At 44.6% G+C, this 57671-nt stretch carries 54 protein-coding genes and 3 pseudogenes (1 of these 57 running past the window's edge); 52 read left to right on the top strand and 5 right to left on the bottom strand.

Features of this window, described 5'->3' with window-relative positions; translation table 11 throughout:
• The 29 genes and pseudogenes from I4V84_RS09520 to I4V84_RS09385 form a co-directional block, all read left to right on the top strand.
• Positions 1-1550 carry the 3' portion of an ABC transporter ATP-binding protein gene (locus I4V84_RS09520; RefSeq protein ID WP_195991782.1) on the top strand. Its footprint begins 232 nt before the window's first position, so the window shows 1550 of its 1782 coding nt (coding positions 233-1782); its start codon lies beyond the left edge, outside the window; its stop codon occupies positions 1548-1550.
• Positions 1551-1561: 11 nt separating this feature from the next.
• Positions 1562-1942, top strand: coding sequence for a metal-dependent transcriptional regulator (locus I4V84_RS09515; RefSeq protein ID WP_195991780.1), 381 nt, complete (start codon positions 1562-1564; stop codon positions 1940-1942).
• 753 nt (positions 1943-2695) lie between these two features.
• Positions 2696-3280, top strand: coding sequence for an MptD family putative ECF transporter S component (locus I4V84_RS09510; protein WP_187566336.1), 585 nt, complete (start codon positions 2696-2698; stop codon positions 3278-3280).
• Positions 3277-3891 (top strand): energy-coupling factor transporter transmembrane component T, encoded by a 615-nt coding sequence (locus tag I4V84_RS09505; RefSeq protein WP_195991778.1) that lies wholly within the window; start codon positions 3277-3279, stop codon positions 3889-3891. The genes I4V84_RS09510 and I4V84_RS09505 overlap by 4 nt, the downstream gene beginning before the upstream one ends.
• Positions 3892-3992: 101 nt before the next feature.
• The gene (locus I4V84_RS09500; protein ID WP_226854527.1) at positions 3993-4487 is read left to right on the top strand and encodes a class I SAM-dependent methyltransferase; all 495 of its coding nucleotides are present in this window, start codon (positions 3993-3995) and stop codon (positions 4485-4487) included.
• Positions 4488-4535: 48 nt separating this feature from the next.
• The gene (locus I4V84_RS09495) at positions 4536-5471 is read left to right on the top strand and encodes an AraC family transcriptional regulator (RefSeq protein ID WP_195991776.1); all 936 of its coding nucleotides are present in this window, start codon (positions 4536-4538) and stop codon (positions 5469-5471) included.
• Positions 5472-5635: 164 nt separating this feature from the next.
• The gene (locus tag I4V84_RS09490) at positions 5636-6214 is read left to right on the top strand and encodes an MptD family putative ECF transporter S component (RefSeq protein WP_021926387.1); all 579 of its coding nucleotides are present in this window, start codon (positions 5636-5638) and stop codon (positions 6212-6214) included.
• Positions 6211-6915: an energy-coupling factor transporter transmembrane component T gene (locus I4V84_RS09485; protein WP_195991774.1), complete on the top strand. Its 705-nt coding sequence runs from the start codon at positions 6211-6213 to the stop codon at positions 6913-6915. Before I4V84_RS09490 ends, I4V84_RS09485 begins: the two co-directional genes overlap by 4 nt.
• 17 nt (positions 6916-6932) lie before the next feature.
• On the top strand, positions 6933-10208 hold the full coding sequence (locus I4V84_RS09480; RefSeq protein WP_195991772.1) for an energy-coupling factor transporter ATPase: 3276 nt from the start codon (positions 6933-6935) through the stop codon (positions 10206-10208).
• Positions 10202-11920 carry an ABC transporter ATP-binding protein gene (locus I4V84_RS09475; RefSeq protein ID WP_195991771.1) on the top strand — a complete coding sequence of 573 codons (1719 nt, stop codon included), beginning with the start codon at positions 10202-10204 and terminating at the stop codon, positions 11918-11920. Before I4V84_RS09480 ends, I4V84_RS09475 begins: the two co-directional genes overlap by 7 nt.
• A gap of 33 nt (positions 11921-11953) precedes the next feature.
• Positions 11954-12142 carry an iron dependent repressor, metal binding and dimerization domain protein gene (locus I4V84_RS09470; protein WP_243284062.1) on the top strand — a complete coding sequence of 63 codons (189 nt, stop codon included), beginning with the start codon at positions 11954-11956 and terminating at the stop codon, positions 12140-12142.
• 327 nt (positions 12143-12469) lie between these two features.
• A complete protein-coding gene (locus I4V84_RS09465) occupies positions 12470-12874 on the top strand; it encodes a hypothetical protein (protein ID WP_021926392.1) in 405 nt (134 codons plus the stop codon).
• The gene (locus I4V84_RS09460) at positions 12871-13299 is read left to right on the top strand and encodes a group II intron maturase-specific domain-containing protein (RefSeq protein WP_226837927.1); all 429 of its coding nucleotides are present in this window, start codon (positions 12871-12873) and stop codon (positions 13297-13299) included. Before I4V84_RS09465 ends, I4V84_RS09460 begins: the two co-directional genes overlap by 4 nt.
• A 266-nt stretch (positions 13300-13565) precedes the next feature.
• On the top strand, positions 13566-14144 hold the full coding sequence (locus I4V84_RS09455; RefSeq protein WP_187566326.1) for a TetR/AcrR family transcriptional regulator: 579 nt from the start codon (positions 13566-13568) through the stop codon (positions 14142-14144).
• Between the two features lie 101 nt (positions 14145-14245).
• Entirely contained in the window at positions 14246-14869 is a 624-nt protein-coding gene (locus I4V84_RS09450; protein WP_243284061.1) for a class I SAM-dependent methyltransferase, read from the top strand.
• A gap of 4 nt (positions 14870-14873) precedes the next feature.
• Positions 14874-15479, top strand: coding sequence for a class I SAM-dependent methyltransferase (locus I4V84_RS09445; protein ID WP_195991769.1), 606 nt, complete (start codon positions 14874-14876; stop codon positions 15477-15479).
• A 12-nt stretch (positions 15480-15491) separates the two neighbouring features.
• Positions 15492-16397, top strand: coding sequence for an alpha/beta hydrolase (locus tag I4V84_RS09440; protein ID WP_187566323.1), 906 nt, complete (start codon positions 15492-15494; stop codon positions 16395-16397).
• A gap of 44 nt (positions 16398-16441) precedes the next feature.
• Positions 16442-17125 carry a class I SAM-dependent methyltransferase gene (locus I4V84_RS09435; RefSeq protein ID WP_187566322.1) on the top strand — a complete coding sequence of 228 codons (684 nt, stop codon included), beginning with the start codon at positions 16442-16444 and terminating at the stop codon, positions 17123-17125.
• Between the two features lie 51 nt (positions 17126-17176).
• A complete protein-coding gene (locus I4V84_RS09430) occupies positions 17177-17878 on the top strand; it encodes an L-2-amino-thiazoline-4-carboxylic acid hydrolase (protein WP_195991767.1) in 702 nt (233 codons plus the stop codon).
• Positions 17878-18369 carry a hypothetical protein gene (locus I4V84_RS09425; RefSeq protein ID WP_187566320.1) on the top strand — a complete coding sequence of 164 codons (492 nt, stop codon included), beginning with the start codon at positions 17878-17880 and terminating at the stop codon, positions 18367-18369. Before I4V84_RS09430 ends, I4V84_RS09425 begins: the two co-directional genes overlap by 1 nt.
• A 13-nt stretch (positions 18370-18382) precedes the next feature.
• Positions 18383-19225, top strand: coding sequence for a class I SAM-dependent methyltransferase (locus tag I4V84_RS09420; RefSeq protein WP_195991765.1), 843 nt, complete (start codon positions 18383-18385; stop codon positions 19223-19225).
• Positions 19222-19956 (top strand): DUF6796 family protein, encoded by a 735-nt coding sequence (locus I4V84_RS09415; protein ID WP_187566318.1) that lies wholly within the window; start codon positions 19222-19224, stop codon positions 19954-19956. The genes I4V84_RS09420 and I4V84_RS09415 overlap by 4 nt, the downstream gene beginning before the upstream one ends.
• Positions 19953-20615, top strand: a complete 663-nt coding sequence (locus tag I4V84_RS09410; RefSeq protein ID WP_117854252.1) for an L-2-amino-thiazoline-4-carboxylic acid hydrolase — start codon at positions 19953-19955, stop codon at positions 20613-20615. The genes I4V84_RS09415 and I4V84_RS09410 overlap by 4 nt, the downstream gene beginning before the upstream one ends.
• Positions 20612-21211, top strand: coding sequence for an L-2-amino-thiazoline-4-carboxylic acid hydrolase (locus I4V84_RS09405; protein WP_187566316.1), 600 nt, complete (start codon positions 20612-20614; stop codon positions 21209-21211). The genes I4V84_RS09410 and I4V84_RS09405 overlap by 4 nt, the downstream gene beginning before the upstream one ends.
• 10 nt (positions 21212-21221) lie before the next feature.
• Positions 21222-21959, top strand: a complete 738-nt coding sequence (locus tag I4V84_RS09400) for a DUF6796 family protein (protein WP_226837912.1) — start codon at positions 21222-21224, stop codon at positions 21957-21959.
• 25 nt (positions 21960-21984) lie between these two features.
• The gene (locus tag I4V84_RS19625) at positions 21985-22194 is read left to right on the top strand and encodes a hypothetical protein (RefSeq protein ID WP_207748647.1); all 210 of its coding nucleotides are present in this window, start codon (positions 21985-21987) and stop codon (positions 22192-22194) included.
• Complete coding sequence (locus tag I4V84_RS09395) at positions 22181-22609, top strand: class I SAM-dependent methyltransferase (RefSeq protein WP_243284060.1); 429 nt, start codon at positions 22181-22183, stop codon at positions 22607-22609. Before I4V84_RS19625 ends, I4V84_RS09395 begins: the two co-directional genes overlap by 14 nt.
• A gap of 178 nt (positions 22610-22787) precedes the next feature.
• Positions 22788-23414: an L-2-amino-thiazoline-4-carboxylic acid hydrolase gene (locus tag I4V84_RS09390; RefSeq protein ID WP_117854249.1), complete on the top strand. Its 627-nt coding sequence runs from the start codon at positions 22788-22790 to the stop codon at positions 23412-23414.
• Positions 23415-23903: 489 nt separating this feature from the next.
• Positions 23904-24161, top strand: a pseudogene (locus I4V84_RS09385) (group II intron reverse transcriptase/maturase); the annotation flags it as partial.
• Here the strand turns inward: I4V84_RS09385 and I4V84_RS09380 are convergent.
• The 3 genes and pseudogenes from I4V84_RS09380 to I4V84_RS09370 form a co-directional block, all read right to left on the bottom strand.
• Positions 24162-24359: pseudogene (locus tag I4V84_RS09380) on the bottom strand (relaxase/mobilization nuclease domain-containing protein); the annotation flags it as partial. It lies immediately after the preceding pseudogene.
• A 244-nt stretch (positions 24360-24603) separates the two neighbouring features.
• On the bottom strand, positions 24604-24894 hold the full coding sequence (locus I4V84_RS09375) for a type II toxin-antitoxin system YafQ family toxin (RefSeq protein ID WP_117854248.1): 291 nt from the start codon (positions 24892-24894) through the stop codon (positions 24604-24606).
• Positions 24891-25169 (bottom strand): type II toxin-antitoxin system RelB/DinJ family antitoxin, encoded by a 279-nt coding sequence (locus tag I4V84_RS09370; RefSeq protein ID WP_005924829.1) that lies wholly within the window; start codon positions 25167-25169, stop codon positions 24891-24893. Before I4V84_RS09370 ends, I4V84_RS09375 begins: the two co-directional genes overlap by 4 nt.
• Positions 25170-25797: 628 nt before the next feature.
• Here I4V84_RS09370 and I4V84_RS09365 point away from each other — a divergent pair.
• From I4V84_RS09365 to I4V84_RS09330, 9 genes are all read left to right on the top strand, one after another.
• Positions 25798-26583: a transglutaminase-like domain-containing protein gene (locus I4V84_RS09365; protein ID WP_117854247.1), complete on the top strand. Its 786-nt coding sequence runs from the start codon at positions 25798-25800 to the stop codon at positions 26581-26583.
• Positions 26584-26845: 262 nt separating this feature from the next.
• Positions 26846-27676: a S1 RNA-binding domain-containing protein gene (locus I4V84_RS09360; RefSeq protein WP_306797082.1), complete on the top strand. Its 831-nt coding sequence runs from the start codon at positions 26846-26848 to the stop codon at positions 27674-27676.
• Positions 27677-27680: 4 nt separating this feature from the next.
• Positions 27681-27812, top strand: coding sequence for a hypothetical protein (locus I4V84_RS20505; protein WP_301331857.1), 132 nt, complete (start codon positions 27681-27683; stop codon positions 27810-27812).
• Positions 27813-27900: 88 nt separating this feature from the next.
• A complete protein-coding gene (locus tag I4V84_RS09355) occupies positions 27901-28356 on the top strand; it encodes a zinc-finger-containing protein (RefSeq protein ID WP_117854246.1) in 456 nt (151 codons plus the stop codon).
• The gene (locus I4V84_RS09350; protein ID WP_207748641.1) at positions 28353-29030 is read left to right on the top strand and encodes a hypothetical protein; all 678 of its coding nucleotides are present in this window, start codon (positions 28353-28355) and stop codon (positions 29028-29030) included. Before I4V84_RS09355 ends, I4V84_RS09350 begins: the two co-directional genes overlap by 4 nt.
• Positions 29031-29099: 69 nt before the next feature.
• On the top strand, positions 29100-29735 hold the full coding sequence (locus I4V84_RS09345; RefSeq protein ID WP_195991761.1) for a hypothetical protein: 636 nt from the start codon (positions 29100-29102) through the stop codon (positions 29733-29735).
• Between the two features lie 114 nt (positions 29736-29849).
• Positions 29850-30128, top strand: a complete 279-nt coding sequence (locus I4V84_RS09340) for a hypothetical protein (protein WP_117854243.1) — start codon at positions 29850-29852, stop codon at positions 30126-30128.
• Entirely contained in the window at positions 30128-30370 is a 243-nt protein-coding gene (locus tag I4V84_RS09335; protein ID WP_117854242.1) for a hypothetical protein, read from the top strand. The genes I4V84_RS09340 and I4V84_RS09335 overlap by 1 nt, the downstream gene beginning before the upstream one ends.
• Before the next feature lies 1 nt (position 30371).
• Positions 30372-30629, top strand: a complete 258-nt coding sequence (locus I4V84_RS09330) for a hypothetical protein (protein ID WP_117854241.1) — start codon at positions 30372-30374, stop codon at positions 30627-30629.
• Positions 30630-30845: 216 nt separating this feature from the next.
• Here I4V84_RS09330 and I4V84_RS09325 read toward each other — a convergent pair whose 3' ends face one another.
• Positions 30846-32030: a helix-turn-helix domain-containing protein gene (locus I4V84_RS09325; protein ID WP_195991759.1), complete on the bottom strand. Its 1185-nt coding sequence runs from the start codon at positions 32028-32030 to the stop codon at positions 30846-30848.
• Positions 32031-32243: 213 nt separating this feature from the next.
• Here I4V84_RS09325 and I4V84_RS09320 point away from each other — a divergent pair, with 213 nt between their 5' ends.
• From I4V84_RS09320 to I4V84_RS09255, 14 genes are all read left to right on the top strand, one after another.
• The gene (locus I4V84_RS09320; protein ID WP_243284059.1) at positions 32244-33662 is read left to right on the top strand and encodes an MFS transporter; all 1419 of its coding nucleotides are present in this window, start codon (positions 32244-32246) and stop codon (positions 33660-33662) included.
• 99 nt (positions 33663-33761) lie between these two features.
• Complete coding sequence (locus I4V84_RS09315; RefSeq protein ID WP_195991757.1) at positions 33762-36395, top strand: glycoside hydrolase family 3 protein; 2634 nt, start codon at positions 33762-33764, stop codon at positions 36393-36395.
• The gene (locus I4V84_RS09310) at positions 36395-38962 is read left to right on the top strand and encodes a family 78 glycoside hydrolase catalytic domain (RefSeq protein WP_195991755.1); all 2568 of its coding nucleotides are present in this window, start codon (positions 36395-36397) and stop codon (positions 38960-38962) included. The genes I4V84_RS09315 and I4V84_RS09310 overlap by 1 nt, the downstream gene beginning before the upstream one ends.
• Positions 38955-41384 (top strand): glycoside hydrolase family 3 N-terminal domain-containing protein, encoded by a 2430-nt coding sequence (locus I4V84_RS09305; RefSeq protein WP_195991753.1) that lies wholly within the window; start codon positions 38955-38957, stop codon positions 41382-41384. Before I4V84_RS09310 ends, I4V84_RS09305 begins: the two co-directional genes overlap by 8 nt.
• Positions 41381-43822: a hypothetical protein gene (locus I4V84_RS09300; RefSeq protein WP_195991751.1), complete on the top strand. Its 2442-nt coding sequence runs from the start codon at positions 41381-41383 to the stop codon at positions 43820-43822. The genes I4V84_RS09305 and I4V84_RS09300 overlap by 4 nt, the downstream gene beginning before the upstream one ends.
• Before the next feature lie 21 nt (positions 43823-43843).
• Complete coding sequence (locus tag I4V84_RS09295) at positions 43844-46183, top strand: cellobiose phosphorylase (RefSeq protein WP_195991749.1); 2340 nt, start codon at positions 43844-43846, stop codon at positions 46181-46183.
• Between the two features lie 22 nt (positions 46184-46205).
• The gene (locus I4V84_RS09290; protein WP_117854234.1) at positions 46206-48653 is read left to right on the top strand and encodes a glycoside hydrolase family 3 protein; all 2448 of its coding nucleotides are present in this window, start codon (positions 46206-46208) and stop codon (positions 48651-48653) included.
• A gap of 51 nt (positions 48654-48704) precedes the next feature.
• Positions 48705-50423 carry a histidine kinase gene (locus I4V84_RS09285; RefSeq protein WP_195991747.1) on the top strand — a complete coding sequence of 573 codons (1719 nt, stop codon included), beginning with the start codon at positions 48705-48707 and terminating at the stop codon, positions 50421-50423.
• Positions 50420-51994, top strand: coding sequence for a helix-turn-helix domain-containing protein (locus tag I4V84_RS09280; protein WP_173767633.1), 1575 nt, complete (start codon positions 50420-50422; stop codon positions 51992-51994). The genes I4V84_RS09285 and I4V84_RS09280 overlap by 4 nt, the downstream gene beginning before the upstream one ends.
• Positions 51995-52210: 216 nt before the next feature.
• Positions 52211-53653, top strand: coding sequence for an ABC transporter substrate-binding protein (locus I4V84_RS09275; protein ID WP_117854231.1), 1443 nt, complete (start codon positions 52211-52213; stop codon positions 53651-53653).
• Positions 53654-53750: 97 nt separating this feature from the next.
• Complete coding sequence (locus I4V84_RS09270; protein ID WP_118582788.1) at positions 53751-54668, top strand: ABC transporter permease subunit; 918 nt, start codon at positions 53751-53753, stop codon at positions 54666-54668.
• A 12-nt stretch (positions 54669-54680) separates the two neighbouring features.
• Positions 54681-55562 carry a carbohydrate ABC transporter permease gene (locus I4V84_RS09265; protein WP_117854229.1) on the top strand — a complete coding sequence of 294 codons (882 nt, stop codon included), beginning with the start codon at positions 54681-54683 and terminating at the stop codon, positions 55560-55562.
• Between the two features lie 173 nt (positions 55563-55735).
• Positions 55736-55972 carry a polya polymerase gene (locus I4V84_RS09260; protein ID WP_195991745.1) on the top strand — a complete coding sequence of 79 codons (237 nt, stop codon included), beginning with the start codon at positions 55736-55738 and terminating at the stop codon, positions 55970-55972.
• A 364-nt stretch (positions 55973-56336) separates the two neighbouring features.
• Entirely contained in the window at positions 56337-56834 is a 498-nt protein-coding gene (locus tag I4V84_RS09255; protein WP_117854227.1) for a nitroreductase family protein, read from the top strand.
• Positions 56835-57006: 172 nt separating this feature from the next.
• Here I4V84_RS09255 and I4V84_RS09250 read toward each other — a convergent pair.
• A pseudogene (locus tag I4V84_RS09250) lies at positions 57007-57671 on the bottom strand (transposase); the annotation flags it as partial.

Genomic DNA, 57671 nt, shown 5'->3' with positions numbered 1-57671 from the left:
CCACGATGGAGCAGACGGAAACCGGCTACTGTATGGTAGCGGAAAAGCGTATCCATATCGGAGACCGGCTACGTTACATTCCGATGGGATATTTTAACAAGAACAGTATCGGGAACATTACCGCTATCGTTACCACCACGTTAGGGGATGTGGAAAATTCGGCGGCGCGTGTGCTGGTATCTGTGTTGGGCGGATTTTTCAATTCGGTGGCGCTTGTCATCGTCCTGCTGGTTTTTGACTGGAGGATCGGTCTGATTGCCGCTATTGGCGTCCTGCTTTATCTTGTAGCGGCGGAGCTTGCGCTCCGTAAATCTGCGTGCTTAAGCGGAGTACGGCAGCATACACAGGAAAGCCTTGTGGAATCCGTCCTGGAGTATATCCAGGGGATGGGGATCGTGAAAGCCTTCGGTATGGAGAAGGACAGCACACAGTCCATTGACAGCGCAATCAAGGCAAGCTGCCGGGACAATCTGAAATTGACAAAAGCCAGTGTCCCCTATGATGCCCTGAAACAGGTTGTTGTCCGGGTGTTCAGTGTTTTGCTGCCCCTGGCCTCCATTTACTTCTGGCTGAACGCTTCCCTGTCATTGGCCTATGGCGTGATTTTGGTGGTCGCTTCCTTTATGGTGTTCAATGATCTGGAAAACGCCGGAAACATGGCCTCCCTGCTGCAAATGCTGGCGGCTTCTATGGATACGGCAAACTCTATTGACGATACGCCGGTCATGAATGAAAAGGGGGCGGATGTGGTTCCGGCATCCTCGGAAATCGTATTTGATAACGTGGACTTTTCCTACAAGGTGAATGGCTGCGGAGCAGACAGAGAAGGTGGTCTGGGCCACGCAGACCGAAAAATTCTGGATCATGTCAGCTTTACGATCCCTGCCGGAACGACCACTGCCATTGTCGGCCCGTCCGGTTCTGGCAAGACGACTATGTGCAACTTAATTGCCCGGTTTTGGGATGTAGACGCCGGGAGGATTACGGTTGGCGGCAAAGATGTGCGGGATTTCAAGCTGGACAGCCTGATGAAGAATATCAGCATGGTATTCCAGAACGTGTATCTGTTTGCCGATTCTATTGAGAACAACATCAAATTCGGCTGTCCGGACGCCACGCACGAACAGGTCATAGAGGCGGCGAAAAAGGCTTGCTGCCATGAATTTATTTCCGCCCTGCCCGATGGGTATGATACGTTGATCGGGGAGGGCGGCGGAACCCTGTCCGGCGGTGAGAAGCAGCGCATTTCTATTGCCCGTGCCATACTGAAAAACGCCCCGATTATCATTCTGGATGAAGCCACAAGCAGCGTTGACCCGGAAAATGAAGAAGAATTGCAGCGGGCGATTGCGGAATTGACGCACGACAAGACCATTATTATGATCGCCCACCGCCTGAAAACCGTCCGGGGCGCGGATCAGATATTGGTATTGGATGATTCCCATATCGTCCAGAGCGGCACTCATGCAGAGCTGATCCAGCAGAAGGGCCTGTATGCGGATTTCGTATCCGCAAGACAGGAGGCTATCGGCTGGAAACTGGCACAGTAAGGGAGGCAGAAATGAAGATTTATGCGTCGGGCGAGGACTATTTAGAAGCAGTCCTTGTATTGCAAAAGAAAAAAGTCATGGTTCGTTCCGTTGATCTTGCCCGGCACATGGGATTCAGTAAACCGAGTATCAGCCATGCAGTAGGCGTGTTAAAGAATGGCGGTTTTCTGACCGTGGATGAAGATGGATATTTCCATCTGACCGAAGACGGGCGGGAGGTTGCTGAGAAAATTTATGAACGCCATCAGTTCTTTACGGAGCAGCTTGTAGCTGTCGGGGTTGATCGGGAAACCGCAGAAAGGGATGCCTGTCGGATAGAACATGCAATCAGCGAAGAGGCTTTTCAGAAATTGAAAGCTTCGGTTGAAAAACAGAGCAATGATACAGCATAACTTGAATGAATTATTTAGCACAGAAATTTGCATCTAATTAACAGATATTATCTATATATTGTGCTTGAAATGTTGACGCAAACAAAATCTGGTGCTATGATAAATGTGTAAACAGTTTCATTCAGGAAATATTCTGAATAAGAAATTTCAAATCCCGGAGTGGTCCGGGATTTGAAAACAGATTGTGCAAAACGCACCGAAGAAGTCCGTTCGGGCTTCTGTAATATTGGTTCAGGCGCCAGCCTGAAAAGACAGAAATGACATCAAAAGCAAAGAATTGTTTTTTGGTGTCTTTTTTTATGTTCAGGCTGGCGGAAGGAGAAAAAAGACAAGAAGAGCCTTTGATCGGATAGATTATAAAACGAGCAGGAAAGCGGGAAACAAAATGAAAACTAAAAAACAAAGAAACTGATGTGGAGCGTAGAAAGGAAATGTTTGCGGCATAATAAAAAAATATCCGATGTCTAGATAATAGAAAAATGTTTTGATTTAATGGAGTATTATTGTGGCAAGTAAGAAGAGATTAATTGAAGGTGAATATTATGAAGTTTAGGGTATGGAATGACAACATTATTTAAGAACAGATATTGGGGAATGTCGAGCTTAGATAAAACCCAAAACCATTTGGAGCGATTTTGAACCGTTCAGAGTGGCGCTGATGTTCTGATTCTTGTATAGTATAGATGTGCAGAATCGTTCTGCACAAATTTTTACAGAATGGGTTAGATTGTGCTAACCTTTGGAGGAATACCTATGGAAAAGAATAAGTTACAGGCAAAAGACCTAATCAATGTTGGTATCTTCACAGCCATCTACTTTGTTTTGTTCTTTGCAGGTATGATGTTGGGATATATACCAATTTTCATTCCCCTGCTTGGGCTGGTTTGCCCGATTATTTGCGGCATCCCTTTTATGCTGTATCTTACAAAGGTAAAAAAGTTTGGCATGGTAACACTGTCTGGCATTATCCTTGGATTGCTGAATATGCTGATCGGCAGCGGCGTCTTGGTTTTAATTTTCGGTATTGTTTTCGGTGTTGCGGCTGACCTTATTATGAAATCTGGCAAATATAAAAGCTGGAAATTCACCCTGTTGGGTAACGGTGTATTTTCCCTGTGGATTATGGGTTTTGTGAGCCGGATGTTTCTGACCCGTACCGAGTTCTTTGATTCTCTTGTCAGCAGTTATGGGCAGGAGTATGTCGATACGCTGATGTCTTATACGCCTGGTTGGATGTTCCCAGTTCTGTTTGTTGTTACATTCCTCGGCGGCATCCTGGGTGCATTACTTGGTAAGGCCGTATTGAAGAAACATTTTGAAAAAGCAGGCATTGTATGATGGCAGAAACCACAGGATTACCTTTTGAAAAAAAGGCAATCATCCCAATAGACCCACGCACTAAAATTTTTCTTACTGTTACCGTCAGTACCATTATGGTGGCAGGAGGAACAGGCGGAATTATGACTGTTATACGGCCCTGCCTGATGGCGTTCCCTATGTGCTTGCTGCTCTTATCGAAACGATGGAAAAGCGTTCTGAAATTCTCCGCGATGTATGCTGTCTTATTTGCGTTAGAGCTGACGGTATTGCCATTGTTAACTGGAACATGGAATTTTGTCTTGGGTGCAGCTATTGGCATTTACACACATATGTTACCAGGGTTCATCATGGGATACTATTTGATTGAATCCACAACAGTCAGTGAATTTGTAGCAGCTATGGAAAGGGTACATATCCCGCAAGGGTTTGGGATTATACCAACAAGCATTTTTCATTTTCGGGCAATGGACCTGAAAATCCGAAAAATCGCAAGCGGGTACTCGCTTGCTATCGAAACCCTACCTTCTATTTCTCCCTCTACTAATACTACAATTAGAAGGTGGAAAAATGGCTGTATCCGCAAAGAAAAACAGAAAAAGGCCACGGCTGAACCTCCATTCATGGTGTGATCCATCATGGCCCTAGCTACACAAGGAATACAAATTGACTTTTCCAGGTTGGTGTTGTAAACTATGATTAGTTTTAGCTAACCATAAGGGGGCACTCATACATGACAGATATGGAAAAAGTAAAGATTCATGGTGTCCCGGAAACCATGCTGCAGACTCTGTTTGCCCGGGCGGCCCATTCTCAGAAGAAGGAACATAAATTTTATGATGCGAAGGCTATAGAGATCGTGAAGCAGCTGGACTATGACTTTTCCAAGGCGGAGAAGGATGCTGCCATGAGCAGCGGTGTGATTGCCCGCACCATTCTGTTGGATCAGATGGTGGGTGCCTTTTTAGAGGAATATCCGGATGCAACTGTTGTTAATATCGCCTGTGGCCTGGATACACGGGTCTACCGGCTGGATAATGGACAGGCTCGCTTTACCTGGGGCCTGAAAAGCGGTAAGGAACTGGAGAGCATAGTGTCGGGGCTTACATGGATCGAGGATGTGAGTTTGGTCGAAGGGATGAAGGAACTGTATCCTGTCTATAAGTTGCTGGGATGGATACAGCCTGTTAAAAACCTTTCTAACAAGCTGGTAATACTGAGAAAATAGGATAGATATAAACTGCCATTCAGCTTTGTCATAGGAGATGCGTCAGCCATGGAGAAATTGAATTATTTAAGACAGGACAAAAAAATACCGGGGAAGGAATCCTTTGTGACCTATGTGGATTTTCAGGTAAAGGATGGCACCGCCGATATGTGGCTGTATGACATTTTTCCGGGAGTACAGCTCATGGTTGTAGATTTTTCTTCTGAGAGCTGTTTCCGAAGCGGTGAAAAGCAGAATGTAATCGGGATCAATCATTGCCGGAAGGGGCGGTTTGAATGTGCGTTTGACAGCCGGAATTATCTCTATTTGGGAGAAGGCGATATTACCCTGAACAGCCAGATGCACCCGCCAATCGCGTCTTCCTTCCCCTTGAACTACTTTTATGGGTCCACTATTATTTTGTTTCCGGAGGTCATGAAGGATGTACCGGAGCTTCAGGCCTTTCAAATCAGTGCGGAGGCAATCACAGAGAAATATTCTCTTGAATCAAGATCCCCGGTATTTCGCCGCAATGCGGAAATAGAGCATGTATATCAGGAACTGTATACACATCTGGATCGTCCGTCTCTGCCCTTTTTGCGACTGAAGATTTTGGAGCTCCTTTATCATTTCCAATTCAGACAAACTCTTTTTGAGGAGAACCAGGACTATATTTCGGGAGTGACTGTGGAGCGGATCAAGCATGTCAGGGAGCATCTGGTACAGGATATGGAACACCGGACCAATCTGAAGGAACTGGCATTGGAGCACAATTTAAGTCTGACACAGTTAAAAGATGGATTCAGGCAAATTTATGGCGAATCACCTTACGCATATTTGCGTAGTTACAAAATGCATCGGGCGGCACAGCTTTTGCGCCAGTCAGATAAAAAAATCAGCGAAATTGCGCTGGAAATGGGTTATCAGAATCCAAGCAAATTTTCAGAGGCATTCCATGCGGTGATAGGCTGCAGACCAAGTGCCTATCGAAAGGAAAAAAAGTAGAAGAAAATCATAGTGACACCTTCCGGATGGAGGTGTCATTTTTTGGCTTTTTGGAGCATTTTGCAGAAGGCATGGCTTTTCGGAGTGGCAAAAGGATCTTTCACATGGTAATATGTTTAAGTTAGCATAGACTAACTCAAAATACAGAAAGGAAAGAAATACATATGAAAACAAAACTTACAACAAAGGATTTAATTACCGCAGGCGCCTTTGGCGCAATTTATTTAGTGCTGCTCACGGTGTTGTCTTCAGTCCTGACCATTGTTCCAATCCTCTTTCTGGCAACGCCGTTGATTGCCGGCATCATACTGGGAACTGTGTATATGCTGTATGCCACCAAGGTGCCGCGCACCGGTGCGATCCTGGTGCTGGCGATCTTGGTGGGGCTGATTACGTCCATGGCAACCATTTATCCGCTGATTTTTGCAGTTGTATGGGGATTAATCGCTGAACTCATTACCGCAAAAAGACGCAAATCTGCAGGTGCTCTGGCAGTCAGCTACTGTGTGTTCAACCTGACTTCTATGGGTCCCTTCTTTGCCCTTATTCTGGCAAAGGACGCCTTCTTAGAAAGTTGTGCAGGGTACTATGGAGAAGAATATATCGCAACGCTGGATAAGCTGACGCCCAGCTGGATTGTTCTTGTGCTGATTGCTTTGGCTTTGGTGGGCGGATTACTTGGCGGTCTGTTTGGAAGAAAGATCCTGAAAAAACATTTTGTGAAAGCCGGTATTACAGCGTGAACCGCGAAAAGATTTCCAGTGGTCTTTTGGATCCGAGAAGTAAGCTGGCGGTATTTATTGCCGCCTGCCTTTCGGCATTTTCCGGGCTGACACATCCGCAGGAATTTGTCCTTCTTGCCCTGTGTGTGGGGATAACGCTTCTGTGCCAGAAATGGAAGAGGGCTTTTTATACCGGTCTTATCTTTGCAGTTATGTTTTTATGCGATCTGTTTCTAGCACCGCGATTGTCAGGGATACTGCAGAATATCATCATGCTGGCATGTCATTTCTGCCGGTTTATTTTACCGATGTTTGCAGCCTTTTATATTGTGACACAGACTTCTAGGATTGGGGAATATATCAGTGCATTTACTCAGATGCATCTGCCAAACGAGGTCATCATTCCTCTGGCGGTGATGCTCCGTTTTGTCCCGACTATCCAGGAAGAATGGCAGATGGTGAATCAGGCGCTCCGGTTAAGAGGGATGGCGCTGACATGGAAAAATGTTCTTCGTCGTCCGCTGCAGATGATGGAATATATGCTGGTTCCCTTTTTGCTGCAGTGCTCGGTTATCGTGGATGAGATGTCAGCTGCTGTTATGGCGCGGGGGTTTGACAAAAATATGCCGCGAACCAGTTATGCGGAGGTTCAGATGAAGGCTCTGGATTGGTGTATAATAGCTGTCTCTGCCGGACTGCTGTTCTGGAATCTTTGTTTCTGAGGAAGGGAGGAGATGTTTTGATCAAACTGAATCATGTTTCCTTTTCTTATCAGAATGGGGAAGCAAATGAAATGCAGGTGCTGTCTGATGTAAGCTTTCAGGCATCACGCGGAGAATGTGTGGTACTTTGTGGGAAAAGCGGATGTGGGAAGACGACCATGCTTCGCCTGGTAAACGGTCTTATCCCTCATTTTTATGCCGGGAAACTGGAGGGGAATGTCCTTGTAGGCGGACAGGAAATGCAGCAGACACCGTTGTCCCAAACGTCCCGGATTGTGGGAAGTGTCTTCCAGAATCCCCGTACCCAGTTTTTCCATCTGGATACGACCGGAGAGATGGCTTTTAATCTGGAAAATCAGAATGTCCCCCGCCCGCAGATGAAGAAGCGTCTGGAGGAGGTGTCCTATCGTCTGAACCTGCAGGAGCTGATGGACCGGAATATTTTTGAACTGTCAGGCGGCGAGAAACAGCAGATCGCCTGTGGCTCCGTTTATGCGGCTTTACCGTCGGTCATCGTTATGGATGAGCCTTCTTCTAATCTGGATATGGAGAGCATCCGAAAACTGCAGAAGTTGATCCGCATGATGAAAGATGAAGGAAGAACTGTGCTGATTTCAGAGCATCGGCTGTGGTATCTGGAGGGAATCGCTGACCGTTATGTGCTGCTGGAGGATGGCCGGATCAGGCAGGAATTTACGCCGGAAGCAGCGGCAGATCTTTCGCTGGAGAAGCGCAAAGCGTTGGGACTCAGGGCAGTAAAGCAGGAGCAGCTTTATGAACTGAGGCCCGATATGGGGCTGATAAAACAAAAGAGTACCGGGCTGGAAATAGATGGGCTTCAGTTTAGCCGCCAGATGCGCCAGGTACTGAATGTGCCGCATTTAGAAATACCGTCAGGGGCAATCGTAGCGGTGATCGGAGAAAACGGTGCCGGGAAATCCACTTTCAGTCTTTGCTTGGCAGGTCTTTTGAAGCATACGGGTACAGTACGGATCGACGGCAAGAAGATCGCACATAAAAAGCTGCCGGAGCAGGTCTACCTGGTCATGCAGGAGGCAGGACATCAACTGTTCAGCGATACGGTATTGGGTGAATTGACCTTGAATAATCCGGCACTGTCAGAAGAAAAGGGCAAAGAGGTTTTGACAACGCTGGGCTTAAATGGTATGGAGAACCGTCACCCTGGCTCCCTCTCCGGAGGTCAGCAACAAAGGCTTTCTCTGGGAACAGCTCTTTGCATGAAGCGAAAACTGATGCTTTATGATGAGCCGACCAGCGGTCAGGATGGAGAAAATCTGCTGCGGACAGCGGAGCTGATCCGTGCAGCCAATAAACAGGCAGCCAGTACCCTGATCGTGACACATGATCCGGAGCTGATCTTGCGCTGTGCGACCCATATTCTGCATATCCACGCAGGAGAAGTAAAGAAATTTATACCGCTTGATGAGAGAGGAGTGATTTATATGAAGAAGGTATTTGGAGAGGATGCGCAGACAAAGAAGCCGCAGAAAACCGGTATTCCGCGCCTGCTAGAGTTTACAGGACGGCATCGTCCCCTACTGGGCGCTGCGCAGTTGTTGTCCGGCATCAGCGCCTTGTTCCTTCTGGGACCGTTTGTGTGTGTTTATTTTGCGGCCCGTGCGCTTTTAACCGGACTGACCGGAGGAGGTTTTGTTATCTCGTCCCTGGTGCAGTGGGGTGTGTGGGCATTGGCGCTGGAACTGGCCGGGCTGATCATTAATTTTGCGGCACTTATGTGCTCCCATACCGCAGCTTTTCATACAGAAAAGAATTTAAAAATGGCAGCGCTCCGTCATTTGTCCAGGATGCCAATGGGGTATTTTGAGGAAAATCCCAGCGGTAAGCTAAGAAAAATCATTGATGAAAACAGCGCCCAAATGGAGACTTACCTTGCCCATCAGCTGCCGGATCTGGTGAGCGCTCAGGTCACGACGGTTGCCAGCCTTGTGCTGATGCTGGCTATGGACTGGCGCATTGGCCTTCCGCTGATCGTTCTGATGCTTGCAAGCTTTGCCTGCCAGATGACAATGATGGGCGAAAAAACCATGAATTTCATGAAGCGCTATCAGGACGCTCAGGAGGAAATGAACCACGAGGCGGTGGAGTATGTCCGGGGAATCTCCGTGATCAAGGTATTTGGACAGTCGGTACATTCGATACGGCGCTTCAAGGAAGCGATCAATGCTTATCGGGATGACGCACTGGCCTTTACTATGGCCTGCAAGCCCGGATATGTGGGCTTCAATACTGTGGTCAATGCCGCTTTTCTTGTGCTGATCCCTGCCGCACTCATCGGCATGACTTCGGCGGGAGATTTGACTGCCTTTATAGAGAATTTCCTGTTTTATCTGATTTTTGCACCTGCATGCGCATCTGTTCTCAACAAGATCATGTACATGAGCAACTATAAGATGCAGGCTATGGAATCTATGCGGCGGATTGACACAATTCTGCTTGCCAGAGAGCAGTCAGAGGCACAGGAGCCGCAAATGGCACAGGGCAGCGACATTTGCTTTGAGCATGTGACCTTTACCTATCCCACAGGCGAACAGCCTGCGGTTTCAGATGTCAGTTTTACAGCAAAAGCCGGAACCGTTACGGCACTGGTGGGACATTCCGGCTCCGGCAAGACCACCATCGGGACCCTGGTCCCCCGCTTTTATGATGTGCAGGAGGGGCGCATTACGCTGGGCGGCGTGGAACTTTCTGAGATTTCCCGACAGGAAGTCATGGGAAAGATTGCTTTTGTCTTCCAGAATCCCAAATTACTGAAAACAACACTGGAGGAAAATATCCGCGGCGGCTGCAAAAATGCCAGCCGGGAAGATATCCTGCGGGCAGCCCGTCTGGCACAGTGTGATGATATTCTGGCAAAGCTGCCGGAGGGCATTGACAGCATCGTGGGTGGGAAAGGCGTCTATCTTTCCGGAGGAGAAGTACAGCGGGTGGCTATTGCCAGAGCAATTCTGAAGGACGCACCGGTCATCATTCTGGATGAAGTCACGGCATTTGCCGACCCGGAAAATGAGGTACAGATTCAGGCAGCCCTGAAGGAACTGACAAAGGGAAAAACAGTCATTATGATTGCGCACCGGCTGTCCACCATTCAGGATGCGGATCAGATCCTGGTAATGAAAGCAGGGCGTCTGGTAGAACAGGGAACGCATCAGGAACTGCTTGGTAAGAATGGCGAGTATGCCCATATGTGGGCAGATTACAATCAGGCAATCGCCTGGAAGATTGACCGGAAAGAGGAGGTGAAACCATGCTGAAGAAATTATTCGCATTAAGCGATCAGGGGGAACGGGAATTAAAGTACGGGATTGTGGCAACTACGATAGGACATTTGTGCATCATGGCTCCCATTTCCCTCTTGATGCTAGTGACCATGGGACTTCTGAACAGGCTCTGCGGGGAGACTGGACTGACAATGCAGCCAGGAGTGATAGTTCTGATGGCGGCGGTTCTCTTACTTTTGATTTTCATAACCCAATGGGTTCAGTATAACCTGACTTATAAAGTGGCTTATGAAGAAAGCGCTAACCGGAGAATTACCCTGGCGGAAAAGCTGCGGCGGCTCCCACTGGCATTTTTCGGTCAGCGTGATCTGTCTGATCTGACAACAACCATGATGGGTGACTGCTCTAAACTGGAAAGAATTTTTTCCAATGCGGTTCCCAGTCTCTTTGGAACAGTCATTATGTTTGTGATTGTGTCCGTGGGGCTTTTGATCATGGATTGGCGCATGGGGCTGTGCATTGTTCTGCCGGTACCGGTAGCTACGCTTATTTTGATAGCGGCCAGAAAGGCCCAGACAAAAGCGGAAAGCCGCAATTATGACGCTCACCGTGCCGCTTATGATGGGGTGCAGGAATATCTGGATACCATACAGGAGCTTCGCTCCGCCGGTCTGGAACAGGAATACCTGGATGGAGTTGAGAAAAAACTGGATTATGTGGTAAAGTGTGCGTTTCGTAATGAGCTGGCTCCAGGTACTGCTGTGACGTTGGCGCAGCTGACAGTACGCTTTGGGCTGGTGGCAGTTCTGCTGGTTGGAGGTCTGTTGGTAGCTCAAAATATGCTGTCCGTCAATATGTTTATTCTTTATCTGTTGGTAGCAGGCCGTGTTTATGAACCCTTTGGTTCCTGCTTTATGCTGATGGCGGAACTGTTTTCTGCATTTGTCAGCATTGAGCGGACGAAGAAGATGGAAGCGACAGTGGAGCAGACTGGTCAGCCTGTTTGTAAGAACAATGGGTACGACATTGAGTTTAAGGATGTTTCTTTTTCGTACAATGATGAGCTTGTACTCAATGGGATTTCCTTTGTAGCGAAACAGGAGCAGATCACTGCGCTTGTAGGCCCTTCCGGCAGCGGAAAGTCTACTGTTTCCCGTCTGGCAGCCCGGTTCTGGGATGCAGATACCGGTCAGGTACTGCTGGGTGGCGTGGACGTGACGACTGTGGAGCCGGAAACGCTGTTTAAGAATTATGCCATCGTCTTTCAGGATGTGACCCTTTTTGACGATTCCGTTATGGAGAACATCCGCCTTGGTCGGGCGGGGGCGACAGATGAGGAAGTGCTGGCGGCAGCCAGGGCAGCTCAGTGCGAGGAGTTTGTTTCCCGTCTGCCTGGCGGCTATTACAGCAATATCGGTGAGAATGGCTGCGCCCTTTCAGGAGGCGAGCGGCAGCGTATCTCTATCGCCCGGGCGATCCTGAAGGATGCGCCGGTAGTTATTTTGGACGAAGCCACAGCTTCCATGGATGCGGAGAATGAGAACTTGGTTCAGCAGGCACTGTCCGTGTTGCTGCAGGGGAAAACTGTACTGGTTATTGCGCACCGTATGCGGACGATTGCAAACGTCGATAAGGTTGTTGTCCTGGAACAGGGCCGCGTCGCAGAGACGGGAACGCCGGAGGAACTTCTGAATCAAAAGGGATTGTTCTATCGTTTGGCTGAAGCACAGACGGTACATCGATAGAGCTTCGGGAATCAGAAAACAATGCAGACAGGTATGACAAAGGGAGTCAATGAAAATGAATCAGATGAGTGTACTCGTAACAATATCTTTTGCGATTTATTGACGAGCCTCGGTGTGGGTGAAAAAACCGCTATGGATGATGCCTGCCGTATGGAACATGCTGTTAGTAAAAAGAGTTTTTTGGCCCTTATGATGCTTGCTGAAAATCTCTCCAATGTTTGAACAGAACAGTTACAGACAGCTAATAAAAGAGTAAAAGATGGCCGCCTATGAGGAAATTATCCTTTTTAGCATCCTCCCCAAGAAGGAGGTCTACATAATCGAATACTCTTGCCCGATAAAGGGGCGTGGATAGTCAAAGCACTGTCCACGCCCCTTTTTGATTCGACAGCTTTCTTCAGCATTTGCTACGACATTTTGGCAAGTGTTGAATGAACTTGAACAGGACAACAATCAAGCAATCTATTACTTCAGATATCCTGTATATACAAAGAGAAGAAAAATAAGTGCTATAATATTAACTGTGTTGAAAATGTAGGAAAAAGGTGTGTGCAAGATGAAAAATGTGCTTTTTATATTGCGGCTACAGAGAAATTATCTGAATCAGAAAAGCATGAAATTGAAATGGATATAAAGAATGCAGAGATTTATCTTAGAAATAGTGAAAATGAAAAGCACAGAAAAATCACAACGACACAACCAGAATACTTTGATGGGATAAGAAGCATTCCTATAAATCAAATTGAAGTTCCACCATGTTTTAAAAAGAATAGGCCAGCAGAAAAGAAAATTGATTCTATGATTGAATATTATAAAGAACGTGGACATTTTGATAAGCCTGTCACGGTTGTATTTCGGAATGATAAGTATGTATTAAAAGACAAATTTTTACGATACTATAGAATGGTTCAGAATGGAAAGTCAGACCGACCAATGAAAAGAAAAAGAAACTGAAAAAGAAGCTGAGCGAATATCTGAAAAGAGGAAAAGCAGTAGCGAGACCACTTGCAGTTACAATTAAAAGGGTAAACGAGATTGTACGAGGGTGGATAAATTATTTCAGAATTGGAAAGATGAAACAGTTTGTGAAAGAACTCGGGGAATGGCTGAGACATAAAATCAGAGTAATTGTCATGAAGCAATGGAAGAGACCCAAAACCATTTATCGGAATCTAAGCTATCTGAACTGGAAACATAAGAACAGATTTAGCAATAAAGAAATATTTAAAGCTTCAAATTCGAGACTGGGTTGGTACAAAAGAAGCGGAATGAACGTGGTGAATTTCATTATCAGCAAGGATTTACTTGAAAACAGGATAAAAGATGGAGCTGGTCTGCTCAATCCCTTATCCTATTACTTAGTTAAAGTTGGAATATAAATTGTAGAGCCGTATACGAGACCCGTACGTACGGTTCAATGGGAGGGGCGAAAATATTTATTTTCCCTCTACCCTATTTACGATATAGTTTCTTTTACCGCGGCAACAGCGATTACCGGTTACCAGAATTCCAGCGTCTCTTTCTGTAACACTGCACCCCCTTTTGATTAGCGTTTTTTTCTCCGCACCTCTTGCAAACCAGAAAGAAGCGCGGTATAATATGACCAGAAGAACCGAAATGGTCATATTTCAGGGAGGGTGCGACCTTGGCTTTTACCGATTACGAAACTGAGCAGCTCCGCAAGGCGTTGCTGAAGGAAACGAGACATTGTGCTGTCACGCTGGGGATGAAGAAAACCTCCGTAGAGCAGCTGACGAAGGCGGTCGGCATTTCAAAGGGCTCGTTCTATAAATTCTACGAATCCAAGGAAATGCTTTTCTTCGCGGTTTTGGAGAACGTTCACTCCGATCTTTACGGAGTGGCTGACCATGCACTGAGCGAAACAAACGGCTTGCCGCCGTCGGAGCGTGCGGCAAAGGCGGTTCTTGCCGTCTGCCGGCGGCTGTCCGATACCGGCGACATGGTTTTCATTGAAAACGATGCGAAGCTGCTTTTGCAGAGACTGCCGGAGGACATCAAAAATGTCCATTACCACGATGACGAGACGCACATTCGTCTACTTTTGGAGAAATATGACCTTGCGCCGAATCGCGGCATCTCTTTGGCTGCCGCCACGGTACGGGGACTGATCTTGACTGTTTCCCACAAGGAGCAGATTGGAGAACTGTACCCGCAGGTGCTGGAAACGCTGGTGTACGGCGCTTGCAGGGAGTTATTTAAATAAGCGGAAGGCCGCAGAGATGCGGCTTTTCCGAAATACGACGGTTAGTACTCTCTAACTACGCGACTGTGCGTATCGGTTAGGCAAATCTAACATCGAAAGGAATGATAGCGATGCTGGAACACAAGAACTTCTGGGACAAAAATGCCGGTCGGTACGACCGCTTTATGCGAAAGGATCTGGCAGCGTATGAGGAGATGTATGCGCACATCCGGCCGGTGGTGAAAGCAAAAACGGTGTTGGATCTGGCGACCGGCACGGGGCTAATCGCAAAACATATCGTAAACGCGGCGGCACACATCGAGGCGACGGACGCTTCTGCGGAAATGATTGCGGAAGCCAAGCGGGACAATCACTCGGCGAAGCTGCACTTTTCCGTGCAGGATATGTTCCGCCTGCCCTATGCGGATGAATCTTTTGATGTGGTGATCGTGTCAAACGCACTGCACATCGTGCCGCAGCCGGAGAAAGCCCTGCAAGAAATCAAGCGGGTTCTGAAGGATGACGGCGTGTTGATTGCGCCGACCTTCACCCATGCCGGAAACTCTTTTTCCGGCATGGTCAGGGCATTTTTTATGAGGATGGCAGGCTTCCCTCTCCACAGCAAGTGGACGAGCAAGGAATACCTGCGTTTCCTACGGCAAAACGGCTGGGCGGTGCGGAAAAGCGCTGTTCTAAAGGCGTCCTTCCCGCTGACCTATGCGGAATGTGTGAAATCGGAGGTGTGATAAGATGTCATTTTTTGAGAACACCAGAAAGCCTGTGGGGCTTGGCGGGAAAATCATGGTTGCCATGATGAACCTGGGTCACAGTCCTGTGGCCCAGTGGGGACTTCAATTTCTGAATGTTGCGCCGGACGCCAAGGTGCTGGACTGCGGCTGCGGCGGCGGGGCGAACATGAAAAGGCTGCTGAAAAAATACCCACAGGGTATTGTCAAGGGCATTGACTATTCTCCCGTCAGTGTGGAGAAGGCTCGAAGCCTCAACCGAGCCGCAATTCAGGAGGGGCGCTGCGTGGTGTGGCAGGGCAGCGTGGAGCGTATCATTTTCGCAAAGGACTGGTTCGATGCGGTCACAGCCTTTGAAACCGTCTATTTCTGGCCCGATCTGCCGCAGTGCTTCCGGGAGGTTTACCGGGTGCTGAAGCCCGGCGGGAAATTACTCATTTGCAACGAAAGCAACGGCGATACGGACAAGGACAAGAAGTGGACGGAGATCATCGGCGGCATGACCATCTACAAGGACGCCGAGCTGAAGGCGTATCTGGAGCAGGCGGGCTTTCACGATGTGCAGATACACAAAAAGAAAAGCTGGCTGTGCATCACGGCACGGAAATGAGGGGGCTAAATCATGAGTATCTTTGCATCTATCTTACGCAGCGTATACAAGCTCTCCGGCGCGAAAAAGGCGTTCGCCTTGCCGGAGGATGCACTGCGAAAGGAAATTGAAAAGCAGAACCGGCATCGTGGCGTTTTTACGCCCACCGACCGCAAGGTATATTATGAAACGATTGCGGTAAACGGCTTTCCCTGCCTGATCGTGCGAGAGCATCCGAAGCCGTCCGAGCGCGCGATTCTCTATTTCTTTGGCGGCGGCATGGTGATCGGCCCCGATAAGGGCGACCTGCCTGTGATGCGCAAGCTCTGCCGCGAGACCGGCTGTGATGTGTGGTTTCCGTTTTACCCGCTCTGCATGGAACACTGCATTACTGAAACATACGCGATGGTGTACGAATGTTATCGAAAAATGATTACACTGTACGGCGGCGGGAACGTCAGTACCTGCGGCTTTTCCTCCGGCGGTGCGCTGGCACTGGGCATTGCGGCGCACAACAACGCGCAGCCCGAACCGCTGCCGCAGCCGAGGCACATCGTCGCCGTATCCCCCGGCGAAGTGCCGTGGAACGATGGCGAAAAATCGCGGATGAAGGCATTGAACGAAAGAGATGTTTCCATCGACTATGCCTTCATGGTGACGGTGGAGAAGTTCATGCGGCACGGCTGTGAGAATGTGCCGGACTATATGCTCTCTGGCTCTCGGGGAGATTTTACCGGCGTAGGCGATATTCACTTCTTCTATTCTGCCGACGAGGTGCTCTACGGTGCTTTGCCGGACTTTGAGGAAGCCTGCAAACGGGCAAATGTCCCCTATACGGTGTCCGCCCGCCCGAAGATGGTGCATTGCTACTGTATGCTGCCGATCTTCAAGGAGGCAAAGGAGGACTTCGCGAAAATCGTGGACATTTTGAAAAAATGAGATCGGAAACGGTCGTGTGATGATTGAAACACGGAGGAAGAACCATGGAACGAAAAGAAGCTATTCGCGGTGCGTACCGAATGACGGGCGGAAACAGTTTTTATGACGGCATGATCACCTGCTCTACTCTGAGCGGGAAAGCGGTGTGCCGCTTGGTGTGGGCAATGAACAAGGCGAAAAACGACGCCCATCTGGAAAAGGCAATGTCCGGTATTCCGGAGCATTTCTCCGGCAAGCTGCTGGAAGTGCCGGTGGGAACAGGGATTCTGACCATGCCGGTTTATCGGACTATGCCGGAAGCGGACATTACCTGTCTCGATTATTCGCCCGATATGATGAGGCAGGCACGGGAAAAGGCTGACTGCCTGCACCTGAAAAATGTAACCTTCCGGCAGGGAGATGTGGGAGCACTCCCCTATGCAGACGACACCTTTGACATCGTTTTGTCGTTGAACGGCTTTCACGCTTTCCCGGACAAAGGGGCCGCCTATCGGGAGGTATTCCGGGTTTTGAGACCCGGCGGGACATTCTGCGGCTGCTTTTATGTGATGGGCGAGCACAAGCGGACGGATTGGTTTGTCCGGCATGCTTATGAAAAGGCAGGGTTTTTCACACCGCCCTATGAGACGGTTTCCAGTCTGAAAGCACGGCTGGATGGAATGTATACGGATGTGGACATGGGAAACCTGAAAAGCATGGCATGGTTTGTCTGCCGAAAAGCGGGTTAAATCTGAGATGGTCTCATGCACGCAAGAAAGAACAAGGAGGGAGGCAATCAGATGAAGGACAACGAGCTTCTATTCGACCGCAAAAGCCATGTGCTGTATTCAAAGCCTTGCAAGAAAGAGATACGGGCGAAGATCGCCCTGCACTACCCGGAAGCAGAGCGGGAGGCGATATGGGAACAGGTACAGCGGCAGTACGCGGTCTTTCTCTCCGACTGGCGCACCGACTTGGGCGGCAAAAAGAACTTCCACAACGGCGTAGGCGGCACCTACGACTGCATCGCCATCATGAGCTATTATGTGGTCTGCAAAGCAGTTACTTCGTTCCGTGAAATCGAAGAGATGGAGGAAAATCTGATCCTGCCGATCTTCCGCAGGCTGAAATTTGTGGACTGCAACAAGCCGTTCTGGAGGAAGCTGATGTACAAGGCGTTTGTTCGTTCGAAAAGCGGCTGCGACAAATGGCACGATTACGAGATGGCGGTTGCGCCTTATGAAACCGACAAGCCTATTTATTATGAATTTACGGCGTGCCCGGCAGCGGAGTTTGCTATCAAGCACGGTCTTACGGATATTATGCCCGCCCTGTGTAATGTGGACTTTGCGTCTATGGAGCTGCTCCATGCAAGACTGGTGCGGACGACTACCTGCGTGGACGGCTGCCGATGTGATTATACCATCTGCGGCAACAAGGATCCATATTTAAAGGAGCATCCCGAATACCGGGACGAAAAAGGATACAGGAGGAACAAGTAATGCTTTTACAAACGGTTTTGGAAGGTCTGGGGCTGGGGGTTCTGCTGATTATCATCTGTGCCGTGGGTATCCGCAAGGGCGCGGTGGGCATGGTGCATCTTTACAGCCCGGAGGTGCAGGAGCGGTGCGTAACGCTGGGACTTACAACACACGCGAAAATTAAGCGAAATGCTTTGATTTTCAAAGCTGTCTGCGTTCCCGGTTACATCGCCTATGTGCTGGTGTGTGTCTATGCGCTCAACGGCGCAAAGGGCTTCGTTCAGGGCTTTTGGCAGCTGCTGGTCATACTGTCCGTTATGAATCTCATAGACCGATTTTGGGTTGACGGCTATTGGGTAGGACATACGAACGCATGGGAAATTCCGGGAACGGAAGACCTGAAACCCTACATTACAGCCAAGGATAAGGGCAAAAAGTGGCTGTTCGGCACAGTTGGTATGGCGGTCATTTCGGCAGCACTGGCGGCGATTATGTCGGTATTTATTCACTGAAGGAGATACCTATATGAAATATAAAATCGAGAAAAACACCGTACAGGAGACGCTGATCATTCCGCTGTATGCGCGGAAGGTCTGCTCAGAACTATACCCGAATCTTTACCGGGACGAAACAGCGGTTCGCCTGATTGACGAGATCGACTACGACTTTTCAGAGGCGGAGAAAAAATCCCGCAGCCTGATGCAGCGTTTCGGTTCACTGGAGGTGGCCATGCGGCAGAATGACCTTGCTTTTGAGGTGCGGGATTATCTGAAATCTCACCCCAATGCGGCGGTGGTCAATCTGGGCTGCGGACTGGACAGCACAGGGAGAAGCTGCGACAACGGCAGTTGCAAGATTTATAATCTGGACTTCCCGGATGTGATCGCCGTGCGCAATGAGCTGCTGCCCGCCGGGGAGCGTGAAGAAAATATCCCCTGCGATTTGAACAATACCGAATGGCTTAGAAAAATTGACTCTTCAAACGGTGCGGTATTCTTTGCCTCCGGCGTGTTCTACTATTTTTTGACCGAGCAGGTCAAGACGCTGGTACAGCAAATGGCAGACGCTTTTCCGGACAGCGTGCTGGTGTTTGACGCTGCAAATCGGACGGCGGTGAAGATGATCGCCAAGACATGGCTCAAGAGCGCGAAGATCCAGGATGTGGGCGCGTATTTTGCGGTTTCGAACGCAAAAAGCGAGCTTTCCCTGTGGGACAGCCGTTTGCAGGTCACGAGTCGGGGCTATATGCTGGGCTACAACGATCTCCGCGACCCATCCGTCAGCGGCTTTTTCCGTTTTCTCGCAAAGGTCGGCGACGGCATGATGAAAATGCAGATCGTGAAGATCGGATTTGGAGGCAGGAAATGAAATCGAGTAAAGAAAAACGAGCGCTTATTGCGGGCATGATCGGGTGCTTGCTCTATGTGATCGGCGACTTTTTGTTTGCGGCGACCGGGAAAACCCAAAGCACGGAATCCATCGGACTGATGGTCAAAGTCGCCTATCTCAATATGGCCACATGGCGCATGGTGGTCAGCATTATCTGCGGTGTTCTCGGAACGGCACTCTATTACATCGGTTTTCACCAGATGTGGAAGCTCCTGAAGCGGCACCTCACCCAACCAAAGCAGCAGAAGTGGGTCAAGCTGTTTCATATCGCCTATCTCACCGGCACGGTCTGCTGGGGCTATGTCCATGCTATGTTTACGAACATGGCGCTGATCTTCAAGTTTACCTTTGAGAAATACGGCGATATGCAGGCGGCAGCAGAGATCGCCAATAAGGTTTTTTACTGCAACGCCGCGCCGCTGCTGGCAGCATATATCCTGTGTGATGTACTTCTTTCCGTCGTGATGCTCGTTATGATCTGGAAAAGGATGCTCCCGCTGAAAAACACAGCACAGCGGATATTGGCATCCTTCTGCAACCCCATCGTTTTTACGGGGATTGTGGGAAATCTCTTCACGCTTCTGCCGTGGCCGCTGGATCAGATCGATCACGGCACGGAATCCGCCGGACACCTGCTGGTTTTGGTATTGGGGCTGGTTTTGCTGCGGGAGAAGGCAAAATGCGGAGAATGTAAGGAGACAGTGCAATGAAATACATAGGTATGCCCATGGGAATGTGGGCGCTGTTTGCAGGCTCATTCCAAAAGCAGCTGACAGAGGTGCTCGGCTACGATACCGATACGGCAAAAGCGATCACGAAAAATGCAAAGCCGAAATACAAAGCAATCATCGCAGACCTGCCGGAGTTTGAAAAAGCGGATCGCTTCAAGATGAACATCGTCAACTGCGCAATGATCGGCGCGTTCGTTCTCTCCATGCCGGAGCGTCCGGATGTGGAGTGGCTGACGGAGTATTACGCAAAATCCATGATGACAAAGCCGATGAAATGGTTCTGCCGCAAGAGCGGAAAGAGCAAATTTGCCGAAAAGGACATTTCCGGCATGAAGGCGACCGCAGCCTTGAAAGCCGCCGACCGCAACCCGTATTCATGGAATATGGAGTTTTACGAATACCCCGACGGCAGCGGATACGAGGGACGCTTCACCAAATGCGGCATCTGTGTGCTGATGAAAAAGCTGGGGCTATATGACCTCACTCCGGCGCTGTGCCGCCTGGACTACACCATGAGCGAAGCGGGCGGCGTGACCGACTTCGTGCGGCAGTACACTCTCGCCTCCGGCGGCCCATACTGCGACTGCGGGTATAAAAAGAAGGGCTTCGTGAAGCCTGAGACGGAGGCCGGACGATGAAGGAAACCTATCTCTCCCGTGATTTTCGGGAGACTGCGGCACAGCGCTTTTCCTCGCACGCCAAGGAGCTGAAGGCCTTTTTTGATACACGGTTGAATGCGCTGCTGGCTGAAAATGCAGATGCAAGCAAGGAGAAGCAATACCACCTCAAGCGGCAGATCTTACCGGGTATTGCGGCCTACGAAACCTTGCAGCGGGTCATGCCGAAAGAAGAGGCGCTGCAAATCGTTCACGGCTATGTGGAGCGGTTGGCGAGAACGAGTCACAAACAGCTTGCCACCCTGCTGCTCATACCGGGGCTTTACCGCCTTGTTCCCAGCGTTTTCGTCAAATCCACGCGGAGCGTCTTCGGCCCGGCGGCGGGCTTTGACCCAAAGGAGTTGCAGGTCGGCAACGGTATATGGCGTGTGGATATGGTGAAATGTCCCTATCACGACACCTGCGCAGAATACGGCTACCCGGAGCTGTGCCGCTGCTTTTGCGACAGTGACGACATCAGCTACGCCGGGCTGCATCCGAAGCTGATTTGGGAGAGAAGCATGACGTTGGGGCGCGGGGACGACCGCTGCGACTTTTGCATGAAGATCATAAAATAGGGGCGCAGGAATGAAGAAAATGAAGACGAAAGAAACAAAACAGTTCATCCGCTGGTGCATTCTTGGCGCGATCGGATGTGGATTGATGGCTGCCGGGGACTGGCTGCTGGGGTGCGTTCCGCTTCAGAAAACCGACACCGGCCTTTTCAACAGAGCCTGTTATCTGTCTGGCTCTTATGGGCTGTGGAGGCCCGTGCTTACCGTTGGACTGGGAGCGATTGGGGGCTTTCTCTATTACTTTGTGGTAAAAGCACTGAATGCGGACATCGACGAAAAATATAGAAAGACCAGAACCATCCAGTTTCTGTGCGGGATATTCACCGTTGCGATCGCTCTGACCATCCATACATGGGTGGCCACCATGGCATGGTTTACCACCTATCTGGGGCCGCGTATCAGAGCGGAGGCCGCGCTTGCGGCGGTTACGGCCTATCAGGACGATATGCTCCCCGCGATCCTCCCCATGTATGTTCCGATGCTATTGGTTTTTGGTATCCATTTTGTGATGCTGCTTGCCGGAAAAACGCGCTATCCAAGGTGGATGCTTGCTTTCCATCCGGTCACATGGAACCTTCTGCTGGCTGCAGTACCGGATATTGCGCAGGCAATGCAGATGCCGGTGGCTACATGGATGTCCGTGATGAGCCAGAGCAGCACGAACAGTGCTATCATGATCTGGTGCATCGCGGCTGCGGTTTATGAGAGAAGTCACACTCAATTAAAAAGGAGTCTTGAATATGAAGCCTGACTACAAAAACTGAATTCCCAAGGGAATGCTGGTTTCGCTTATCGCGGGAACGGTGCTGTCCCTTGCGCTGCTGCTCGTTTTCGGCGTATTCGGCATCGGTGTGAGCGGAAAGCTGCGCGTCGCGCTGGGAGTGGTGTTCGGCATTGCCTTTGTCGTTTGTGCAAAGTACACCCAGCGGTGCGCTGACCATTGCCTGCGCAAAGCGCAATCCCCAGGGGAAAATGGTCGGCATTGACCGCTGGGGCAAGGAATATGCCTCCTTCAGCCTGCCGCTGTGCGAAAAAAACGCCGCTGCGGAGGGCGTGAAAAACGTTTCGTTCCGGCGTGGAAACGCCGTGAAGCTGGATTTCCCCGACGAGAGCTTCGACGCAGTGACCAGCAACTATGTCTATCACAATATCACGGGGAAGGACAAGCAGGCGCTTCTGCTGGAAACGCTGCGCGTGCTGAAAAAGGGCGGAACGTTTGCCATCCATGACCTGATGTCGCCTCGCAGATACGGCGATATGCAGGAGTTTGTCCAAAAGCTCAGGGATATGGGCTATGAGCGCGTAGAGCTGATCGACACGACCGACGGCAGCTTTATGACGCCGAAGGAAGCCGGACGCCTGATGCTTTGCGGCTCAACATTGCTGGTGGGAAGAAAGTAATCGGCGCGGCATCATGGAAAGCTGATCTCCGCACAGTTTGACAGCTACCGCCGGAGCATGGCGGAATGTACCGACCGCAAGACTGCCGGGCTATATATGGACGCGACGATGGTCTATCACTTCGGCGGCTAGGCTACGTTTCTTAAGCCTGTAAATAAATCACGGGAGGAAAAGTGATATGAAATACAACGGCTTTTATTTCTGGATGTTCAAAAGCCCGATGAAAAAGGTTCTGGCAGAGAAGTACGGCAGGGAATATGCCGCCGACATTATGAAAAAGAGCAAAAAGGTCTATCGTGAGCTTGTCGAGAAAGCAGACGACATCGGTGACGATAACCCTATGGCATACAACGAGTTGTTCGCCCTTGCCTTCGTTGCGCCCTATGTGGCAAGCGAAAAGAAAATTCCGCCAACGGTCGTGCAGGAAATGATGCGCCGCTCACTCTATCATATCAAGTGGTATTTTGCAAAGACCGACTTGAATACCGACAAGGGCAAGGCGGAGAACAAAAAGAGCGTTGTCAAATACGCCAAATGGTACACGCCCGAAAAGGAAGCGAAATACCCGACCTCCTTCAAGGTGGATTTTGTCGGGCAGCCGTATGAGGGTGCCTGTTACTACCGCATTACCCGCTGCCCGATTTGCATTTACACGGAGAAACTCAGTGTTTCCGAACTCATGCCGTTGTTCTGCGAACTTGATGAAGTGATGATCACGCTTCAGCACGGCGTGCTGCACAGAAAACAGACGCTGGCGAATGGCGGAGAGTATTGCGACTACTTTATTACCGGAAACAGAGAATAAACGGAGAAGCTCGTATCGGTCAATAGCTGATACGAGCTTCTTTTCATATGTGCGCCTAGCGGCGCACGTTTCTAACGGGTTAAAGTCCCGAATCCTCCCGGTAGTGGGAAGGATATAGCCGAAAGCAAGGGTGTCCATCGTGAGATGGAATCTGAAGGAAGCTGGATGTGAGGAACATACTAACTCATGGGCAAATCTCTGGTCTGACGGACAGAAACCTTATATGAGGTTATGCATGAGGGTAAGGTTGCATATCAAATCGAAGCCCAATAACTACACGGAATCATGCATGATAAATGAGGCAGACGGATGGAGAGGAAGAAACGTGTGGTACCTAGGGAGGTCTGTGCGGTACGCCTTGAAAGAGGTAACCATTGCATAAAGCAATGCTGAACGCACAGAAGTCAGCAGAGGTCATAGTAGCCGAGAGGTGAAGGACCGAATCAGTAGGAGTCTTGAGTATGAACGAGAAAGGAGGAATGACCGTCTATGGCAGAAAACATTGAAAACAATGGCTGTTTGCAAAGAGATAATGCGGAACATGAAGGGTATGTGAAAGCGTCTAGGTCATTCAATCGGATATGGAAAGAAAGAGACAGTGCACAGCCGAGACTTTTGGAAGCGATACTGTATAAAGACAACTTTAACAGAGCGTATAAGAGAGTTAAGGCAAACAAGGGAGCGCCAGGAATTGATGGCATGACCATTGAGGAGGCTCTTCCATATCTAAAGGAACATCAACAAGAGTTTATAGCTTTTACTTTTTTCTCCGGTTGGCATACTGGTGGCAAGTCCATTTTCATGGCAGATACGATTACTGATTCTGCAGAGTTTATGGTAACTCCGCTTATTGGAAACATACTTGTGATGATCAACAAAGCTTGCGGCGTTAAAGATGATATGATTGTGAATATGATTTTTGTCAACGTGGGTGCTGATCACGAAGCTTTGAATTGGGTGATCCAAGTTATTGTGATAATAGCCTTGATTCCTATACAACATTTGGAATTTCCTATGACAAAATCTCTGATAACTGGATATATGATGGGAAAATTATTCATATTCTCTATGATGCAGACCCCAACATCAACTGTGATAACAATGCAAGTGATGGTATCAACCTCAAAGATGACTTCCTTTGCATACATAAAAACCGCTGTACAGGTCTCCCCATACAGCGGCAGACTGTTTATTTCCCGAACAAGTCGCTGTGTGTGCCGGTGCGAGCCAGCGTCAGCACCAGAACATCATCCTCAATGCGGTAGACAAGCAACCAGTCCGGAAGAATATGACATTCCCGATGACCTGCCCAATCGCCTGACAGGTCATGGTCACGGTTCTTATCCGGCAACTGTTCGCCCATCGCCAGCAATGTCACGACCTGCTCCAGCAGCTCGATCTTCAAGCCACGCTTTATGGCTCGTTTATAGTCTTTTTTGAAACATGTGGTGTACTTGACGGTATATTTTGTTTCTTTCATCTTTTTAGATCAGCAAACAACTCGTCAAGGTCATTGTAGCCCTTTACAGACGGGTCTTTTGCAATCCTTTCCGCTTCCAGCATGGCAGCAACCGTTTCTTTGTTCGGCTGTTCTAGCCTTACCTCAAAGGGAATGCCGCCTTCACGAAGCGACTGGCGCACAAAGATGTTAAATGCCGTAGTCAGGTTCATGCCAAGTTCAGTAAACAGTGCGTCCGCCTGCGCTTTCAAATCTGCGTCCATGCGGATACTGATGTTTGTAGTATTTCCAGCCATACGATCAGCTCCTTTCTGCTGGCAATTATAGTATATGTCATTTGCACGAAGAAAACAATACTTTGCACGAATATTTAATGTTAAATTAATTTAAAGAGGAGTTGAAGATGAATTTTATAAAGAAAAAAGGGTGCTGGGTGTCAAAGAAACAGAATTATCTAATGCAAGGGATTGTATTTGCTTCCAGATTGTATTGCCGTATCAGTACCACGCTGGAGATATTTTGCGAAATTTTCTTTTATCGATACTGCTTGCCATCATGAGCGTGGCATATATTTCGAAAGCTTGTTAAGAAACGAGTAAAGCTTGTATGGAAGCTATTTGGAATACAAACTGTATCCAAGGAATCATAAAATTTCTGGAATAAATAGAGATTATTCTGGAAGTGATATGTGTTAAAATTGCATTCTTATTTCTACAAAAAAGAAATTGCTTCAAAATTTGAAATATTATAAAATAAAATTTGCAGAAAGAGTACAAAAAGTGAGTTCCCTTTTGGAAATTCCTTTTCGTACTCTTTTTCTATTAAAAAGTTTATTTTTTTCCAAAATCCTATTGAAACTAAAAGAACCAACTTGCTACACTCGCAGTAGAAACCAGAGGATAATCAAAAAATGGAGGGTTACCAATGAAAGAAAAACAGTTACAGCAAAAGAAAAGAAGAATCTTATGGGGATGGATCCTGGCAGTATTGTTACTTAGCATCAGTATGGGAACCGTCAATGTTCAGGCGGCAAAGCTAAAACTTAACAAAACAAAAGTTACCGTATATAAAGGTTGTACGGAAACATTAAAAGTAACTGGCAGCAAAAAGAAAGTAAAATGGAGTAGTTCCAAAAAGGCGGTCGCGTCTGTTTCTTCTTCTGGGAAGATAAAAGGGAAAAAGAAAGGAACGACAGTGATTTATGCAAAGGTTGGAAAACAAACTTTGAAATGCAAAGTTACAGTGAAGGAACCAAGTAATGCTCAGAGATTAAATCTAGCGAAAAAGGAAGCAAGGAAAATTGTAAAGAAATATGTAATTTCCAATCTGAATACGAAAGAACGTGCCTTTGTTCTATTTCAGTATCTGACTGAGCATTGTTGCTGGCAACTTAATCAGTCTACAGAAGCTTATAAAAAGAATTACGGAAATGAAGCTTATGCGGCATTAATTTTGAAAAAGGCGGCCTGTTCCGGCTATGCAAGGGCATACAAATTACTCTGTGAGGCAGCAGGTATTCCGGTAAGACATGTGAATGCAGGAAGCTGGACGCATCAGTGGAATGAAATAAAGGCAAATGGAAAATGGATTAAGGTGGATGCTTATGGGGGAACCTTCGCAGATACAACCGGAATTCGGAAATCACTTCTGAAAGAAAATAAAAATAAGGAGCAGCTGGTGTTTAAATTTGTGATGGAAGAAGAGGAATAAAAGATTCGGACATCAAAAAACAGACAGGATACAATTCTACAGAAGTGAAGAAATCTGGAAATGAAACCGACGCGTGTTAAATAATGAAGGAGAATGCAATTTACGACCAAAATGCGACTTTATTGCAACCTCTATAACATTGACTTCCGATTCCATCCATTATAGAATGGTATTTGTAAAAAGAAGGCACAATTAGCAGCTTGTTACGCACAGGCTGCTATTTTTGTGCCTTTTTAATCGTATTACTAATAGGAGGGTTTACATGGATAACACAAAAAGAGCACTTGCAGAGGAAGCCACAGAAAAAGAAATACCCCGGGCCGCTTACGAAGGGGTGCTTACCATTGATGTGGATGCACAGGTGGAAAGCATGGAAGAGCAGGAAGATGCCAGATGGCACCAACTGTTAAATGCACATCGTACCAGAAAGGTTCTGACCGGGCAGCTTGGCGGCATTGAAAAGCTGGAAAGCGGTTGGATGGTTGCGGTTACCTATTACAACGGTTTCCGTATCATCATCCCCATGAATGAAATGATGATTAACTTAAGCGGGGATGGTCGGGAAAACGCAGATACCTTAAACCGCCAGGTCCGGATTGCCAACAACATGCTTGGCTGTGACATTGATTTTATCATCAAGGATCTGGATGCCAAAAGCCGCAGCGTGGTGGCTTCCAGAAAAGATGCCATGCTCCGGAAAAGACAAACATTCTACTTTGGGGAAACAGGGGAAAAGCCTCTTTTGTATCCGGGCAGGATCGTGGAGGCAAGAGTCATTGCGGTTGCACCAAAGGCAGTCCGCCTGGAAGTGTTTGGCGTGGAAGTTTCCGTCCGCGCAAGGGATATGGCCTGGGAATGGATGGGGGATGCCGGAGAAAAATTCCAGGTGGGAGATCTGGTCCTTGTTATGGTAAACAAGGTGGAAGCGGATTCGGTAGACCAGATTCGCGTGGAAGTGGATGCCAAAAGCCCGACGGCCAATACCAACAAGGACAATTTGCGGAAATGCCACCGTCAGGGCAAGTATACAGGTATCATTACAGAAGTTTATAAAGGAACCTATTTTTTTTATGCGCCTGGATATCGGAGTTAATGCAGTGGCACATAGTTGCAACATGACCACCCTTCCATCCAAAGGAGACAAGATCGGGCTGGTGGTGACGCGTATCAATGACAATTATGAGGTGGCAGAGGGAATTATTACACGACTAATCAAACGCTGTGTCTGAAAAAGTTTAAAAAAGTAATGAAATCCTATTGACACAGAAAAAGCGATTTTTCTACAATCGGCTCAAACAGGAAAGGAGCTGGTGCAACATGAGAAAAAAGAAAAAACAGGACAACAGACTGTATTGTCCTTATTGTGGACGGCAGGCAGTACTCCGCCCTGCAATGTACGTGTATGGGGAGAGGAACCTGGATCCGGAAAATTATCTGTATGTCTGTGGCGGGTATCCAGCATGTGATTCCTACATAGGAGTTCACAAAAAGAGCCTGAGTCCTATGGGAACCTTGGCAGATGGGAATCTTCGCCACAAGCGGATCGAAGCACACCGGGCGTTAAACGAAGTGATAAACGCAGGGGTTATGACCAAACATGGGCTTTATATCTGGCTGCAGAACCGGCTCTGCCTTTCAGAAACAGAAATGCATATCGGAAAATTTTCTTATTTTCGATGTGAAGAAACCATTCGGGAATGCAAAAAACTTATGGAACAAAACAAAATAAAAATCGAAACGGTTTCCTATGAGGAAAATAAGTTTGCTGCATGAAAGAAAGGAGGTATCAGGTGCGTTTGCAGGCAAAAGAAGATGAAGTTTACCATTTAATGGATCTAAAAGAGTGGTTTTCAGTTCTGATTGGACTTGGCAGCTTTTTGGAGGGAATCGCGCTTTATTTTTTCATCTTTCGAATAAGGGCCTGGGATCTTGCCTATTTGTGTGTGGCACTGGCTCTTAGTATCATATTTCTTTTGCAGCAGACTGCCGGCATCAGCAGACGAATCATGGAATCGGAATACTGTTATATGGAACTGGAACCAGATAGCCTTGCCGTCTGCCAGCCGGAGAAAAATGGAAGATATGAGTCCTGCCGTATTTTTTATCCGGAAATAGACAAGATCGTGGAAGGGAGCCGTCGTGGAATCCCGGAGTTTTATGTTGTGTTAAGAGAAACGGATCAGGAACGGGAGAGCTTTTTTCTATTGGATGATGAAGAGCAAAAGCGAAATATCTTCTGTGTCCGATCTTTTGGGTTTGACCATGAGGATTTTATCCATTTTTACCGAAAGCTCCGGTGGAATGTTCCTGGCAGGGTGCGGATTATCGGAACCAAAAACCAGGAGGTCAGGAACCTTCGAAAGCCAAATACGGGAATGTGTCTGCTGGCAGCCCTTTTTCTTGGCTATGTGGTTCCAAAACTTCTGGAAGTGATGAAGCTGTTTTAAGGAGGAACTTTAAATGATTTTTTATACAGCAGTGGGAAACCGGGTGGAAGAAGACTCCGGAAGGTTTGTGTGGTACGGGTTGGGGAGCAGGAAAAGGTACTCTCTGAGATGGAGACCATGATTTGGGCCGCCCTTACCTGGTCGGTATGCGAAGAGGCAAATGTACACTCCCAGATGTACCGGCTTTTATGTATTGCCCTTGGAAAAGAAAAGGCGATGGAATGGGCGGATGAAGAGGATTTTCGTTTTTGCTTAAACCGTCTGGTACGGCGCGGCTTGGTAGCCAGATGCGAGGGAGAGACAAAAGAAGAAGCACTGTTTTTCCTTTTTCAAAGGGCAGTACTGAAGCCAATCTGTTATTCTTTTTCTGACCGGATGCGAAACTTTACCGACAGCCTGGCCATGGGAAAAGGAATAAAGTTTGCCCTTCGTGCATTTCAAAAGCCTACATTTTCTTATGAAGAACACAAGGTCTTTACCCAGATCGTGAAAAATGGAACCATTTCCGATCATTTATGCAGCCTACAAAAAGAAACTCAAAAGGTTCCGGTAGCAGAAAAACAAAAAGAGGAGATTTTAGAACAGGTCAGCCAGGAGTATTTACGCATTTTAGTTTCCCTGTACAAAAAGAAACAGCTTGTGATTAGCTGTATCAGAGAGGAAGGCGGACTTGAAGCAAAAGAAAGGATGGCAGCAGTTGTATGAGAACCTGGAAAAAATCCAGATCGGGTATGAAAGGATTCCTGGCTTTTTCAGAAACGGATTGTGAACACTGTTTTGATCTGCCTGGTTATTTTATATTGCGGATGTACATTTGGAATGGCGGAAAAATCCACCGGGTTTGTACTATGGACCATTTATCTGGTGCTATGTGGATTTGGATATGCCGGATATGTCTTTTACCTGGCAGCAACAGGTGCCTATGAAATCGTGGAACTGGAAAAGATCGAGATGACACGCCAGCTGGATAAGGTGTACCGGCTTGATCATGCAGTAACCAAAACCCAGAAAGTGATCTTAAGTGCTTTTGACATGGATTGGAATTATGTGAAATACCGTGCAGAAAATATCAGCAGAATCTTGAAGGGAGTACAGTGATGGCAAGAAACATGAACAGGGAAACACTTGAACAGAAAATAGCAAAAACAGAGAGGGCAATCAGCCGGAACCGTGAACAGAATGACCGCCTGACAGCGGAACTGGAAGACCTGCATAAAAAGAAAAAAGCGATTTTGAATGAAGAAATTTTAAAAGCTATTGCAGGAAGCGAAAAAAGCTATGAGGAGATCCTCAGTTTTATACAAGGAAAAACGGATACCGACAGTAGAGAGGAAGAATGACATGGAAAAACAGGAGCAGGAAGAAAGGAAACACATAGAAGCTCTGGACAGAAAAATAGAAAGACTTCAGGAAAAAGTAATTAAAAAACATAAGGAATATAGTGTTCTTGCTGAGGAGCTTTCCACACTGCTGGATGAACGACACCCGGAACGGAAAATCGAGAGGGCAAAACAGGCGTTGTATGATGTATACGTGGAAAGTGAGCGTTCATTGGATGAAATCATTGACTTGATTCGGAATGCCGATGAATGGATATAGGCTGGATTTAGTTGTAAAATTTCTGGAAGTTCACAATTTATTAAAAGGCTGTTTGAAAATAAAGAAATCCAATTTGACTAAGGGATATCTTTATAAGAAGCAGCCTTTTTATATTTTATAGGTTATTATGTAGTTTGAGACATTTTCGTGACGTTACGAAAATGATAAACTAGCTGAAAAAAATTATCATTAATTTCTAAGATGGTGAAAAATTTTTTATATATGTTGTGTCTTTTTTCTATACTGTAAAGGTGTCAGCCCATATTTTTTCTTAAAAACATTCTGAAAATAAGACTGGCTGGAAAAACAAAGATAGTTCGAAATCTCAGTCAGGCTTTTATCACTATAAGTCAACAGTCCCTTGGCATCTTCCAGCTTACAGCGGACAATGTATGCCCCTATATTAATTCCAAGTTCTTCTTTAAAATGCTTCATGGTGTAGGAACTGCTGCGATGAATCTGTTTTGCGATATCTTCAATACTTAGATTTTCGTTGGTGTGGCAGCGGATGTAGCTCATACAGTTGTATATTTCAGAGGAAATTCCTTCTGGAATATGAGTATTAGCTGTATGGTGGCAGAAATCCTGTATCATGGAATACTGGAGGGATTTTACATCACTGATCGTCTGCAGTCGTTCGCATTCCTGAATATATAGATCCATAAGCTGATAGGTCTTTTCGATATCCAGACCGCCTGGAATGGCACCAAGCATTCCCACTTTTGTTGTTGTCGCGATAAATAGATTTTTGGCATGGCGCAAAGGCGTGTTGGCCATTTTTCCCTCTATGGATTGAAACTTGTTTGTGTTCAAAAAATGATCTAGTTTGACAGGGTTTCCTTCTTTTACTGCTTGATATAATTCCTGCTCAAAATAGTAGGAGTCGTGTAAATTATTATTCTCGATATTATTGGCAATTTCGTTGACGTTCTGTTCTTCACGTTTTCTCACGTGCTCATTGTCCTGTTGAAAAAGATCCTGGACACTTATTTCTTTTTGATTCAGACATAGGTGAATTAATGCGAGATGTCTGGAAAATTGCTGGTAAGTAATTCGCGGGATAGTACAGAGAAATTCTGCGACTGCCTCTTGGTATTCCAATGCAATGGCATTTTCATGCATATAAGTTCTGATAATTTCAGAAGTAACCGGAACACTAAAAGCTGGTCCGAGAACAATTGCGTAATCGGTTCCAAGGATATGGACAACTCCATATTCAATATCTGGTGAATATCGGTAAAAATTAGGGGTGTCATCAATCGGTGCCATTTCCCAATAACGCGCAGCCTTTACGGAACATACTTCACCAATAGAAGAATAAATGGCTTCGTTCTTTTTCATAAGACTGACTGGAATATGGGTAACAGAAAAATACATTTTGCAAAAAGATACATAATTCATATGAAAGCATCTCCTCAAGTTTTTCTAAATCTATATTTGACAGTATTTTTGGGGGCTTGTTAATGTTAAAAATCTGAAATTATATGTTGAATTTTACAATATAAAACCTTAAATTACAATACAGAAAAAACTAAGAATGATAAAGTTGAGGTATAAAAAGTTACTGATCCCTGGTAGCTATAAAAGTATTAGATACAAAAAGGAGAAGAAAACATGAGAAAAGAAAAACGCGGTCTGGGAGTTGACCGAAATGGTGTGCAGAAAATGATGCGCAAACGTGATTATCTTGCAGATATGTCAGGGCAGTTTGGCATGAATCTGGTAGCCAATCTGATTGGCCAGCTTACTTATTTCTATACGGATAAGGTAGGTTTGGCTGTTGGCGGCATTGGTATTGTAATGCTGATCGCAAAGATTGTAGATGCAGTGACGGATCTGTGGTTTGGAAATATAATCGATCACTCCAAAGGTGGAAATAGAAAATACTATCGTTGGATTTTAAGAATGATGGTTCCATATTCCATTCTGGCAGCATTACTGTTCTGCGTACCAATTAAGGCAGGACAGATTCCTGCACTGATATATGCATGTGTGACAAACATTCTTTTGTCAGCAGTATGCGGAACCCTGATGGGAACTCCAATGTCTGCTGTTATGGTTGTCAGAACAAACAGCCAGAGCGAACGTGAAAGTATGGGTGTATGCAGGGCTGTTGGTGCATATGGCTCTGGAATGGTAATCGCGATTCTTACAATTCCGATTACAAATGCCCTGGGCGGCAATCAGAATGCATGGATAAAATATGGCTTTATTATGGCACTTCTGGTTCTGTTAATGCTTTCTATCTGTTATATGAACGGTCGCAAAGCGAAACTTGTAGATGAAGTTAGTGAAAATGATAGTCAGGATGAGGAAGAGGCAATTCCGTTAAAGAAATCTATTCCAATGTTGTTTAAAAATAAATATTGGGTTATTTTAATACTTTTTAATCTGATCACACAGATTACAAACTCAATTGCCGCTACATCTGGTACTTATTACTGTAAATGGATTTTCGGAAATGATAATCTGGTAGCTCTTGCTGGAGCCATGGGATTTTTTGCTACTCTTATTGGTTTCGCCGTGTCGAAACCGATTATTGCAAAACTGGGAGTTCGTAAAACAATTGATTTCGGTGTACTGGGAGCTGCAGTTACTGCTTTGATCCGTTGTATTATCCCGACTAATTTTAAGGTATATATTGCAGTCAGTGTAATCGGAAGCTTTGTTCAGATTCCGCTGATGTGTCTGTACGGAGTTCTTCTGGCTATGGTTATCGATTACAACGAATATACATACTACAACAAAATGGTAGGTGTTTCATCAGGTGCAATTGGAATTGGAACCAAGATCGGTTCCGGTGTAGGTTCTGTAATCCTTACAGCTTGTCTGGCATTGGGCGCTTACAATCCGGATCTGGAAGTGGCAACTACATCTATGAGATATGCAATTTATGCGTTTTCAAACTATCTTCCACTTATCATTAATCTTGGATTATTTGTGCTGTTCCGGTTCTTTGATCTGGAGGAAAAACTTCCGGCAATTCATGAAGAACTGGCGAGAAGACGCAGCCAGAAAAGCACTGAGCAGTAAAACAGCAGTTACTGTTCACTGGTAACAAACACCAATTACCATAGCATCAGTCGTAAAGTATAAATCCATAATTTACAATTAGAATCTGGAGTGTTGGGCATGAAAAAAATTTACGCAGCAGTTTCGCCGGATGTAAGCCGACGCGAAATCGAAAACAGAAACAGAAGTCGCCTGATTGCAGCAGAAGGAATGGTTTTGCTGGAGAATAACGGTATTCTGCCGCTCAAGTTAAAAGGAGCAAAAATCGCTTTGTTTGGAAATGGTGCCAGACATACTGTTTCAGGTGGAACTGGCTCAGGAGAAGTAAATGCAAGAGAAGTCAGTTCTGTAGAACAGGGGCTGGAGCACGCGGGTGCTGTCATTACCACGAAAGCGTGGCTGGACAGATACGATGCTGCGGCAGTGCAGAAGAAAGAAGCTTATAAGGAAAAAATGCAGCAAAAATATGCCGATTCTCCGGAACTGGCATTCTGGGCGATGTTTGCCCATCGGAACCCTTTGACGATTCCTACAGAAGAAAATGATTTTTCCAAGGCAGACCAGGATATTGCAATTTATGTACTTGCAAGAAATTCCGGTGAAGGTGCAGACAGAAGAAATGAGCCTGGTGACTATCAGCTGCATCAGGAAGAGAAAGAGTTTTTGACTACTCTGTGCAGCAATTACAGTCACGTTATTGTTGTACTGAACATTGGTGGCGTGATTGATACTTCCTTTTTTCATGAGCTGTCCAATATTTCAGCTGTTGTTCTGATGGGACAGGCTGGCAGCTCAGGTGGAGATGCACTTGCAGATGTTTTGAGTGGAAAAGTAAGTCCCTGTGGACATCTGGCTGCGACCTGGGCAAAAGAATATGAAGATTATCCCAATGCAGATACATTTGGATATAGGAATGGAAACCGGGACGATGAATATTATACAGAAGGAATTTATGTGGGGTACCGTTGGTTTGATTCTTTTGGAAAAGTTCCGGCATATTCATTTGGATATGGAAAATCTTATACTACATTTTCTGTTGAAACAAAGGATATTTTGCTAAAAAATTCTGAAATCGTATTAAATGTACAGGTTACGAATACAGGAAAAGAATACTCTGGACGGGAAGTAGTGCAGATTTATATATCAGAACCGGATGGACGGCTGGAAAAACCTTATCAGGAACTGGCTGCTTATGCAAAAACCAAATGCTTACAGCCAGGTGAGAGTGAGAACATGACGATTTCCTTCCCGGTAAGCCGGATGGCTTCCTATGATGAGAAACAGGCAGCGTGGATCTGGGAGAAGGGCAGCTATATTCTCCGTGTAGGAGAACATTCCAGAGCAACAAAGGTGGCCGGAGTTATTCATCTGGAAAAAGAGTGTATCTATCAGAAACTGGAAAAAATATTGCCGCTGGATTGTGAAATGGAATGCATCCATGGGGATAAAGCGCTGTTTTATTCATATCCGGAAGAAGAAACAGAAATCAAGAATGCTCCAGATTTGTTTGTAGAAAGTTTTCCGACAAAAAAGAAAAATGACAATTGTCTGGAAAGACAAATAAAAAAATCAGAACAGGTTCCTGACAAGAAAACAGAAATTCAAACATCTCAAATCTACAGAATGGAAGATGTTCTCTCTGGAAAATGCAGTCTGCACGATCTGGTACAGCAGTTAACAAAAGAAGAACTGACAGCATTATGTGTTGGAACAGCAAGAGGCGGTGAAGAAGAAACTTCAACAATAGGGGCGGCAAGCAGAGCCTGCCCCGGAGCTGCAGGAGAAACGACTTCAAGTCTTATTAAAAGCAGAAATATACACAATATTATTCTGGCTGATGGACCTGCTGGTTTGCGTTTGTCACCAATCTTTACAGTGGCTGACGGTCAGAATGTGACTTGGCAGAAACCAGCCCTTGGAAATGATTTTATGGATATTTTTATGAAACAGGATAATCGGCCTTTGAAAGAGAAGGAAGTTACTTATTATCAGTATTGCACTGGAATTCCTACAGCAACTTTGCTGGCACAGACCTGGGATAAAGAGGCTCTTTACGAAGCAGGAGATATTGTCGGTTCCGAAATGAAAGAATTTGGAATCATGCTTTGGCTGGCACCGGGAATGAATATCCAGAGAAATCCTTTGTGTGGAAGAAACTTTGAATATTATTCTGAAGATCCGCTTATTTCCGGTATTTGTGCAGCTGCTGAGACCCAAGGCGTTCAGTCTCACCCTGGAGCTGGTACTACAATTAAACATTTCGCATGTAACAATCTGGAAGATAACAGGGCATACAATAATAGTCATGTGACAGAACGCACTCTGCGTGAAATTTACTTGAAAGGATTTGAAATCGCAATCAGAAAAGCACAGCCGTTGGCCTTGATGTCATCTTACAATATGTTGAATGGAATTCATACTGCGAATTCGGTAGATCTTTTAACAAAAGCTGCACGTCAGGAGTGGGGCTTTGAAGGGCTGATTATGACTGACTGGGGTACTACCGCAGAGCCCAAACCGGATCTGGAAGGCAGAATGCCTTTATATGGACCTTCCAACGCGGCAGCCTGCATCAAGGCAGGAAATGACCTGCTTATGCCGGGAAGCAAAGAGGACGTAGAGGAAATACTTGCATCTGTTGATGCAGAAGAGGGAACTGTAAAATATCCGATTACACTGGAAGAATTACGTGGATGTGCAGAAAGAATTTTACGGATCATAGCAAAAAGCAATACCTACACTGAGGAGTCATAATGATAAAAGCAACGGATTTGAAAATTGAATACTTAACAGGTAATCCAACTATAGATATTGTTTCACCAAAATTGTTATGGAAAGTACAAGAAGCAAAGACACAGACGGCCTATCAGGTAAAAGCCAGTGTGGATGGTAAGGAGATATATGACACTGGAAAAGTCAGATCTTCTGTAATGGATCATAAATATCAAGGGAAATTAAAAAGCCGCAGTCAGGTGACCTGGAAAGTCCGTTTATGGGATGAAAAGGATATCTGTGGAGAATGGAGCGAAAAAAGCAACTTTGAAATAGGACTTCTGGATGAAAAAGACTGGGTGGCAGAATGGATTGATCCGGAACTTTTTCATGAACCAGAGGAAAGACAGCCTGCCAGTTATCTGAAAAAAGAATTTCTGGTAGAGAATTCCGGAAATGCCAGACTCTATATAACTGCCCATGGTATTTATAATGCGTATATAAATGGGAAAAAAGCCGGTGATTTTATTCTTGCCCCTGGTACAAGTCAGTATAATGCCAGACTTCAATATCAGACATACGATGTGAGTGGGCTTTTAAACGTCGGAAAAAATGAAATTCTTGTTACAGTTGGAGATGGCTGGTGGCGAGGCGATACTGGATACGGTGGAGTACGAAATAGCTTTGGGACAGATCTGGCAATTCTGTGTCAGCTGGAAATTGATAGAAAAACAGTTCTGATAAGTGATAAAAGCTGGAGTGCATCCCAGGAGGGACCGCTTGGGTTAAATGATCTGATGCAGGGCGAGTGTTATGATGCAAGAAAAGAAAACATCTGTGAATGGCATCCGGTAACAGAAAAACAATTCGGCTATGAAAACCTGGTTTGTTCCAATAGCTTTGATGTAGTTGAAAAAGAAAACTTTACAGGCAAGCAGATTCATACACCTAATGGAGAGGTTGTTATTGATTTTGGTCAGAACATAGCTGGTTACGTGAAGTTTGGATTTTATGCACAGGCAGGACAGTGCATTACGCTTTATCATGGAGAGTGTCTGGATCAGAATGGCAATTTTACGCAGGAAAATTTCCAGGCACCAGAGCACCGGGTAGAGCAATGTGTAAAATACATTTGTAAAGAAGGCTGGAATGAGTATAAGCCGGAAAAATCCATATTTGGTTTCCGCTATATTAAGGCTATAACAGATGTAAAAGTGACAGAAAAGAATTTTACCGCAATTGCTGTTTATTCAGATATGCCACAGACAGGAAAATTTGAATGTGGACATCCGGGAATCAATCAGCTGTTTTCAAATGCAGTGTGGAGCATGAAAGGGAATTTCCTTGAAATTCCTACTGATTGTCCTACAAGGGAGAGAACCGGCTTCACAGGCGATGCCCAGGTATTTGTAAACACAGGAATGTACCTGATGGAATGCTATCCGGTATATCGGAAATTTTTAAGTGAATTAAGGAAAGTACAACTGGAAGGTGGTTGTATCAGCCAGACAGCTCCAGCCGCACAGGGACATTTGTTTGACGGTGCGGCTGGATGGAGTGATGCCATAGATCTGATTCCATGGAGAATGTATCTTCGTTACAATAATCCGGAAATACTTGCTGAAAATTATGAAAAAGTAAAGAACTGGTTGTCTTATTGCCTGGAACGTGCAAAAAAGGACAATCCTGGAAGAAAAAAAGGGAAAAACGAAAAGTATAGTTCTTATCTGCTGGATACAGGCTGGCATTGGGGAGAATGGATCGAACCGGACTGGAACGGATTTATAAACACAGAAGATCCAGGTGGAACTTACCTGAGAGATATTTATGAACATGGTGCACCGGAAGTCTGCACTTCACATTTATCTTACGGCTGCTATATCGCCTCAGAAATGGCAAAAGCTCTTGGATACCAGAAAGAAGCAGAATTCTATAGTGAAATGAGAAAGTTTACCAAACTGGCCTACCGGGAAGTTTGTATGGAAAATGGACATATGAAGCAGAAAAGACAGTGCGATTATGTTCACGCGATCATGTTTGACATGCTTTCAGAGGAAGAAAAAAAGATTGCCTGTGATGAGCTGAATGAAATGGTCGTGAAAAACGGATTTCATCTGAATACCGGATTTTTAAGCACATATGAACTGCTTCATGTGCTGACTGATTATGGTCATGGAGATACGGCATGGAAGCTTATGCTTCAGGACACATATCCGGGGTGGCTGTATCAGCTGAAGTATGATGCAACTACAGTCTGGGAAAACTGGAAAGGTATGGAAGCAGGAAGAGAACCGAAAGATTCCATGAATCACTATTCTTTCGGAACTTTTGCCGGCTGGCTGATGGATCGTGTTGCCGGAATACGGGTGGAAAAAGGAAAAATCAGGATTCAGCCCTATCCTGACAGGCAGATTGGATATGTGAAAGCATCTTACGATTCACCATTTGGAAAAATTAAATCTTCCTGGGAGTATGAGGGAGAAAACTGCAGAATAAAAGTAGAAATCCCGGCGAATGCCCATGCAAAAATTTTACTGCCAGATGGCAGCTGTCATGAAGCAGACTACGGTAAATATGAATATGTGATAATGGAGAACAAGCATGAGTAAAGAATACTTAAACGCATCACTGGCACCTGAGAAAAGAGCTAAGGCACTGCTGGAAGAAATGAGTCTGGAAGAAAAAGCAGCACAGCTGACCGGTGTTTTTCCTTTTGACGAAGAATATAAAGATTTTGACGGAATTTCAAAAAGAGTACCGCATGGTATTGGAGAAGTAAGCACATTGGAAATGCGGCGGATGGAGACATTGGAAGAAGTTGCGGCGTGGCAGAAAAAAGTCCAGGAAATTGTAATGGAAAACAGTGAACATCACATTCCTGCAATTTTTCACATGGAAGGCTTATGCGGCCCATTTATTCAGGATTCCACCAGCTTTCCGGCAGGTATCGGACGTGGTGCCGGATTTGATCCGGAAGTGGAAGAAAAGATCGCAGAAATTGTAAGCCGGCAGGAAGCTGCCTGCGGAATTACCCACATATTAGCGCCTGTTCTGGATATCTCCAGAGATTCCCGTATGGGACGCCAGGGAGAAACCTATGGGGAAGATCCGGCCCTTGCTTCTGCAATGGGAGCTGCATATACAAAAGGAATACAGAAAAAGGAAACAGCAGGAAGAAAAACAGAAAGTGTTGCCAAACATTTTCTGGCTTTCCATAATTCCAATGGAGGAATCCACGGAGCTGTCAGTGATACACCGCCAAGACTTCTGGAAGAAATTTATGGAAAACCATTTCAGGCTGCAATCCAGGAGTCTGACCTTCTGGGAATCATGCCTTGTTACTGCACTGTGAATGGGGAACCGGTATCTGCATCTTATGGACTTCTGACAAAGCTTCTTAGAGATGAAATGGGATTTCAGGGACTTTGCATCAGTGACTATGGTGCAGTTGGTAATACCCATGGCTCCCAGCATGTTGGAGAGACGCTGGAAGATGCCGGACTGCTTTGCCTGAAAGCCGGAATGGATATGGAACTTCCGAATCCAAGTGGATTTGGAGAGAAGTTTCTGGAAAAGTTCCGGACTGGAAAAGCCGATATCAGTGCACTTAACCGGGCTGTATTGCGTGTGCTGACTGCAAAGTTCCGTATGGGCTTATTTGAACATCCGTTTTCTTTGCAGGGAGAGGAGTTAAAAGGTGTATTTTCCCAGAAGACAGACAGAGAAGTATCCCTGCAGTCCGCGAAAGAATCGCTGGTCCTTCTGAAGAATAACGGAGTATTGCCAATTGGCTCCGACGTAAAAAAAATAGCAGTAATCGGTCCTCATGCAGACTGTGCAAGAAAGTTTTTTGGTGGATATACCCATATGTGCATGATGGAATCCACTTATGCCATAGCGAATTCCATTGCAGGAGTCAGTGGGGTAAAAGTTGCAAAACCAGAGGAAATCAAAACAGTTCCAGGAACGAATATCCAGTCAGATGAAACAGAGGAGTTTGATCAGATCCTGAGAAGGCAGAAGCCGGATTGCAGAAGCCTTTTAGAAGAACTGCGGGAAAAGCTGCCAGATGTAGAGGTAAGCTATTCTTATGGTTATTATATTGCAGGAGAAGATGAATCCCATTTTGAGGAAGCCTTGGAAAAGATAAAAGAGGCAGATCTGGTAATCCTTACATTAGGAGGCAAACACGGAACCTGCTCCATGTCTTCTATGGGAGAAGGTGTAGATGGAAGCAATATTAATCTGCCAAAAGGACAGGACGAATTTATAAAACGTGCAGCTGCATTTGGCAAGCCAATGGTCGGAGTACATTTTGACGGAAGACCGATCTCAAGTGATATTGCGGATAAGTATCTGGATGGAATCCTGGAGGCATGGAGCCCGGCAGAAACCGGAGCAGAGGCTGTTGTAAGCGTATTGCTTGGAGAATATAACCCAGGAGGTAAAATGCCTGTTACAACTGCTTATCATGCAGGACAGATTCCTGTTTATTACAATCATCAGTACAATTCCTGCTGGGATCAGGTTGGAAGCATCGGATTTGCCAATTATGTGGATTTGCCACACACACCAAGATATTGTTTCGGCCACGGACTTTCCTATACACAGTTTTCCTATTCCGACCTGAAACTTTCCAAAAAGGAAATTGGCCCTTTTGAAACAATTGAGATCAGAGTGGATGTAGAGAACGTGGGCAGCAGGGTCGGCGATGAAGTGGTACAGCTGTATTTGAGAGATCTTTATGCAAGTATGGCAAGACCGGTAAAAGAATTGGCAGGATTTAAGCGAATCACTTTAGAGCCAGGAGAAAAGCAGACAGTTATATTCGAAGTAAAGGCTAGTCAGATGGCATTTTTGGACATGAATATGCAGTGGAAAGTGGAAAAAGGAACATTTCTTGTGGAAGTGGGAAGTTCATCCCAGGATATTCGCTTGAAAGATGAGTATAAGGTTACAGAAGACGGCTGGTTGGAAGGAACAGACAGGGGATTCTATGCAAAAGCTTACAGGGAGGCAGACAGAACATGAGACAACACTTAAGAATACATAAAGCAGAACCTAATAAGGGAATTCTGGATTACTCTCACCTTTTAGACGCACCTGCCGGAAAACACGGATTTGTGGAGACAAGAAACGGACATCTGTATTTCGAAGATGGAAAAAGAGCCCGTTTTCTTGGCTTTAATGTGGCAGCACGTTCCAATACGCCTGATCATGAAACTGCGAAAAAAATGGCAGAGCGTTTTGCAAGCATGGGAGTAAACCTGATTCGTCTTCATGCAGCAGATGCGCCTGTAGGTGAGCAACCTGGAAGCTGGAGCAGCTGTGTAAATAACCCACTTCTGGATTATGCAGACGGAAACAGCAGGAAATTCAATCCAGAAGGGCTGGACCGTTTTGATTACTTTATTGCGAAATTAAAAGAAAAAGGAATTTATCTGCATGTTGACCTGATTGTTGCAAGAGAATTTCAGCCAGGTGACGAAATGGATTATCCAGGGGGAGCACCGTCCTGTATTAAACGTTATGCCATTTATAATGCGCGCATGATAGAGCTGCAGAAGGAATATGCAAAAGAGCTGCTTTGTCATGTAAATCCCTATACAGGACTCTCACTTGCAGATGATCCGGCTGTTGTGACAGTTCAGATCAACAACGAGGATTCTGCAATCAAATGGGCCATGGGAGCTGATGCCGATGAGCAGATGAAGCCATACAGGGATGAAGTGCAGTCTCGTTTCAACCATTTTCTGTTAATGAAATATCATACAAGAAAAAGACTTGCAGAAGCATGGACTTGTGAAGGCTGCTGTGCGCTAGGAGAAGAGGAAGATCCGGCAGCAGGAACGGTACGTGGTATTGCAGGCGGTTTTTATCAGCCGGTTAACGATCCTAATGGTTCTTGGGATACAGAAGAAAGTCCGGCCAGATATGCAGATTTTATGGAGTTTGGTATTTATATGAACCGGAAATTTTACCGGGATATGAAGGATTATCTTATTTCTTTGGGAGTTAAGGTTCCGATCGTTACAAGTAATCTGATCGCAGGGGCGGCTGATGTGTATGGACATACAGATGGAGATCTGATGGAAAACAACAGCTATTTCAATCATCCGCTTTTATTGCCTGATATGAACAATACTTATATGGTAAATGGACCGGTAGAATATGTATCCACCAATCCTCTGACCTGGCAGAGGGGCGTTGGTTCCATGGCAACTACCCTGTTGAGTCTGGCATCTGTAGCAATCGTAAAAGGAAAGCCTTTTATGTTAAGCGAATGGAACGAATATGGTGAGCATATGTTCCATTCCACTGCACTTGTTCAGACAGTTGCCTATGCATGCCTGAATGACTGGGATGGATTGATTCTTTACAATCATCATACCTCAGAGAACTGGGATGACCAGCCGGCAGATGAAATCCGGAATATCTTTGATGTGTATAATGATCCGGCTGTGATCTGCCAGTGGGGATTTATGGCGTCGATGTTTCTGAAAGGTCTGGTAGCTGAAGCAAAGCATTGCATCGATGTAGTGTATACCCAGAACGATCTGAAAACACTGCCTGAGTTTCATGCTATGCCGACTATGTTTTTTCCATATGTAACAGCAATGCGCAACGTATTTCTGGATTCTGGTGACACCTACCAGGGAAATGGAGATATTGCAGTAAATGCAGGATTTTTAAACGGAGCCAGATTATCTGAGGCAAAACACAGTGTTTATTATGCGTGGTCAAAATACCGGGATATTGGAAGAAGATATGAAGATAAAAACCGGCTGGAAAGAGCAGCTAAGGGAACGAAGCTGATTGAGCAGGGCGTTCATCTTGGGGAGCAGGCGCTTGTGTTTGATGATATTGCAAAGATTGCAGGAGAGGGAGATTACAGAAATTTTGCACGCATCATGGATCAGGCGATGAAGGAGTGGAATGTAATTCCAAAGGAAACTGGTTATGTTGATGGAAAATTAATATCTGAGACCGGGGAAATTATATTTGATCCGGAAAATGCCTGCTATGCGGTTCAGACTCCTTATTGTGGATATTACAGCGGAGCACCGAAAGAATTGATTTCGTTATCTGATATGGTAAAGGTAAAAGCAGAAAACAAACGGATCACGTTGGCTTTGATCGCAAAAGAAGAAAACAATCTTGATCAGGCGCAGGAATATATTCTTACTGCAATGGGAGAAACCGGGATGGATGAAACCGGATATTATCCTGGACAGAAAATACCCGGAATACCATATGAATTTACAGCTGTAGAATTTAAAGGAAAGCTGTTTGCAGAAACACTGGAAGGCTGTATTTATGTACAGGCAAAAGAAGCCAAGCTTGAGGTACTAAGTCCGGTTGGAGAAGTAATCGCACAGCTTGAAGGAATAGAGGAAAATGGGGAGATACAGTTTGCGGTAAATGGCACGATTCCAGGAATTCAGTATCATCTCACTGTAAAAAGATAAGAAATACGAGGAGAAATTGCTATGAAGACATCAGTAGAAATGCTGGAAAACACTGATCTGTATCAGTTTACGGATGAAGGAAACAGCTGTCAGATACTAGATCCGGCAACGCCAAGACACTGGTATAATTATTTGTGGAATGAAGACCGTTATTGCGCCCAGATTTCCCAGACCGGTCATGGCCGGAGCTATTTCCTCAGCGAAAAAGCAGATATGTGCATGATTAATCAAAATGATGCCAGATATATATATTTAAGAGATGATGAAAGTGGAAGCTGCTGGAACATTGGAAAAGGACCATTAAATGCGGAAGTTGAAAATTACAGCTGTACACACAACATCAGTTATTCAGAAATACGATCAGAAAAAGATGGAATAGAAGGTTCCTGGAGAATTTTTGTTCCCCAAAAGGGACTTTATGAAATGTGGACAGTGACGCTTTGTAATAAGGGAGAACAGGAACGCAATCTCAGTATGTTTTCGGCTGTCAGCTTTTCGCTGGAAGGATTTTCTTATCCAAGATACTACGAAATGTACCGTTGTATGAATACTGGTTTTCAGTCAGAATTAAATGGAATTTACTGTGATTCCGCACATCCGTTTGCCCCACATGAGTATTATCACGGATTTCTGGCTTCTACGGAACCAGTATATGCTTATGATGGAGATTTGACGAAATTTTGTGGCTCGTTATCGACCTTAACAATGCCGGATGCATCTGCATGTGCGTTATTTCAGCGGCCAGATGTAGTGGTACAGGGAAGAGACTGCACGAATTCAGAAGCTGCACTTTTTATCCTTGGAGGAGTGCTTCAGCATAAAATTCAGTTACAGCCAGGTGAGAAAAAAGAAATTCATGTGCTGTTCGGAATCAGCCAGTCATGTGAAAAGGCGATTGAAGTAGTAGAACAGTACGGATCAAACCCGGAAAAAGTACAGCAGGAATTTGAAAAAGCAGCAGCATACAATTATGAAAAAATCAGTTCTCTGTCAATTAAGACACCGGATGAAAAAATAAACCATATTATGAATAACTGGGTGAAAAAGCAGGCTGATTTTTGTATTGTCGGGAAAAAAGGAGTCCGGGATAATCTGCAGATCGCAGTCGGACTTTTGAACTACAGACAGGAAAAAGCAGAAGAAGAGATTATAGAGTGTCTGAGACATCAGTTCCGTGATGGGCATGCGGTACTGACCTGGTATCCTTATGATGATACCCGTTACTCAGATCAGCCATTCTGGATCATCTGGGCAGTATGTGAACTGATCAAAGAAACTGGTAATCTGGCATTGCTGGAAAAAAAGACAGCCTGGCAGGATGGTGGGGAAGCCACAGTGCTGGAGCATGTGAAAGCAGCCGTTGACCGACTGATTGCAGATAAAGGTGAAAACGGTCTGGTTAAAATATTTTTCGCAGACTGGAACGACGCACTGAATGTTACAGATGATGAAGAGGCAGAATCTGTGATGCTTTCCCATCAGTTCTGTCTGGCACTTCGGGAACTGAAAAATCTGATGGAATATGCAGGTGATCATACATATGCACAGTTCCTGGAAGAAGAGTACAAAAAAATGAAATGCAGTATCAATCAGGCGGCATGGAATGGAAACTGGTATGCTAGAGCTTTGAGTAGAAAAGGAGATATAGGTACCAAGGACAGTAAAGGCAGTAAAATCTATTTGAATGCCCAGACCTGGGCTGTGTTGGCAGATGTAGCAGATGATGAAAAGCTGCCAGAACTGCTTCGGTCCGTTGATGAAATGGAGCGGGATTTTGGATTTCCATTGAACGATCCGCCTTACCAGATTTACGATGCCCATGTAGGAAGAATGTCAGGAATGCTTCCCGGATTGTTTGAAAATGGCGGTGTTTATTGTCACGCAACAGGATTTAAGATTCTGATGGATTGTAAGGTGGGAAGAGCATCAAAAGCATTGCAGACATTAAAGAAAATAATGCCTGACAGTGAGAAAAATCCTTCTTCACGTTCCGGTGCTGAACCTTATGTCTTTACCAATTGCTACTCTACACATCCAGGATATTACGGAAAGTCTTATCAGTCCTGGACTACAGGAACATCTGTCTGGTGCCTGATGGGAATATACGAAAGAATCATGGGTGTGAAGAGGGATTATGAAGGCTTAAAAATTGTTCCTTGTTTTCCGGCAGAATGGGAAAATGCAGAGATGACAAGACATTTCAGAGGAGCCGATTATCACATTGTGATTCAAAATCCACAGCATGTGGAGAACGGAAAAGGAAGTCTTTTTGTAGATGGAAAGCCGTGCCTGGAATCTGTATTGCCAGATTTCAGAGATGGAAAGATGCATGAGGTCGAAGTGAAAATTTCACAGCAGTAACCAGTAAGGAGCAATAGAGAGAATGAATCAAAAAAAAGTTGCAGAAAAAATAGTAGAAGAATCTGTGGTACTGCTAAAAAACGAAGATAATCTTCTTCCATTTGTCGGACAGAAAGATGTGGCATTCTTCGGAAGAGCACAGATTGGAATGCTGTATTCCGGAAACGGTTCAGGTGGGGCTCATATTGCCGGCTGTCCTACGATTCTTGACGAGTGTGAAAAAAACAGTATTATTCCGGAAGCTTTATTAAAGGGATTCTACACATATAAGCTGAAAGAGGAAAAGGTTTCTGAAGAGGATACTTTTGACTGGACGAAAGTAAATGAGGCTATGAACTGTGGAATCATGTATGAAATATTTGGAAAGTACCGTGCTCCGCTTAAAGAATATGAAGTGCCAGAGTATCTGCTTCAACAGGCAGCGGAAAAAACAGATACCGCAGTGATCGTTCTGGGAAGAAATTCCGGTGGTGAGGAATGTGACCGGCATTTGACAGAAGACTATTACCTGACAAGGGAAGAAGAAAAACTGGTAGACATAGTATGCAGTCAGTTTACCAAAGTTGTGGTTATATTAAATGTAAATGGTCTGATCGATCTGGCATGGCTGAAAAAGTATGACAGCATCAAAAGTGTATTGTTTCTTGGAATTCCCGGGGAAAGAGGTGCGGTTGCCCTGGGCAGAATTCTTTCTGGAAAAGTGAACCCATCTGGAAAAATGACAGTGACTATTGCAGAAGATTATAACGACTATCCTTCATCTGCACATTTTTCATGGGATAAGGAACATCCGGATCAGATCATGACGTATGAGGATTATGGATTATCCGCAGAGGAAAATGGCAGCAGGGGATTTGAGAAAAGTCCTGTAACGGTTTACTGGGAGAACATTTATGCAGGTTACCGGTATTTTGATACTTTTCAGAAAAATGTGTTATTCCCGTTTGGATACGGATTATCATACACGACATTTGAAATTACAGAAACAGGTACCCAAAAGAAAAAAGACGGTATAAAAGTTGTTGTCCGTGTGAAAAATACAGGAGCTGTGCCGGGAAAAGAAGTAGCCCAGGTCTATTGGTCAAAAATGGATCAGGAAGGATGTGAGCATCCGATGCAGGCTCTGGGAGGTTTTGAAAAAACCTCTCAGCTGGCTCCTGGTGAAGAGGAAGTGCTTAGCATTACAATTCCATGGAAAGAACTGGCGGTATATGAAGAAGAGCGAGCCGCATGGGTGCTGGAAAAAGGGGAGTATGCACTGCGTGTGGGAAACTCTTCCAGAAATACGGTCTGTGGAAAATTTATGCAAACAGAACAGGATTATGTTCTGGAGCAATGTGAGAATTGCCTGATGTTAGCATCCTGTAACTGTGGAAAGCTTAAATTTTTAACAAAGGATAAAAAACCTGATGGAACGACGAAAATAGCGGACGTAATAGAGAGAACAGAGAGAGTAGATACAGTTAAAAAAGGAAATCAACAGAAAAAAGCAGCAGAAGTACATAACTGTAAAGTGCAAACAAGAAATTTTTCTGGATTTTCCATAGAAGAACTGGCTGCCCTTTGTGTGGGATACGGACCTGGAATTCCTTTTGCAGCAGCAGGAGATCTGAGTAAACCTTCTACAATTTTAGATGAAAACGGGACACCTCTGACCACGAACAGCCATCCGGTTGGATATGCCGGATATGTTTCTCCTGCGATTGAGGAAAAGGGTATCAAGTCTGTTTTTTATAAAGACGGACCAGCTGGAATCGGAGAGACAGCATGGCCAACGGAAATGCTGATCGCCTGCGCATTTGACAAAAAACTCTGGTATGAATTTGGAAATGCTATAGGGGAAGAATGCGAGAGAAAGCAAGTGGATATATGGCTTGCACCAGCTGTAAACTTACACAGGAATCCTCTTTGCGGAAGAAATTTTGAATATTTTTCAGAAGATCCTTATTTAACTGGAATATGTGCCTGTGAGATAACCAAGGGTGTACAGGAGAATCATCCGGTGCTGGTATGTCCGAAGCATTTTGCAGTAAATGAGCAGGAAACATTCCGCAGGGGAAGCAGCAGAAAAAATTATGATGCAGTAGATTCGATCCTGACAGAGCGCACAGCCCGGGAAATTTATTTAAAGCCCTTTGAGATGCTGGTTCGTGATGCTAAGGTTGCGTGTATTATGACATCTTTTAATAAGATAAATGGTATTTTTGCAGGAGCAAATAAAGATCTGTGCACCCATATTCTTCGTGAAGAATGGGGATTTGAGGGAGCTGTGGTAACCGACTGGGGGGATATGGATATTGTAACAGACGGAGCAGATGCTGTTGCTGCTGGAAACGATATTGTCATGCCAGGAGGCCCTCCTGTAATTGCCCAGATATTAAAGGGGGTACAGGAAAAGCGTGTGACTCGCAGAGAGCTTGAGAATGCAGTCAGCCATCTTCTGGATATGACCAGCAAGGTAACCCCATAATTTGGAATCCTCACGAAAGAAAAAGTGGGAACCGGAAAGGAGGAGATTATTATGAAACAAAATCCGAAGACAATTAAACAGATTCTCAATATTTCTTTTCTTTCTGTATCTATCCCGGCTCTTATCCTGCTTCTTGTGCTGACCTGCTATACTATCAGCAGGCAGATTCATGCGGATCAGTCAGATACGGAAATCCAGCTGTCGCAGGTTACAACTCATATGGAAGAAGTTTTGAAACGATCGGAAACTCAGCTTAATAATCTTGTTGTACCCGGCTCTCCTTTTCATTCGTTCCATTATAGTAACACGCAACTGGAAAAGTACCAGAATGCCTATACAATCTTACAGATCCTGCGTCCGATTCTGACGCAGGATTCCTGCCTTGGAGGATTTTTTCTGTACAGCAAAGAAAAAAGTGATAATTGTTATTATCCTTCCTTCCAGCAACATTATTCCTATGAAGACCAGAAACTGCTCAAGGATTACTTTATGCAGCCGATTCATCTGTCAGAAGAACGCAATCGCTGGATTCCATTTATGCTTTCAGACCGGGTGGTACTGATCCGGATGATCGGGTATGACACTACTATTTGTGCTGTTATGGTGGATCCGTCTCTGGATAATTTCTCATTGTTCGCGGGTATGTCTGATTCGGATATGCATCTTTTTTATGCATCTTTGGAAGGAACACCTTATACCTCAGAATTTGTCACCAGGAAACTGCTATTTCCATATGAAGATAATCCTGTCAGAAAAATAACCCTTGATAAAAAAACATATCAGTTTATCAGTTCACCAGTGGGAGAATATAATCTACAGCTTTGCTGCATTTTTCCATACAAGGGAATCTGGTCACATATGAATTTATTCCAGAAAGTATTGATTTCTTGTATGATCGCATTGCTTTTTTCAATATCCCTGATCGGAATGTATCTGTACAGAAAATTGATTTATCCAATTAATACGCTTATGGAAACTATGCAAAAAGTTGGAAACGGAAACTTATCGCTGCGTGTAAATGACAATTATGATCTGCTGGAACTGCAGCGCTTTGGTCAGGCCTTTAATGAAATGTTGACTAAAATCAATGATTTAAAACTGGAAGCATATGAAAAGAAACTGGATTTAAAGCAGGCACAGCTGCAGTATCTTCAGTTGCAGATCCGTCCTCATTTTTATCTCAACTGTCTGAAAAGCCTGTATGGCATGGCAGAAAAGAAACAATACGGCGAGATCCAGGAAAGCATTCTGGCTCTTTCAGAATATTTCCGTTATATCTTTCGAAATAACATTGAACTGGTCAGTCTGGAAGAAGAAATTCACTCTGTATCCAGCTATATTAAATTGCAACAGCTATATTTTTCTTGTTGGCCGGAGCTTGGAATTGATATCTCGGCAGATACAACAGATGTTTTGGTTCCTCCTCTGTCAATTCTTACTTTTGTAGAAAATAGTATCAAGCATTGTCAGGATCGATCTCATATTAAGATACAATTGAAGACTGCTCATGTATCTATAGAGCAGCAGGATTATCTGAATATTACAATTTCAGACAATTGCGGAGGTTTTCCTTTAGAGGCTCTGAATACACTGAACCATCTGGAAGAACATGATTTTTTGTATAAAGACTACAATGTAGGAATTTATAACATATATTATCGCATGAAGATGATTTACGAAAATCAAAGCACTCTGGCATTTTATAACATAGAAAACCAGGGATGTGTGGAACTTCTGATACCTTTTCGGGAAAGGAAGATAGAATCATGAATATTTTATTAGTAGATGATCAGCCAAGTGTACTCTCTTCATTAAAATCAGGTCTGAATTGGAGTGCTCTTTTGGTACATAATGTTTATACGGCGTTAAATGCATCCGAAGCCAGGGAAATTATTCTTTCCCACCCTATTGATATTCTGTTAACAGATATTGAGATGCCAAAGGAAAGTGGATTATCCCTTCTTCGCTGGTGCAGGGAGAATCATTACCAGTTTGAATGTATTTTTCTGACTTCCCATGCTGATTTTTTCTATGCGCAGGAAGCAATTCAATTAGAAAGCTTTGATTATATTCTTCAGCCGGCAAGATATGAAGACATTGAATCTGCTATTAAACGGAGCATAAAAAGAATTCAGGAAAAAGAACAGCAGCAGACCTGGCTGAATTTTGGAAAAGCAGCTTTACCCCAGAAAAATGCTTTGTTGAAAGGTCTTTTAAATGACTGGTTTATGGGAAAGGAAACGGATCTTGACCAGGTGCTTCACTTTCTTCAGGAAATGAAGATTCCGGTTTCAGCTGGTTCAGACGTTTATCTCTTGTGGGTTCAGATACAACAATGGCATTCCTTTCCAGTAGCTTTTGAAGAATGGCGCCAAAGTACAGAAGAAATATTCAGAGATTTTTTCTCTCCGTTTCAACATCAGATATTGTCTTATTTTCCAGATAAAACGTCTATTGGAATACTTATTTACAGCCTGGAAAATAAGTTAATGGATGCAGACGTGTATTATGCTCGGTTAAATATGATCTATTCCAGAATTACCAGGCAATTTTCCTGTTCCTGCGCGTTTTATACACGTCCCTCTTTCCAGGTAAGCGAGTTGTCCAGGACAGCTGCCGCTTTGCAGGAAGAAAGGAAAAATAATATCTGTCAAAGTTCTGGTATCTTTTTTTCTGATTCGGCAAGTGTTCCACAAACTATTACATACTGTGAACCGGAGTTATTGTCGCAATTCGAAATGTATCTTTCTGGCAATCAGGCGGGCAAAGCAGAGCAGGAAGCATTGTTGTATCTTCAATCCTTAAACATAAATAATAAACTGAATCACGATACTCTGGTTGAATTTTGCAAAAATTATTATCACTGCGCTTACAGTGCCGCGCGGAAACTGGAACTTCCGGCACATTCCTTACCGGCTTTTGAAGATGTGGCTGGAATCAGCAGTGCTGTTACACTGGAATCAGCTGCCGCTTATTTGAAAAAAATTACTTCTTTTTTTGTTTCGGCATGTTCAGAAACTGAAACATCCGATAACAGCCTGGCTATAATCGAAAAATATATCCGTGAAAATCTGGACTCTCCTTTACAGTGTGCACAGATTGCAAAAGCTGTCTATCTAAGCCCGGACTATATTTCGAGACTGTTTCACAAAGAAAAAGGAATGCCTTTGAAGGAGTATATTACATTAACCAAAATGAAGGCTGCAAAAAATCTGTTGATTACCACATCTTTGCCTGTCAGTCTGATCGCAGCTAAAGTTGGTTATGACAATTTTTCTCATTTCAGTAAAGTTTATAAAAAGGTTATGGGTACGACACCATCCTCGGAACGGAACGCGTAGAACGGAAAAAGAACAAAAATGTGCGGAAAAAGAACAAAAAATAATCAATAAAAAATAAGTAAACGTAAACAGAACAATACTGGATGCTTCTTTGATAGATTTAAATATGGCAGGGCGATAAAATAAAGAACAGAAAGAGGCAAAAGCATATGAGCACAGACAATGCATGGAAGCCTGCGAACATAAAATCTATTTCTGTGCAGAAGAGAGGAAAAAATGAAAAGAAAAAAGATGATGGCAGCAGTTCTTGCAGCACTAATGACATGCTCTGCATTTACACCGGCAGTAGCAGTAAAAGCAGATGATGATGTTGTAAAACTTAAAATCTGGGTGTTTGGCGAAGGCTCAACAGAAGAGTGCGAAAAAGTATCTGAGGCTCTTAGCGAAATCACCAGAGAGAAAATTGGAGCAGAAGTAGAAATCTATCAGACAATTGATACGGAAAAACTGAATCTTGCAATGACAAGTGGCGAAAAACTTGACCTGGTGTGTGCACATAATCTTGACCGTAGCGGACTGGTATCCTCTGGAATGCTTCTTCCGCTGGATGATCTGTATACAGAATATGCACCAGACGCAGCTGCCATGGTAAAAGAAGAAGATACCAAAGCATTGTATTTCGATGACCAGATGTATTTCCTTCCAAGCAATGGAGACAAAGCAAGAGCTTCAGGTGTCATGATGAGAAAAGATATTCTGGATGAGTTGGGAATCAATGCAGATGATATCAAAGGAATGGACGATTTTCATGATGTACTTGTAAAAGTAAAAGAGAATTATCCGGATTTATATCCGCTTGTTCCATCATGGGTTGGTGGCGGAATGCAGAAAACCTTCCACATTGATGATATTTATAATGGACTAGTTGTACTTGAAAATGGATTTGATCCAAGTGATACCACTATCACAAGCCAGTATGAGACACAGGAATGGAAGGATTTCTGTAATTATATGTACCAGTGGAACCAGGAAGGACTTCTGATGCCAGATGCTGCTACTTCCACAGATAACAGTCCGATGAGCACAGTTGGATTTGCTGATTATGAAAACCTGATTCCTGGTAAAGAAGCAGATTTCTCAAAAGGCAATGGACATGAATTTGTTTCAGCCCAGTTTGTAGAGCCTCTTAAAGATACAGAGCGTAATAAAGGTATCTGGTGTATTCCTGCAGGCTGTGAATATCCGGAAAAAGCAATGGAATTGTGGAACCTGCTTTATTCCGATAAGGAAGTAGCTACAATGGCTGCATATGGTATTGAAGGCGTTAATTATGAATGGGTAGAAGAAGGATCTGTTGTAAAGATTCCGGATGGTGTGAAAGACACTTATACTACATATGAGTGGGCATGGCCGAACTTAAATATTCTTCCAGTATTCGAAGGAAAAGATCCAGCTGTCCGTCAGGAACTTGAAGAGTTCAATGATAGTGCAGCACGTGCAACTTCTCTTGGTTTTGTTCTGGATACTTCTACAATTATGAACGAAATTACTGCATGTAATAACGTAAAGCAGAAGTATGAAACTCCTTTACAGTGGGGCGCATTAGATCCTGAAGAAGCAATTCCGGAATTCATTGAAGAACTGGAAGCTGCTGGTCTTAGAACCATTCATGAAGAGGCACAGAGACAGCTGGATGAATATCTGGCAAAACAGAAATAAGTAAAGGGAATAAAAAGGACAGGCCGGTTTCGTCCTGTCCTTTTTAAATGCACTTAGCAGTGCATGTGTTTGAATAGAAAAACGAGGAGGTTTGTTCATGAAAAGTAAAATGAGAAAAATCAGACGCTATTGGCCTTTGTATCTGATGATGCTTCCGGCTTGCATATATATTTTTATTAATAATTATGTGCCGCTGCCTGGCGTGTCACTGGCATTTCGTCAGTATAATTTCCAGAAAGGAATTTATGGAAGCCCATTTATCGGACTGAAAAACTTCAAATTTCTTTTTGCCAGCAAAGACGCATGGATCATTATGAGAAATACAATTGGCTATAATCTTATTTTTATTGTCTTAGGAACTGTGTGTGCAATTGCGGTAGCAATCCTTCTTTGCGAAATAAGATCAAAGATTTCGAAAAAAATATATCAGACCTGTATTCTGATTCCGTATCTGGTTTCGATGGTAATTGTCAGTTATCTGGTATTTGCATTCCTCAGTGAAGGAAACGGCTATATTAATACACAGATTCTTGCAAAATTGGGAATGAACAAAATTTCCTGGTACAATGAGCCGAAATACTGGCCTGTGATACTGGTAATCGTTAATTTATGGAAAAATATCGGGTACAACAGTATTATGTACTATGCAATGATTATTGCAATTGATAAGACTTACTATGAAGCAGCAAGAGTTGACGGGGCAGGAAGATGGCAGCAGATCCTACATATCACTTTGCCTGCGATTAAACCGACGATTGTAATTCTGACACTGATGAGTGTGGGAAGAATCATGTATTCTGACTTTGGTCTGTTTTACCAGATTCCGATGAATTCCGGAACACTTCTTGATGTGACAAATACAATTGATACTTATGTATATCGTGGTTTGATGCAGACAAATAACATTGGAATGTCTGCAGCAGCAGGAGTATATCAATCTGTAGTCGGATTTATACTTGTTATTACAGCGAATCTGATCGTAAAGAAAGTCGATCCGGAAAGCGCGTTGTTTTAAAAGGAGGCACCTATGTATAAAAACGAAAAAATATTCCAGTTTTTTGCCAATTTAATTCTTGCATTGCTGACAATATGCTGTGTGGCTCCGTTTCTTTTGATGATTTCCGCGTCATTCAGTTCTGAATCGGCACTGTCAGTATATGGTTATACTTTTTGGCCGAAAGAGTTTGATCTTTCTGCATACAAATATTTATTTTCCAGCACTGGTGCACTGTTAAAAGCATACAGCGTTTCTATTGGTGTTACGGTTGTGGGAACGGTTCTTAATCTGATCATGACAATTTTGATGTCATATCCGTTATCCAGAAAAGATCTTCCGGGCAGAAATATATTTGCTTTTTATCTCTTTTTCACAATGCTGTTTAATGGTGGTCTGATTCCCTCCTATATTATGTGGACAAGAAATTTCCATATTCAGAACACAATATGGGCATTGCTGATTCCCAATCTTTTACTGAATGCTTACAATGTAATTATGATGAGAACATATTTTACATCCAGTATCCCTATGGAAATTATCGAAGCTGCAAAAATCGATGGGGCGCGTGAAGGGACAATTCTTGTGAAATGTGTACTTCCTATGGCGAAACCAATTATTGCAACTGTTGCACTTCTGGTTGGTCTCGGATATTGGAATGACTGGATGAATGGTCTGTATTATCTGTCAGACGACAGCCTTTACAGCATTCAGGTATTGTTAACAAAGATTATGAGAAATATTGATATGATCAAACAGACTTCCGCGTCTGGTGTCAGCGTAATGGCACAGATTCCTTCTACATCAGTGCGTATGGCAATTGCATTTCTGGGAGTTTTGCCAATTCTGATTGCATATCCGTTTTTCCAGAAATTCCTGGTAAAAGGAATTACGGTTGGTGCTGTGAAGGGGTGAGATCATTATAGTTTCCCAAATAGAAACTATGATGACAAAAATAGAATTGCAAAAAATATTTTAAATAGTGTTAAAATAATATCATTGACAAGATGCATGAAAAGAAGCAGTGAAGTACTTTGTAAACATGCTCTAATGTCGAAGAAAAAAAGAAATTCAAAAGAGTGAAAACCATGCGTGTAAAATCAATACAGAACATTGACGGCTTTTTCAGAGCACTTGAGAAATGCCATGGAAGAGTGGAACTGATTACAGACGTGAAAGACGTGTTAAATCTTGCCTCCAAGCTGACACAGTATATTGGGCTTACCAGAGTATTCAGCAACCCGGACATAGAATCCTATGAGATCGTATACTATGATGCAGAGGATTATGCTTTGTTGAAGAAATTCCTGGTTCCGGTTAAATAAAAGTGTTGGAGCCTGTTTGAAAAATTACATACGATTCAAAGTTAAAGGAAAGGCTGCGTTGTATAAAGAAGTTTCGTTTTACGAAGGAAATCTTTATACAATGCAGTTCTATTATGGTCTGTTTAGAGTTTGGTTTTCTTCCATATATCAATGCCCTCCAATCGTATGTTTTTATAATATAATAGCCGGTTGCTTTTCCAGCTGTCTCCGAATTATACGTTATTGGAAGGAAAGTATCAACGCAAAATTGCGCGGAAACATAAAGCGTCTATTAACTGCACAAATTTCTGGATTGTTTTTATAAAAAATATATCGTATGATACAACTAGAAGTTCAAAAATGTATACAGAAGGAGCAAAATAATATGGAGAATGTTTTTCACAGGGTGCGTATCAGAAAATATGAGGATAAGGCAGTAGAGAAAGAAAAAATCATACAGATATTGAAGGCGGGAATGCAGGCACTGAGTGCATGTAATCAGCAGCCATGGGAATTTTATGTAGTGACAGACAAAGAGAAAATACAGGAATTGTCAAAGGCAACCCCATATTCCGGATGTGCAGCAGAAGCCCCGGTTGTCATTGTACCGGTGTATCGCACGAAAGGTCTGGTTGTACAGGATATGGCTCAGATTGATATGGCTATTGCCCAGGAAAATATCTGGCTGGAAACGGATGCACTGGGACTTGGCGGTGTGTGGATTGGGATTGCACCGATGCAGGACAGAATGAACCTGGTTCATGAAATACTGAATCTTCCGAAAAATCTGGAAGTATTTTCTCTGTTTGCACTGGGGTATCCGGCAGAAATACGAGAACAGCAGAATCGTTTTGATGAAACAAGGATTCATTTTGTTGAATAACTTTGAACAGTCTTGTTTTTGGTATAGTAGGGACTAACTACAGATATTTCCCCTTGACAACCAGGCATATATCCTGACTTTTGCAGCTAAATGGATATAAAACACCCGTCAAACCCAGTAAATACAGGGCTTGGCGGTTTTTCGGCTTTGTCAGATTTTCATGGCGTTTTTTCTACTTTTTGGTCTTTGCTAAAACTTTTTTTATTTCTCCCAGAGTACGGATACGTTTCCCAAAATCAATATCTGTAACTCTTCCGATATCTTTTAGAACTTCATCGTAATAATCAAATAGATAGTAGTTTTGCTGGATTAAACTACATTCGGCTTTTGACAGAGATTCCAAAATGGTTCCGATGCTGTATTTTCTCTCCAGTTTATTTTCCAGTATTCTTGCGATTGTCAAAGCTACAAAACAGGTAAGGAAATGTGCTTCGATATGTTCTTTTGGCCAGACATACACGGGTCTGGCTTCCAGTTCACTTTTGGTTACTTTAAAAGATTCTTCAATTTTCCATAAACCTCGGTACATATCGATAATCTCGTCGTCAGATGTCTCCATTTCGCTGGTTAAGAGCATATAGTAACCATCCAGTGCTTCCTCCCCTCGGATTTTTTCTTCATCAATGTCCAGAACAGAAGAGGCGGTAAGGATTTTTCCGGTTTCTTTATCATAGTCAACTTTTTTGACGTATTTTGCAGCACCATAAGATATGGCTCTTGTATAATTCCCTGGATTTTTTGCCAGGTCTCTGGCTTTTGCCAGTGCAGCTTCACGCTCTGCTTTTGCTCGTTTGGCATATTTTTCACTCCAGAAGACAACCTGTTTCTCATTTACCT

Source organism: Ruminococcus sp. 1001713B170207_170306_F1 (assembly GCF_015668065.1).
Lineage (GTDB): Bacteria > Bacillota > Clostridia > Lachnospirales > Lachnospiraceae > Blautia_A > Blautia_A faecis.
Note: the sequence above shows the minus strand (reverse complement) of the source record. Positions and strands in the feature narration are given on the sequence as shown.

Bases quoted from the DNA above. Each gene is read 5' to 3' on its own strand.
- I4V84_RS09515 (WP_195991780.1), top strand. From the start codon at position 1,562: ATGAAGATTTATGCGTCGGGCGAGGACTATTTAGAAGCAGTCCTTGTA.
- I4V84_RS09510 (WP_187566336.1), top strand. From the start codon at position 2,696: ATGGAAAAGAATAAGTTACAGGCAAAAGACCTAATCAATGTTGGTATC.
- I4V84_RS09505 (WP_195991778.1), top strand. From the start codon at position 3,277: ATGATGGCAGAAACCACAGGATTACCTTTTGAAAAAAAGGCAATCATC.
- I4V84_RS09500 (WP_226854527.1), top strand. From the start codon at position 3,993: ATGACAGATATGGAAAAAGTAAAGATTCATGGTGTCCCGGAAACCATG.
- I4V84_RS09495 (WP_195991776.1), top strand. From the start codon at position 4,536: ATGGAGAAATTGAATTATTTAAGACAGGACAAAAAAATACCGGGGAAG.
- I4V84_RS09490 (WP_021926387.1), top strand. From the start codon at position 5,636: ATGAAAACAAAACTTACAACAAAGGATTTAATTACCGCAGGCGCCTTT.
- I4V84_RS09475 (WP_195991771.1), top strand. From the start codon at position 10,202: ATGCTGAAGAAATTATTCGCATTAAGCGATCAGGGGGAACGGGAATTA.
- I4V84_RS09470 (WP_243284062.1), top strand. From the start codon at position 11,954: ATGACAAAGGGAGTCAATGAAAATGAATCAGATGAGTGTACTCGTAAC.
- I4V84_RS09450 (WP_243284061.1), top strand. From the start codon at position 14,246: ATGATAGCGATGCTGGAACACAAGAACTTCTGGGACAAAAATGCCGGT.
- I4V84_RS09445 (WP_195991769.1), top strand. From the start codon at position 14,874: ATGTCATTTTTTGAGAACACCAGAAAGCCTGTGGGGCTTGGCGGGAAA.
- I4V84_RS09440 (WP_187566323.1), top strand. From the start codon at position 15,492: ATGAGTATCTTTGCATCTATCTTACGCAGCGTATACAAGCTCTCCGGC.
- I4V84_RS09435 (WP_187566322.1), top strand. From the start codon at position 16,442: ATGGAACGAAAAGAAGCTATTCGCGGTGCGTACCGAATGACGGGCGGA.
- I4V84_RS09430 (WP_195991767.1), top strand. From the start codon at position 17,177: ATGAAGGACAACGAGCTTCTATTCGACCGCAAAAGCCATGTGCTGTAT.
- I4V84_RS09425 (WP_187566320.1), top strand. From the start codon at position 17,878: ATGCTTTTACAAACGGTTTTGGAAGGTCTGGGGCTGGGGGTTCTGCTG.
- I4V84_RS09420 (WP_195991765.1), top strand. From the start codon at position 18,383: ATGAAATATAAAATCGAGAAAAACACCGTACAGGAGACGCTGATCATT.
- I4V84_RS09415 (WP_187566318.1), top strand. From the start codon at position 19,222: ATGAAATCGAGTAAAGAAAAACGAGCGCTTATTGCGGGCATGATCGGG.
- I4V84_RS09410 (WP_117854252.1), top strand. From the start codon at position 19,953: ATGAAATACATAGGTATGCCCATGGGAATGTGGGCGCTGTTTGCAGGC.
- I4V84_RS09405 (WP_187566316.1), top strand. From the start codon at position 20,612: ATGAAGGAAACCTATCTCTCCCGTGATTTTCGGGAGACTGCGGCACAG.
- I4V84_RS09400 (WP_226837912.1), top strand. From the start codon at position 21,222: ATGAAGAAAATGAAGACGAAAGAAACAAAACAGTTCATCCGCTGGTGC.
- I4V84_RS19625 (WP_207748647.1), top strand. From the start codon at position 21,985: ATGCTGGTTTCGCTTATCGCGGGAACGGTGCTGTCCCTTGCGCTGCTG.
- I4V84_RS09395 (WP_243284060.1), top strand. From the start codon at position 22,181: ATGGTCGGCATTGACCGCTGGGGCAAGGAATATGCCTCCTTCAGCCTG.
- I4V84_RS09390 (WP_117854249.1), top strand. From the start codon at position 22,788: ATGAAATACAACGGCTTTTATTTCTGGATGTTCAAAAGCCCGATGAAA.
- I4V84_RS09375 (WP_117854248.1), bottom strand. From the start codon at position 24,894: ATGAAAGAAACAAAATATACCGTCAAGTACACCACATGTTTCAAAAAA.
- I4V84_RS09370 (WP_005924829.1), bottom strand. From the start codon at position 25,169: ATGGCTGGAAATACTACAAACATCAGTATCCGCATGGACGCAGATTTG.
- I4V84_RS09365 (WP_117854247.1), top strand. From the start codon at position 25,798: ATGAAAGAAAAACAGTTACAGCAAAAGAAAAGAAGAATCTTATGGGGA.
- I4V84_RS09360 (WP_306797082.1), top strand. From the start codon at position 26,846: ATGGATAACACAAAAAGAGCACTTGCAGAGGAAGCCACAGAAAAAGAA.
- I4V84_RS09355 (WP_117854246.1), top strand. From the start codon at position 27,901: ATGAGAAAAAAGAAAAAACAGGACAACAGACTGTATTGTCCTTATTGT.
- I4V84_RS09350 (WP_207748641.1), top strand. From the start codon at position 28,353: ATGAAAGAAAGGAGGTATCAGGTGCGTTTGCAGGCAAAAGAAGATGAA.
- I4V84_RS09340 (WP_117854243.1), top strand. From the start codon at position 29,850: ATGGCGGAAAAATCCACCGGGTTTGTACTATGGACCATTTATCTGGTG.
- I4V84_RS09335 (WP_117854242.1), top strand. From the start codon at position 30,128: ATGGCAAGAAACATGAACAGGGAAACACTTGAACAGAAAATAGCAAAA.
- I4V84_RS09330 (WP_117854241.1), top strand. From the start codon at position 30,372: ATGGAAAAACAGGAGCAGGAAGAAAGGAAACACATAGAAGCTCTGGAC.
- I4V84_RS09325 (WP_195991759.1), bottom strand. From the start codon at position 32,030: ATGAATTATGTATCTTTTTGCAAAATGTATTTTTCTGTTACCCATATT.
- I4V84_RS09320 (WP_243284059.1), top strand. From the start codon at position 32,244: ATGAGAAAAGAAAAACGCGGTCTGGGAGTTGACCGAAATGGTGTGCAG.
- I4V84_RS09315 (WP_195991757.1), top strand. From the start codon at position 33,762: ATGAAAAAAATTTACGCAGCAGTTTCGCCGGATGTAAGCCGACGCGAA.
- I4V84_RS09310 (WP_195991755.1), top strand. From the start codon at position 36,395: ATGATAAAAGCAACGGATTTGAAAATTGAATACTTAACAGGTAATCCA.
- I4V84_RS09305 (WP_195991753.1), top strand. From the start codon at position 38,955: ATGAGTAAAGAATACTTAAACGCATCACTGGCACCTGAGAAAAGAGCT.
- I4V84_RS09300 (WP_195991751.1), top strand. From the start codon at position 41,381: ATGAGACAACACTTAAGAATACATAAAGCAGAACCTAATAAGGGAATT.
- I4V84_RS09295 (WP_195991749.1), top strand. From the start codon at position 43,844: ATGAAGACATCAGTAGAAATGCTGGAAAACACTGATCTGTATCAGTTT.
- I4V84_RS09290 (WP_117854234.1), top strand. From the start codon at position 46,206: ATGAATCAAAAAAAAGTTGCAGAAAAAATAGTAGAAGAATCTGTGGTA.
- I4V84_RS09285 (WP_195991747.1), top strand. From the start codon at position 48,705: ATGAAACAAAATCCGAAGACAATTAAACAGATTCTCAATATTTCTTTT.
- I4V84_RS09280 (WP_173767633.1), top strand. From the start codon at position 50,420: ATGAATATTTTATTAGTAGATGATCAGCCAAGTGTACTCTCTTCATTA.
- I4V84_RS09275 (WP_117854231.1), top strand. From the start codon at position 52,211: ATGAAAAGAAAAAAGATGATGGCAGCAGTTCTTGCAGCACTAATGACA.
- I4V84_RS09270 (WP_118582788.1), top strand. From the start codon at position 53,751: ATGAAAAGTAAAATGAGAAAAATCAGACGCTATTGGCCTTTGTATCTG.
- I4V84_RS09265 (WP_117854229.1), top strand. From the start codon at position 54,681: ATGTATAAAAACGAAAAAATATTCCAGTTTTTTGCCAATTTAATTCTT.
- I4V84_RS09260 (WP_195991745.1), top strand. From the start codon at position 55,736: ATGCGTGTAAAATCAATACAGAACATTGACGGCTTTTTCAGAGCACTT.
- I4V84_RS09255 (WP_117854227.1), top strand. From the start codon at position 56,337: ATGGAGAATGTTTTTCACAGGGTGCGTATCAGAAAATATGAGGATAAG.